The 43,672-nt window shown below is 67.3% G+C and carries 45 protein-coding genes; 31 read left to right on the forward strand and 14 right to left on the reverse strand.

The annotated features are described in order from the left end of the window. Positions 1–128: 128 nt before the first annotated feature. From ASE88_RS07530 to ASE88_RS07560, 7 genes are all read left to right on the forward strand, one after another. A complete protein-coding gene (locus tag ASE88_RS07530; RefSeq protein WP_056477285.1) occupies positions 129–911 on the forward strand; it encodes an ImuA family protein in 783 nt (260 codons plus the stop codon). Then, on the forward strand, positions 880–2,349 hold the full coding sequence (locus tag ASE88_RS07535; protein WP_200910221.1) for a Y-family DNA polymerase: 1,470 nt from the start codon (positions 880–882) through the stop codon (positions 2,347–2,349). The genes ASE88_RS07530 and ASE88_RS07535 overlap by 32 nt, the downstream gene beginning before the upstream one ends. Positions 2,350–2,362: 13 nt before the next feature. Then, positions 2,363–5,878, forward strand: a complete 3,516-nt coding sequence (locus ASE88_RS07540; protein ID WP_056477288.1) for an error-prone DNA polymerase — start codon at positions 2,363–2,365, stop codon at positions 5,876–5,878. A 200-nt stretch (positions 5,879–6,078) separates the two neighbouring features. Next, positions 6,079–6,975: a tetratricopeptide repeat protein gene (locus ASE88_RS07545; RefSeq protein WP_056477291.1), complete on the forward strand. Its 897-nt coding sequence runs from the start codon at positions 6,079–6,081 to the stop codon at positions 6,973–6,975. After that, complete coding sequence (locus ASE88_RS07550) at positions 6,972–7,610, forward strand: LON peptidase substrate-binding domain-containing protein (protein ID WP_056477294.1); 639 nt, start codon at positions 6,972–6,974, stop codon at positions 7,608–7,610. The genes ASE88_RS07545 and ASE88_RS07550 overlap by 4 nt, the downstream gene beginning before the upstream one ends. Next, positions 7,607–7,789: a Trm112 family protein gene (locus ASE88_RS07555; RefSeq protein WP_055874981.1), complete on the forward strand. Its 183-nt coding sequence runs from the start codon at positions 7,607–7,609 to the stop codon at positions 7,787–7,789. The genes ASE88_RS07550 and ASE88_RS07555 overlap by 4 nt, the downstream gene beginning before the upstream one ends. Continuing rightward, positions 7,789–8,403, forward strand: coding sequence for a DUF2238 domain-containing protein (locus ASE88_RS07560; protein WP_056477297.1), 615 nt, complete (start codon positions 7,789–7,791; stop codon positions 8,401–8,403). Before ASE88_RS07555 ends, ASE88_RS07560 begins: the two co-directional genes overlap by 1 nt. On the opposite strand, the gene ASE88_RS07565 is transcribed toward ASE88_RS07560, so the two are convergent. Then, positions 8,393–9,607, reverse strand: coding sequence for a UbiH/UbiF/VisC/COQ6 family ubiquinone biosynthesis hydroxylase (locus tag ASE88_RS07565; RefSeq protein ID WP_056477300.1), 1,215 nt, complete (start codon positions 9,605–9,607; stop codon positions 8,393–8,395). The two genes, ASE88_RS07560 and ASE88_RS07565, sit on opposite strands and share 11 nt — an antisense overlap. 143 nt (positions 9,608–9,750) lie before the next feature. Here ASE88_RS07565 and ASE88_RS07570 point away from each other — a divergent pair, with 143 nt between their 5' ends. From ASE88_RS07570 to ASE88_RS07595, 6 genes are all read left to right on the forward strand, one after another. Continuing rightward, on the forward strand, positions 9,751–12,063 hold the full coding sequence (locus ASE88_RS07570; RefSeq protein ID WP_056477303.1) for a DNA translocase FtsK: 2,313 nt from the start codon (positions 9,751–9,753) through the stop codon (positions 12,061–12,063). A gap of 143 nt (positions 12,064–12,206) precedes the next feature. Then, entirely contained in the window at positions 12,207–13,592 is a 1,386-nt protein-coding gene (locus ASE88_RS07575) for a carbohydrate porin (RefSeq protein WP_082466382.1), read from the forward strand. Between the two features lie 100 nt (positions 13,593–13,692). Further along, a complete protein-coding gene (locus ASE88_RS07580) occupies positions 13,693–14,322 on the forward strand; it encodes a LolA family protein (RefSeq protein ID WP_056477309.1) in 630 nt (209 codons plus the stop codon). A 338-nt stretch (positions 14,323–14,660) separates the two neighbouring features. Beyond that, complete coding sequence (locus tag ASE88_RS07585) at positions 14,661–15,443, forward strand: exodeoxyribonuclease III (protein ID WP_056477312.1); 783 nt, start codon at positions 14,661–14,663, stop codon at positions 15,441–15,443. Further along, a complete protein-coding gene (ribA, locus tag ASE88_RS07590) occupies positions 15,440–16,486 on the forward strand; it encodes a GTP cyclohydrolase II (RefSeq protein ID WP_055874961.1) in 1,047 nt (348 codons plus the stop codon). Before ASE88_RS07585 ends, ribA begins: the two co-directional genes overlap by 4 nt. Before the next feature lie 32 nt (positions 16,487–16,518). Beyond that, positions 16,519–16,995: a YdcF family protein gene (locus ASE88_RS07595; protein WP_055874958.1), complete on the forward strand. Its 477-nt coding sequence runs from the start codon at positions 16,519–16,521 to the stop codon at positions 16,993–16,995. Positions 16,996–17,192: 197 nt separating this feature from the next. Here the strand turns inward: ASE88_RS07595 and ASE88_RS07600 are convergent, their stop codons facing one another. Beyond that, the gene (locus tag ASE88_RS07600) at positions 17,193–17,855 is read right to left on the reverse strand and encodes an HAD family hydrolase (RefSeq protein WP_055874955.1); all 663 of its coding nucleotides are present in this window, start codon (positions 17,853–17,855) and stop codon (positions 17,193–17,195) included. Continuing rightward, entirely contained in the window at positions 17,852–18,526 is a 675-nt protein-coding gene (locus ASE88_RS07605; RefSeq protein WP_056477315.1) for a YggS family pyridoxal phosphate-dependent enzyme, read from the reverse strand. Before ASE88_RS07605 ends, ASE88_RS07600 begins: the two co-directional genes overlap by 4 nt. 22 nt (positions 18,527–18,548) lie before the next feature. Between ASE88_RS07605 and ASE88_RS07610 the strand changes: the two genes are divergently transcribed. Beyond that, positions 18,549–19,067 (forward strand): thiamine phosphate synthase, encoded by a 519-nt coding sequence (locus ASE88_RS07610; protein ID WP_235527872.1) that lies wholly within the window; start codon positions 18,549–18,551, stop codon positions 19,065–19,067. 217 nt (positions 19,068–19,284) lie between these two features. On the opposite strand, the gene ASE88_RS07615 is transcribed toward ASE88_RS07610, so the two are convergent. Further along, on the reverse strand, positions 19,285–19,992 hold the full coding sequence (locus tag ASE88_RS07615; RefSeq protein ID WP_200910229.1) for a hypothetical protein: 708 nt from the start codon (positions 19,990–19,992) through the stop codon (positions 19,285–19,287). A gap of 292 nt (positions 19,993–20,284) precedes the next feature. Here ASE88_RS07615 and ASE88_RS07620 point away from each other — a divergent pair, with 292 nt between their 5' ends. Genes ASE88_RS07620 through holA form a run of 4 tightly spaced genes read left to right on the forward strand, consistent with a single transcriptional unit; the run spans position 20,285 to position 24,783 of the window. Further along, the gene (locus ASE88_RS07620) at positions 20,285–20,716 is read left to right on the forward strand and encodes a DUF3576 domain-containing protein (protein WP_056479223.1); all 432 of its coding nucleotides are present in this window, start codon (positions 20,285–20,287) and stop codon (positions 20,714–20,716) included. 10 nt (positions 20,717–20,726) lie between these two features. Next, positions 20,727–23,240, forward strand: coding sequence for a leucine--tRNA ligase (gene leuS / locus ASE88_RS07625; RefSeq protein ID WP_056477321.1), 2,514 nt, complete (start codon positions 20,727–20,729; stop codon positions 23,238–23,240). Then, entirely contained in the window at positions 23,237–23,767 is a 531-nt protein-coding gene (gene lptE, locus ASE88_RS07630; RefSeq protein ID WP_056477325.1) for an LPS assembly lipoprotein LptE, read from the forward strand. The genes leuS and lptE overlap by 4 nt, the downstream gene beginning before the upstream one ends. Beyond that, a complete protein-coding gene (gene holA, locus ASE88_RS07635; RefSeq protein ID WP_056477328.1) occupies positions 23,764–24,783 on the forward strand; it encodes a DNA polymerase III subunit delta in 1,020 nt (339 codons plus the stop codon). Before lptE ends, holA begins: the two co-directional genes overlap by 4 nt. Positions 24,784–24,917: 134 nt before the next feature. Here holA and ASE88_RS07640 read toward each other — a convergent pair whose 3' ends face one another. The 6 genes from ASE88_RS07640 to ASE88_RS07665 are packed head-to-tail and all read right to left on the reverse strand — an operon-like array spanning position 24,918 to position 30,615. Then, complete coding sequence (locus ASE88_RS07640; protein ID WP_056477331.1) at positions 24,918–25,814, reverse strand: ParB/RepB/Spo0J family partition protein; 897 nt, start codon at positions 25,812–25,814, stop codon at positions 24,918–24,920. After that, on the reverse strand, positions 25,811–26,593 hold the full coding sequence (locus ASE88_RS07645) for a ParA family protein (RefSeq protein ID WP_055874932.1): 783 nt from the start codon (positions 26,591–26,593) through the stop codon (positions 25,811–25,813). Before ASE88_RS07645 ends, ASE88_RS07640 begins: the two co-directional genes overlap by 4 nt. Next, positions 26,590–27,147 carry a 16S rRNA (guanine(527)-N(7))-methyltransferase RsmG gene (rsmG, locus tag ASE88_RS07650; RefSeq protein WP_235527873.1) on the reverse strand — a complete coding sequence of 186 codons (558 nt, stop codon included), beginning with the start codon at positions 27,145–27,147 and terminating at the stop codon, positions 26,590–26,592. The genes ASE88_RS07645 and rsmG overlap by 4 nt, the downstream gene beginning before the upstream one ends. Before the next feature lie 59 nt (positions 27,148–27,206). Beyond that, a complete protein-coding gene (mnmG, locus tag ASE88_RS07655; RefSeq protein ID WP_056477339.1) occupies positions 27,207–29,042 on the reverse strand; it encodes a tRNA uridine-5-carboxymethylaminomethyl(34) synthesis enzyme MnmG in 1,836 nt (611 codons plus the stop codon). A 54-nt stretch (positions 29,043–29,096) separates the two neighbouring features. After that, on the reverse strand, positions 29,097–30,374 hold the full coding sequence (gene mnmE, locus ASE88_RS07660) for a tRNA uridine-5-carboxymethylaminomethyl(34) synthesis GTPase MnmE (RefSeq protein ID WP_056477342.1): 1,278 nt from the start codon (positions 30,372–30,374) through the stop codon (positions 29,097–29,099). Between the two features lie 7 nt (positions 30,375–30,381). Then, positions 30,382–30,615, reverse strand: coding sequence for a DUF6489 family protein (locus ASE88_RS07665; RefSeq protein ID WP_055874921.1), 234 nt, complete (start codon positions 30,613–30,615; stop codon positions 30,382–30,384). 56 nt (positions 30,616–30,671) lie between these two features. On the opposite strand from ASE88_RS07665, the gene ASE88_RS07670 reads away from it, so the two are divergent. Beyond that, positions 30,672–31,145: a methylated-DNA--[protein]-cysteine S-methyltransferase gene (locus tag ASE88_RS07670; RefSeq protein WP_055875487.1), complete on the forward strand. Its 474-nt coding sequence runs from the start codon at positions 30,672–30,674 to the stop codon at positions 31,143–31,145. Continuing rightward, on the forward strand, positions 31,142–31,843 hold the full coding sequence (locus ASE88_RS07675) for a dienelactone hydrolase family protein (protein ID WP_055874918.1): 702 nt from the start codon (positions 31,142–31,144) through the stop codon (positions 31,841–31,843). Before ASE88_RS07670 ends, ASE88_RS07675 begins: the two co-directional genes overlap by 4 nt. Before the next feature lie 236 nt (positions 31,844–32,079). Here ASE88_RS07675 and ASE88_RS07680 read toward each other — a convergent pair whose 3' ends face one another. The 4 genes from ASE88_RS07680 to hemE all read right to left on the reverse strand — a co-directional run bounded on the left by ASE88_RS07680 (position 32,080) and on the right by hemE (position 36,109). Next, positions 32,080–32,799 carry a TerC family protein gene (locus ASE88_RS07680; protein ID WP_200910230.1) on the reverse strand — a complete coding sequence of 240 codons (720 nt, stop codon included), beginning with the start codon at positions 32,797–32,799 and terminating at the stop codon, positions 32,080–32,082. A gap of 238 nt (positions 32,800–33,037) precedes the next feature. Beyond that, a complete protein-coding gene (rho, locus tag ASE88_RS07685; RefSeq protein WP_055874916.1) occupies positions 33,038–34,294 on the reverse strand; it encodes a transcription termination factor Rho in 1,257 nt (418 codons plus the stop codon). Positions 34,295–34,601: 307 nt separating this feature from the next. Beyond that, positions 34,602–35,063, reverse strand: a complete 462-nt coding sequence (locus tag ASE88_RS07690; protein WP_056477345.1) for a CopD family protein — start codon at positions 35,061–35,063, stop codon at positions 34,602–34,604. Then, a complete protein-coding gene (gene hemE / locus ASE88_RS07695; protein WP_056477348.1) occupies positions 35,060–36,109 on the reverse strand; it encodes a uroporphyrinogen decarboxylase in 1,050 nt (349 codons plus the stop codon). Before hemE ends, ASE88_RS07690 begins: the two co-directional genes overlap by 4 nt. 328 nt (positions 36,110–36,437) lie before the next feature. On the opposite strand from hemE, the gene ASE88_RS07700 reads away from it, so the two are divergent. The 11 genes from ASE88_RS07700 (at position 36,438) to ASE88_RS07750 (ending at position 43,586) form a co-directional block, all read left to right on the forward strand. Continuing rightward, positions 36,438–37,271 carry a pyruvate, water dikinase regulatory protein gene (locus tag ASE88_RS07700; protein ID WP_055875481.1) on the forward strand — a complete coding sequence of 278 codons (834 nt, stop codon included), beginning with the start codon at positions 36,438–36,440 and terminating at the stop codon, positions 37,269–37,271. Continuing rightward, positions 37,268–37,858: a Maf family protein gene (locus ASE88_RS07705; protein WP_082466383.1), complete on the forward strand. Its 591-nt coding sequence runs from the start codon at positions 37,268–37,270 to the stop codon at positions 37,856–37,858. Before ASE88_RS07700 ends, ASE88_RS07705 begins: the two co-directional genes overlap by 4 nt. Before the next feature lie 226 nt (positions 37,859–38,084). After that, on the forward strand, positions 38,085–38,897 hold the full coding sequence (locus ASE88_RS07710; RefSeq protein ID WP_055874906.1) for a shikimate dehydrogenase family protein: 813 nt from the start codon (positions 38,085–38,087) through the stop codon (positions 38,895–38,897). Beyond that, positions 38,894–39,469: a dephospho-CoA kinase gene (gene coaE, locus ASE88_RS07715; protein ID WP_055874902.1), complete on the forward strand. Its 576-nt coding sequence runs from the start codon at positions 38,894–38,896 to the stop codon at positions 39,467–39,469. The genes ASE88_RS07710 and coaE overlap by 4 nt, the downstream gene beginning before the upstream one ends. 15 nt (positions 39,470–39,484) lie before the next feature. Beyond that, on the forward strand, positions 39,485–40,177 hold the full coding sequence (gene dnaQ, locus ASE88_RS07720; protein ID WP_056477351.1) for a DNA polymerase III subunit epsilon: 693 nt from the start codon (positions 39,485–39,487) through the stop codon (positions 40,175–40,177). Positions 40,178–40,238: 61 nt separating this feature from the next. Then, positions 40,239–40,838, forward strand: a complete 600-nt coding sequence (hpf, locus tag ASE88_RS07725; protein ID WP_056477354.1) for a ribosome hibernation-promoting factor, HPF/YfiA family — start codon at positions 40,239–40,241, stop codon at positions 40,836–40,838. A 102-nt stretch (positions 40,839–40,940) separates the two neighbouring features. Beyond that, entirely contained in the window at positions 40,941–41,408 is a 468-nt protein-coding gene (locus ASE88_RS07730; protein ID WP_055875472.1) for a PTS sugar transporter subunit IIA, read from the forward strand. Further along, on the forward strand, positions 41,398–41,859 hold the full coding sequence (locus tag ASE88_RS07735) for a PaaI family thioesterase (protein WP_055874893.1): 462 nt from the start codon (positions 41,398–41,400) through the stop codon (positions 41,857–41,859). Before ASE88_RS07730 ends, ASE88_RS07735 begins: the two co-directional genes overlap by 11 nt. Continuing rightward, on the forward strand, positions 41,856–42,182 hold the full coding sequence (locus tag ASE88_RS07740; RefSeq protein WP_055874890.1) for a DUF1491 family protein: 327 nt from the start codon (positions 41,856–41,858) through the stop codon (positions 42,180–42,182). The genes ASE88_RS07735 and ASE88_RS07740 overlap by 4 nt, the downstream gene beginning before the upstream one ends. 153 nt (positions 42,183–42,335) lie before the next feature. After that, complete coding sequence (locus ASE88_RS07745; RefSeq protein WP_056477357.1) at positions 42,336–42,983, forward strand: cell wall hydrolase; 648 nt, start codon at positions 42,336–42,338, stop codon at positions 42,981–42,983. Positions 42,984–43,076: 93 nt separating this feature from the next. After that, positions 43,077–43,586, forward strand: a complete 510-nt coding sequence (locus ASE88_RS07750; protein ID WP_056477360.1) for an MmcB family DNA repair protein — start codon at positions 43,077–43,079, stop codon at positions 43,584–43,586. The last annotated feature ends 86 nt before the right edge of the window (positions 43,587–43,672 follow it).

Below are 43,672 nucleotides of genomic sequence, written 5' to 3' on the forward strand. Positions count from 1 at the left end.
CCGGAACGGCAAGCACCTTTTCAACATTGTGGTGAGATTCGTCGATTTTGTTGTGCACTGCACAAAGCGGTCAGGCGATTCACGATTCCGCTTGGCGACTCCCCGCATAGAACATTACAAGAACAATTGTGAACGAGTCGTCCGCCCTGATTGCCCGCCTGAAGCGGATCGCCACGACCGGGATACCGACCCAGGGTGACGGCCGGCCCGACGATGCCTGGCTGACACAGGGCATGGCCAAGGCGCAGCTGCACGAGATTTTCGCGAGCGTCGACGATTCGGCGAGCGGCGCGGGGTTCGCCGTCGCCACCCTGTTGGCGGCACGTGCGGCCCCGGTGCTGTGGCTCAGGACCGAGGCGAGCGAGCGTCAGGGCGGGCGGCTACATGCGACCGGACTGGTCGAGATGGGGCTCGACGTGACCTCGCTGGTGCTGGGATTGGTCGAGGACGAGGCGGGTTTGCTGCGTGCGGCCGCCGATGCCGCGCGGTGCCATGGACTGGGGACGCTTTTGATCGAGTCCTGGGGTCGTGCGCCGAAGATCGACCTGACCGCGACGCGCCGGCTGATGCTGGCCGCCGAAGCCTCGGGCGTGACGATCCTGAGTTTACGCATTGGTGCAGACCCGGTGCCGAGCGCCGCGGCGTCGCGCTGGCAGGTCGCGGCGTGTCGGTCGAGACCGCTGGAGGCCGACGCGCCGGGCAAACCTGCCTTCGATATCGAATTGCTGCGTCGACGCGGAGGCCAGGCCGGGCTTCGCTGGCGTGTGGAGTGGGACCGTGACGCGTATATTTTCGACCAAACCGCCTTCGTCTTTGGCGATCCCGCGGCGCTACCTGGCGCTGGTATTTCCGTGGCTGCCGATCGAGCGGCTGCGGACGATGCGGCCACATCTGTTCGTCGGACGGGCTGAGACGCCGATCGCGTTCGTCGAGACGGTGTCGGGCGGGGTCCGGCTCAAGGCGCTCGACCGCGAGGCGATGAGGGCCGGACTTCAACCGGGGCTGACACTGGCGGATGCGCGTGCGCGGGTGCCCGAGCTGGAGGTGTACGAGCATGACGCGCATGCCGATCACGAATGGCTCGAGCGGCTGGCGGACGGATGTCAGCGCTATACGCCGTCGGTCGCGCTCGACGCGCCCGATGGGCTGATCCTCGATATCGCCGGGTGCGTCCACGAGTTCGAGGGCGAGCGGCGGCTGGCGGCCGATCTCGAGGAACGCCTCGCACGACGTGGGTTGCTGGTGCGCCACGCGTTTGGCGACACGCCCGATACCGCGCGCGCATTGGCACGCTATGCGGGCGCCCCTGCCCCCGATGAAAAGCGTGCGGTCAAGCGGTTGCCCGTCGCCGCGCTGGGCCTCGACGAGGATGCGACGACCGCGCTGTCGCGCGCGGGGCTGAAAACGATCGGCGACGTGATGGCGCGCCCGCTCAGCGTGATCGCGGCGCGGTTCGGCGAAGAGGCGGCGATGATGATCCGCCGGCTCGACGGATCGGTGAAGGGGCCGATCGTCGCGCGGCGCACGGTGTCGAAGATCGGCGTCGAGCGCCGCTTCGCCGAACCGATCACACGGACCGAATACGCGCTGGACATGCTGGCCGAGCTCGCCACCGAGGCCGCCGCCCAGCTGACCAAGCGTCACGAAGGCGGCCGGCGGTGGGAGGCGCGGTTATTCCGCGCGGATGGCCTGGTCCAGCGGTTGCGGATCGAGACCGGCCAGCCGACGCGCGACGTCGCGCTGCTGATGCGGCTGTTCCGCGAGCGGATCGACAGCCTCGCCGATCCGCTCGACCCGGGGTTCGGCTACGACCTGGTCCGGCTCGACGTCGCGCTCGCCGAAAAGCTCGATGCCTCCCAATTGAAGCTGGAGGGCGGCGAGGCGCAGAAGGGGGAGGTCGCCGCGCTCGTCGACCAGCTCGGCACGCGGCTGGGGCGCGCGCGCGTGCGCCGGTTCTCCGCGCGCGAGAGCCATATTCCCGAACAGGCCGAGCTGATGCTGCCCGCCGCCGAGACCCCTGCCCCGACGCCGTGGGTGGCACCCGAGACGGGCGAGCCGCCGCTGCGCCCGATCTATCTGTTCGATCCGCCGCAGCCGATCGAATCGATGATGGCCGAGGTCCCCGACGGGCCGCCGCACCGCTTCCGCTGGCGGCGCACCGTGCATGACGTCGCGCATAGCGAGGGGCCGGAGCGGATCGCGGGCGAATGGTGGCGGCGGCAGGACATCCCGACGCGCGATTACTACCGGATCGAGGACCGCCGCGGCCGTCGCTTCTGGATCTTCCGCCACGGCCTGTACACCGAGATGGAGGCGCCGCGCTGGTACCTTCACGGCGTGTTCGCGTGACCCCTCCTGTGTCATGACCGGGTTCGCCGAACTGGTCGCGGCGACCAATTTCTCGTTCCTCGACGGGGCCAGCGATGCGGGCGCGATGGTCGGCCGCGCGGTGGAGCTCGGGCTCGGCGGGATCGGGATCGCCGATCGCAACACCGTGGCGGGCGTGGTCCGCGCGCATCAGGCGTTAAAGAAGGCCCGCGACGGTCTGCTGGGCATGGCGATGCCGCCAGTCGACTTTCGACTGGTGGTCGGCGCGCGGCTCGTGTTCGAGGACGGCACGCCGGACATCGTCGCCTATCCCGCGACGCGACGCGGCTGGGGGCGGCTGACCCGGTTGCTGACGGTCGGCAATCGCCGTGCGGAGAAGGGCGGATGTATTCTCGGGCTCGGCGACCTGATCGCGCATCACGCGGACATGATGCTGGTGGTGATGCCAGAGAGCAGCGCGCGCGGCGCAACGCCGGTGTCGCCGCTGCCCGAGGGGGATGCGCTGCCCGAACGGAGAGAGCGCGATCTGGCGACGATCTTACGCGCGGTGAAGCGGCTGGGTGCGGAGTCGATCTGGCTGGGCGTGACGATGCCGCGCGGCGGGCGCGATCGGCGGCGGCTGGCGGGGCTCGGCCGGATCGCGGATGCGGCGGGCGTGCCGGTGGTCGCGACCACCGACGCGCTGTACGCCTATCCCGACGATCGCGACCTGCACGACGTCGTCACCTGCATCCGCGAGCGCACGACGATCCACAAGGCGGGGCGACTGCTCGCGGCGAACGGCGAGCGGCATCTCAAACACGAGGAGGAGATCGCGCGGCTGTTCCGCGATCGCCCCGACGCGGTGGCGCAGAGCGCGCGGCTGCTGTCGCGGATCACCTTCACGCTCGACGACCTGAAGTACGAATATCCGCACGAGCCGATTCCGGCGGGATGGGACGCGCAGGCATGGCTCGAGCATCTCGTCTGGCAGATCGCGCTCGACCGCTACGACTATCTCGTGCCGGCCAAGATGCTGAAGCTTTTGTACGAGGAGTTCGTGCTGATCCGCGAGCGCAAATACGCCTATTATTTCCTGACGGTGCACGACATCGTCCGGTTCGCACGCGCGCAAGATCCGCCGATCCTGTGCCAGGGGCGCGGCTCGGCGGCCAATTCGGTGGTGTGCTACCTGCTCGGCGTGACCTCGGTCGATCCGATGAAATACGATCTGCTCTTCTCACGGTTCGTCTCGAGCGAGCGCGACGAGCCGCCCGATATCGATGTAGATTTCGAGCATGAGCGACGCGAGGAGGTGATGCAGTATATCTATCGCCGCTATGGCCGCGAGCGCGCCGCGATCGCCGCGACCGTCATCCATTATCGACCCAAGAGCACGGTGCGCGAGGTCGGCAAGGCGCTCGGGCTGACCGAAGATGTGACGCAGCGGCTGACGAGCACGGTGTGGGGCAGTTTTTCCAGCCGGTTCCAGGAACAGCGCTTTGCCGAAACGGGGTTCGACGTCGACAACCCGGAGATCGCGCGGCTCCGCGGGATGGTCGACCGGCTGCTCGAATTCCCGCGCCATCTGTCGCAGCATGTCGGCGGGTTCGTGCTGACGCAGGGCCGGCTCGACGAGATGGTGCCGATCCATAACGGCGCGATGGAGGACCGCACCTTCATCGAATGGGACAAGGACGATATCGACGCGCTCGGGCTGATGAAGGTCGACATCCTCGCGCTCGGGATGCTCACCTGTATCCGCAAAAGCTTCGACCTGATGCGCGAGCATGGGCACGGCGATCACCTGCTCGACACGATCGCGGTCGCCGAGGATCCGCGCGTCTACGACATGCTGTGCAAGGGCGACAGCATCGGCGTGTTCCAGGTCGAGAGCCGCGCGCAGATCAACATGCTGCCGAGGCTCCGCCCCCGCGTGCTGTACGATCTGGTCGTGCAGGTCGCGATCGTCCGGCCCGGGCCGATCGAGGGCGACATGGTCCATCCCTATCTCCGGCGGCGCAGTGGCAAGGAGAAGGTCGAGTTCCCCTCGCCCGATCCGAAGTTCGGGCCGCCCGACGAGCTGCAGCAGCTGCTGCGCTTCACCTACGGCGTGCCGCTATTCCAGGAACAGGCGATGAAGCTGGCGATCGTCGCGGCGGGGTTCACGCCGAACGAGGCGAACCAGCTGCGCAAGTCGATGGCGACGTTCCGCAAGGTGGGCGGCATGGACAATTTCCAGGCCAAGCTGATCGGCGGGATGGTCGCGCGCGGCTATCAGGCGGAGTTTGCCGAGCGGTGTTTCAAGCAGATCGAGGGGTTCGGCTCGTACGGTTTCCCGGAGAGCCATGCGCTGTCGTTCGCGCGGCTGGTCTATGTGTCGTCGTGGATCAAATGCTTCCACCCCGCGGTGTTCTGCTGCGCGCTGCTCAATTCGCAGCCGATGGGGTTTTATGCGCCTGCGCAGCTGGTGCGCGATGCGGTGGAGCATGGCGTGACCGTGCTGCCGGTCGATGTGAATGCGAGCGCGTGGGACAATGTGCTCGAATCCTCCCCGGCACGGGGAGGGGGACCGCGCGAAGCGGGGTGGAGGGGGGCGTCCACGGACGGATCGCTTGCGGCCGGGCCCGTTGCGGACGGTGCGTTTGCGTCTGCCACCCTTCCGGGCGGGACGTCCGCGGCGCCCCCCCTCCACCATCCTGCGGATGGTCCCCCTCCCCGTGCCGGGGAGGATTTGCGGCTTGGGTTCCGGCAGGTCGATGGGTTCCGCCAGGACTGGGCCGACGAGATCGTCCGCGTTCGGACCACGCCGTTCGCCAGCATCGAGGATCTCGCTCGCCGCGCGAACCTGCCGCAGCGGGCGATGAACCTGCTCGCCGATGCCGACGCGTTCCGTTCGGTCGCCAAGCCACGACGCGAGGCGTTGTGGGACGTGCGCCGGACGCCGCCCAAGCAGCTCGCGCTGTTCGTCGCGGCGGAGGTGCCCGAACTTGGCGTGGAGCCCGACGCGCATCTGCCGGCGATGCCGCTGTCCGAACAGGTGGCCGCGGATTACCAGACGACTCGGCTGTCGTTGAAGGCGCATCCGATGAGCTTTCTGCGCGCGCGGTTCGCTGCGGAAGGCATCCTATCGAGTGCGCAGGCCAACGCCACCAAGGACGGCCGCCGCGCGAAGGTCGCGGGCGTGGTGCTGGTCCGCCAGCGCCCGGGCAAGGGCAATGCGATCTTCGTGACGATCGAGGACGAGACCGGGGTCACCAACGGGCTGATGTGGGCGCGCGATTTCGAGGCGAACCGGCGCGCGGTGATGGCGTCGCGGCTGATGGTGCTGGAAGGCGTGATCCAGCGCAGCGAGGAAGGCGTCACGCACCTGATGACCGCGCGCGTGCAGGATCGCAGCGACATGCTGCGGCTGTTGTCGGAGGATCACGCGATGGAGCCGCCGCTCGCGCGCGTCGACGAGGTGATCCGCCCGGTCGCGACGCGGAGTCCGGACGCTCGCGCGCACCACCCGCGCGCGACGCACCCGCGCGACGTCCGTGTCCTGCCCAAGTCGCGCGACTTCCATTAAAGCCGTCATCCCAGCGCAGGCTGGGATCCAGAGCCAAACGCGGCGGGTTCTATGGCCCTGGATCCTGGGTCGAGCCCAGGATCACGGGTAGTCGGCGCGGTTTGTCGTGCGTACCGATCCATCCTAGAGGTGGCATTCATCGCGAGCGCCCCCAAATAGCGCGCAGAACCACACGGGAGTTGAACTTGGCCACGCTTGGAATGTCCCCCGCGGAGAAGGACGCCGTCGAAGCGTTCCGTCGCGATGTCGTCGAACCGTCGATGACGAAGCTCGTGATCATCGATTTCTGGGCGGAATGGTGCGGGCCGTGCAAGGCACTGACCCCGACGCTCGAGAAGGTCGCCGCGGATTATGCCGACAAGGGCGTCGTGCTGGCCAAGGTCGATACCGACAAGAACCAGTTCATCGCCGCGCAATTCCAGATCAAGTCGATCCCGACCGTCTATGCGATGTTCCAGGGCCAGCTGGTCGCCGACATGACCAGCGCGCGCACCGATTCGCAGTTGCGCGTGATGCTCGACCAGTTGCTCAAGCAGCTGCCGATCGAGGCCGAGCCGGCAGATCCGGCCGCCGATGTCGAGCCGCTGATCTCGATCGGCGAAGAGGCGCTTGCCGCGGGTGACGGCGAGCGCGCGCTGGGGCTGTTCCGCGAGATCGCCGAGATCGCGCCCGAGCATCCGCAGGTCCATGCCGGCTTCGTCCGCGCGCTGGTCGCGACCGGGCAGCTCGACGAGGCGAGCGACTGGCTGGCGAACCTGGATCCGGCGATCGCGAAGGATCCGGCGATCCACCGCGCGCAGGCGGCGCTCGCGCTCGCGCAGTCCGCGCCGCCGGTCGAGGACCTGTCGCCGCTGCTCGCTGCGGTCGAGGCGAACCCCGACGACCTGGACGCCCGCTTCGCGCTCGCCAACGGCCAGATGGCGGCAAACGACCGCGATGCGGCGGCGGACACGTTCCTGGGCATCATCGCCACCGAGCGCGATTGGAACGAGGGCGCGGCGCGCGCGCAGTTGCTCAAGCTGTTCGAGGTCGTCGGGCTCGAAGACCCCTGGGTCTCTGGACAGCGACGGCGTCTGTCTGCGATCCTGTTCGGATGACCACCGAGTCGCCCCCCCGCGCTACCACGCGTCTGTCGATCTTCCCGCTGCCGGGGGCGCTGCTGTTCCCGGGCATGCATCTGCCGCTGCACATGTTCGAGCCGCGTTATCGGGCGATGATCAGCGACGCGATGGCGCGCGACCGGCGGATCGGCATGATCCAGCCGCGGGGCGGCCCGCATGACGACGCGGATGCGCTGTACGACATTGGCTGCGTCGGCAAGATCGCCGAGGTCGAGGCGCTCGACGACGGGCGGTACAATGTCGTGTTGGAAGGCATCGCGCTGTTCCGGATCGTCCGCGAGCTCGACGTGACGACCGCGTTCCGCCAGGTCGAGGCCGAGCTGCTGCCGGCGATCGAGGACGATACGCTGTCGCTGGGGCGGCGTTCGTCGCTCGAAATGGAATCGCGCCGGTTCGCGGATATGCAGGGCTATGCGGTCGACTGGGATGCGGTCGGACGGCTCGACGACGAGAGCCTGGTCAACGGCATCGCGCAGATCGCCCCGTTCGATTCGGCGGCCAAGCAGGCGTTGCTCGAGGCGCCGGACATCGAACACCGCGCCGAGCTGATCATCCAGCTGATGCAGTTTTTCGGGCGGCACGACGGAGACGAATCGGTGACGTTGCAGTGAGCGCGCTCGATCCCTGGCTGCTCGAGCGACTGGTCTGCCCGATGACGCGCACGGCGTTGCGCTATGACGAGCCTGCACAGGAACTGGTGTCCGAGGCGGCGGGTCTGGCCTATCCGATCCGTGACGGCGTTCCGGTGATGCTAGTCGAGGAAGCCCGACGGACCGACGTCCCCGCCTGATGCCTTCGGCCGATCGTCGGTTGTCGATTCTCGGCGCGGTCTGGGGAATCGGCCTCGTCTCATCGGGTTGGGCGCCGTTCGACCGCGCGACGTGGTGGATGGAGATCGCCCCCGTCCTGATCGCGTTCCCGGTGCTGGTCGGTCTGCGCCGCCGCTTCGTCTTCACCGACCTCGCGCTTCTGCTGATCGCGGTGCACGGCCTCGTGCTGATGCTGGGCGGCGCCTACACCTATGCGCGCGTGCCGATCGGGTTTGCGGTGCAGGACTGGCTGCATCTCGCGCGCAATCCCTATGATCGGTTCGGGCATCTGATGCAGGGATTCGTGCCCGCGATCGTCCTGCGCGAAGTGCTCGTGCGGACCGGCGTGATCGCTACGGGCCGGGTGCTGGCGATCACCGTGCTCGCTTACTGCCTGTCGGTCAGCGCGCTGTACGAGCTGATCGAGTTCGGGGCCGCGGTCGCGCTCGGCCAGGGCGCGGACGCGTTCCTGGGGACGCAGGGCGACCCCTGGGATACGCAATGGGACATGCTGATGTGCCTGATCGGCGCCGCGCTGGCGCTGATCCTGCTGTCACGGCCTCATGATCGGCAGATCGCCCGCCTCAGATCGTGAGGCCCTGCAACAGCTTGGGCAGATCGCCGCTTTCGCCGCGCGCCTCGGCCATGAAGCGATCCTTGAGTGGCGGGATCGCGTTGACCGCGCTGATCCCGAAACGCCGCACCGCGCTGGCGGTCTTGCCCGGAAGGCCGAACAGGCGGGTGAGCGTGTCGGTCGCCGCCGCGGTCATGAACGTGTCGAGCCCGCGCCAGCGCTGATAGCGCGCGAGCAACGCCGCATCGCCGAGATCGAGGCCGAGGCGCTTGCCCTCGACCAGCACTTCGACGAGCGTCGCCACGTCGCGGAAACCGAGGTTCAGGCCCTGCCCGGCGATCGGGTGGATGCCGTGGCCTGCGTCGCCGACCAGCGCGAGCCGCGTGTCGGTGATGCGCGCGGCGTGGTGGAAGCCGAGCGGATAGGACGAGCGCGGCGTCGCCATCGACAACGCGCCGAGGAATCCGCCCATGCTCTTTTCGGCTTCGGCGAGGAACGCGCGGTCGCCGAGCTTGAGCATGCCGGGCGCGTTCTTCGCATCGACCGTCCAGACGATCGCCGAGCGGTGGCCGTCGGCATCATCGGGGAGCGGGAGCAGCGCGAACGGGCCGCTCGAATAGAAGATCTCGTACGCCACGTCGCCATGCGAGAGGGCGTGGTGGAACGCGCCGATGATCGCGGTGTGATCATAGGACCAGCGCGCGATCGTGATCCCGGCGGCCTCGCGCGTCGGCGAGTTGCGGCCCTCCGCGGCGATCAGCAGCGGCGCGCGGATCACGTCGCCCGATTCGAGCGTGACCGTCACGCCCGATTCGGCGCGGTCGACCGTCGTCGCGCGGGTCAGCATGCGCAGGTCGACATGCGGTGCAGCGGTCGCGGCGTCGAACAGCGTGCGGCGGAGCAGCTTGTTCTCGTACATCGTGCCGAGCGCGCCATCGTCCGCGGCGGGGACGAAATCGAGTGCGCCCGGCTCCAGCCCGTCGCTGACGCGGATCTGGCGGATCGCACAGCCCTGCCCCGCCAGCGTCGTGCCGATGCCGATCGCGTCGAGCATGCGGTGGCTCGCGCTTGCGACGGCCGATGCGCGGCCGTCGAAGCCTGGCGCCAGCGTCACGGCAGGGTCGGCGGGATCGATCACGATCGTCGAGATGCCGTGCACGTCGAGCGCCACGGCGAGCGTCGCGCCGACCAGCCCGCCACCGAGGATGATTACATCTGTGTCCATGCCGCCGCTGTATCCCGCCCGCCGGTCGCTGCCAACGACGATCCGGGCACAGCTTAACCCGTGTTGTCGCGTGGTTACCTTGACGTTGCGGCCGCCGGGGGCGATGAAAAGTCGGGTTTTCGTACATTGAAGGATTGAGGGTCATGGCCAGCCGCGCGCAGCCAGCCTTGTGGCGTGAGACGGTGAAGGCGGGTGCCGTCCGCAGCGGTGCGCTGATCGCGGCGATCGCGCTGTTCGTCGGCACGCTGCTGATGGCGCTGGCGCTGGCGAGCTATCACCCGAGCGACCCGGCGCTCAACACTGCGTCGGGCGGGTCGCCGGCCAATCTAGTCGGGCCGCCGGGGGCGTGGTTCGCCGATATCGCGCTGACCCTGTTCGGGCCCGCGGTCGCGCTGCTGCTGCCGATCGGGCCGATCCTCGGGCTGCGGCTGTGGCGCGACCTGCCATTGGGCCACTGGGTGCGGATGATCCGCGGGGCTGCGATCGGCGTCGCGCTGATGGCGAGCGCGCTGGCGTTCGTCTCGGGCACGTCTGTGCTGGCGCTGCCGGCCGGATGGGGCGGCGTGATCGGCCTATCGGTTGCGAGCGCGGTCCACTGGGCGCTGAGCTTTGTCGGCGAGCCGGTCGCCGAGCTCTGGTCCGCCCGCGCGGTCGGGCTGGTCGCGGCGATCGCGGGTGCGATCGTCTGGGGCAAGAGCATCGAGATCGATCTCGGCGAACGCAAATGGCGCTTTCCCCGCCGCAATCGCACCGAGGCGCTGGGCTATGACGGCTTTGCGGAGGTCGACGAGGACGATGAGGAGCCGCTGACGCTGACGCGGAAGCCGGTCGAGCCGCGCCCGGTCGCCGAGCCCGATCCGCGCCCTGCCCCGGTCATCGCCGATCGCCAGAATGCGCCGAGTCAGGCCAAGCCCAAGGAGCGCCAGTCGTCGCTCGACCTGCGCGACAATTTCACGCTGCCCAGCCTCGACCTGCTGACCCCGTCGCCGCCGAGCCAGGGCAATGTGATCGACAAGGCGGGGCTCGAGCGCAATGCGCGGCTGCTGGAGAACGTGCTCGACGATTTCCACGTGAAGGGATCGATCATCGAGGTGCGGCCGGGCCCGGTCGTGACGATGTACGAGCTGGAGCCCGCGCCCGGCATCAAGGCGAGCCGCGTGATCGCGCTGGCCGACGATATCGCGCGCAACATGTCGGCGATCTCCGCGCGCGTCGCGGTGATCCCGGGGCGCAACGTGATCGGCATCGAGCTGCCGAATGCACGGCGCGAGGCGGTTTCGCTGCACGAACTCGTCGGCAGCCAGACGTTCGAGGACCAGTCGGCCCAGCTGCCGATCATCCTGGGCAAGAACATCGCGGGCGATTCGGTGATCGCCGATCTGGCGCCGATGCCGCATCTGCTGGTCGCGGGTACGACGGGCTCGGGTAAGTCGGTCGGCTTGAACAGCATGATCCTGTCGCTGCTGTACAAGCTGACGCCGAACCAGTGCCGGATGATCATGATCGATCCGAAGATGCTCGAACTGAGCATGTACGACGACATCCCGCATCTGCTGTCGCCGGTCGTCACCGATCCGGCCAAGGCGGTGCGCGCGCTGAAATGGGCGGTCGAGACGATGGAGGATCGCTATCGCCAGATGTCCTCCGTGGGCGTCCGCAGCCTCGCCGGGTTCAACGACAAGGTGCGTGGCGCCAAGGCCAAGGGGCAGCCGCTCGGGCGGAAGGTGCAGACCGGCTATCACCCTGACACCGGCGCGCCGATGTACGAGGAGGAGAAGCTCGAATATGACGTGCTGCCGCAGATCGTGGTGATCGTCGACGAGCTGGCCGATCTGATGATGACCGCGGGCAAGGAGGTCGAATTCCTCATCCAGCGGCTCGCGCAGAAGGCGCGTGCGGCGGGCATCCACCTGATCATGGCGACGCAGCGGCCGTCGGTCGACGTCATCACCGGCGTCATCAAGGCCAATCTGCCGACGCGGATCAGCTTCCACGTCACGTCGAAGATCGATTCGCGCACCATTCTCGGCGAGCAGGGTGCCGAGCAGCTGCTGGGCAAGGGCGACATGCTCTACATGCCCGGCGGCAAGGGCATCGTCCGCGTCCACGGGCCGTTCGTGACCGATGACGAGGTGCGGCTGGTGGCGGATCACTGGCGCTCGCAGGGGCTGCCCGACTACATCTCGTCGGTGACCGAGGAGCCCGAGGAGAGCTTCGCGCTGGAGGGATCGCCGACGGGTGAGGATTCGGCGGAGGACCAGCAATATCGCCAGGCGATCCAGCTGGTATGCGAGTCGCAGAAGGCATCGACCTCGTGGCTGCAGCGGCAGTTGCGGATCGGCTATAACTCGGCCGCGCGGTTGATCGAGCGGATGGAGAAGGACGGCATCGTCGGCCGCCCCGATCATGTCGGGCGGCGCGAGGTGCTGCGCGATACCGAGGGGCATGCGATCTAGCCATACGGCGCAATCCTCCCCCGCCAGGGGGAGGATCGGACGGACCTGCGAGCGTCTCGCCGCACACGATATGACGAGGGGTTTCGGACCATCGAGGCGCGGTCTACGGGGCTGATACAGGTTACTGACGACAGGTGGGCGTAATGGAGTATCGGCGGTTGTGTGCGGGGGCGTTGGCGCTCGCGATATCCGGGCAGGTTTCGGCGCAGGACACCGCCAAGCAGACCCCCGGCAGCACCGCCACCGACACGCAGCATCGCCCCCGCGCCGGCGTTCGCCGCGACAGCGATCTGTCTCCCTCCGCACTGACCGCCGATACGCAGCGCACGCCGCCGCCCGGGCTGTTCGCCGACTGGTTCGATATCCGCAAGAAGCTGGCGGATCGCGGCATTGGGCTGAGCGCACGCTATGCCTCGGAAAGCGGCTATAATTTTTCGGGTGGCGACCGTAAATTGCTCCGCGAGACCGGCCAGTTCGACGTCGGCGTGCTGCTCGATCTCGACAAGGTCGTCGGGCTGCAGGGCGGTGCGTTCCAGGCGACGGTGACCTATCGCCGTGGCCGCGACCTCGGTGCCGACGCCAATCTCGGCGTGCTGCAACAGGTGCAGGAGGTCTATGGCCGCGGCCAGACGCTGCGCCTCACGCAATTCTGGTACGAGCAGAAACTGGGCGAAAAGCTCGAGCTCAAGATCGGCCGGACGAACCCCGGCGAGGATTTCGCGGTATTCTCCTGCTATTTCCAGAATCTCAGCTTCTGCGGCGCGCAGCCGGGCAATCTGGTCGGCGATTACTGGCAGAACTGGCCGGTCGGGCAATGGGGCGCGCGGCTGCGCTACGACGTGAACGACCACCTCACGCTGAAGACCGCGATGTATGAAGTGAACCCGCGCAACCTGGAGAAGGACTTCGTGATCGGCCGGTTCCACGGCGCGACCGGCGCGCTGATCCCGGTCGAGGCCGAATGGCGGCGCGGCGACGATGACGGCCGGGTCGGCGCGTACAAGGTCGGCGGCTGGGTCAACACGTCGAACGGCGACGACGTGTATTACGACGTGAACCGCCAGCCGATCGCGATCACCGGGCTGAACCCGCTGCGGCGCAGCGCGCGCTACGGCGTATATTTCAACGTCCAGCAGCAGATCACGGGCACGTCGAAGGACGGCAAGTCGGTCACCGGGCTCAGCGTGTTCCTCAACGCGACCCAAGCCGATCGCGCGACCTCGACCACCGATAACCAGATCGCGGCGGGGCTGTTCTACAAGGGGTTAGTGCCGTGGCGACCGGGCGACATCCTCGGCTTCGGCGTCGCGCGGACCAATGTGAACGGGCGCGTCGCGAAGGGGCAGGCGCTCGATCCGACGCGGCCGGCGGTGCAGGATGCCGAATATGCGTCGGAGATTTATTACAGCGTGCACCCGACCCGGTGGCTGGAATTGCGGCCGAACGTGCAGGTCATCCATAATCCGGGCGGCGTCCGTGACGCCCGCGATGTCGGCGTGCTCGGGTTGAAGGGGGCGATCACGCTGTAGGGGGCGGTCTTCGCGCCCTCCCCGTCATCCTGACGAAGTACCGAATTCAGTGGCGGTTCAAGCGCGGGGCGGCAATTGTCCGCGCTTCAAGGAGATTTCGATGTTCAATACCCGCCCCGCGGTGATCGCGACGATCGCCGCCCTCTCGGTCGCCGCCATGCCGACGCCGATCGCCGCCCAGGCGACCGGCGATCTCGCCGCCGTCCAGAAGCATCTCCAATCGGTCGAGACGATGACCGCGAATTTTTCGCAGGCGGATCGCAACGGCAAGGTGCTGACCGGCGTGCTGACGCTGAAGAAGCCCGGCAAGCTGCGCTTCCAATATGAGAAGGGCGTGCCGATCCTGATCGTCGCGGAGGGCGGCGCGCTGACCTTCATCGACTATTCGGTGAAGCAGGTGCAGCGCTGGCCGATCAAGAACTCGCCGCTGGGCGTGCTGCTAGACCCGACGCGCGACATCACGCGCTATGCCAAACTCGTTCCCGGCTATGACCAGCGGATCGTGTCGGTCGAGGCGAACGATCCCAAGCACCCCGAATATGGCCGGATCACGCTGGTGTTCGTGCGCAATGCCGGCGCGCCGGGCGGGCTGATGCTGCAGGGCTGGGTCGCGCTCGACAGCCAGAACAACCGGACGACGATCCGCCTGACCAACCAGAAGTTCGGCGAGGCGGTCAGTGACAACACCTTCCGCTGGAACGACCCGCGCCGCACGAATGGAAGAAAGTAACAGAACCTCGCGCTCATTCATGCAAGCGACAGGTTCCGATCTCTAGAGGGTGGCTCGCGGATGTGAGGCATTCGGGATTTTTCCCCCTGTTGCCCGGATGGTTTCCCCACATCCCGCCTGCGTGACGAACGCTGAGTTGGCCCTCGCTCCATGCCCCCGGAGCGAGGGTCTTTCGCGTAGAGCGGCCGGTCAAAAGCACTTTGCCTGTGTCGCTCAAGCGCGGCCGGCGAGCCTTGGCTCGGTCGACGACAGCGGCTCTGCCGATGGCGCCTTCTACCTTCCTACGAAGCGGTCCACGCTTGCTTGTCCCGCCCCCTGCGCGACGCTACATCGCGGCTGTGAAAATCGCCTCCTGGAACATTAACTCGGTCCGGTTTCGGATCGCCATCGTCGAACAGTTTCTGCGCGACGAGCAGCCCGACATCCTTTGCCTGCAGGAAACCAAGGTCATCGACGGCGACTTCCCGTTCGAGGCGTTCCGCGCGCTGGGCTATGAACACATCGTCCTGCACGGCCAGCGGATGCACCACGGCGTCGCGATTCTCAGCCGCGTGGCCTTAGTCGAAGACGACCGGTTCGACTGGCAGGCGAACAGCGAGGCGCGCCATGTCGGCGTCCGGCTTCCCAACGGCGTTCGGCTCGAGAATGTCTACATTCCTGCGGGCGGTGACGTGCCCGACCGCGAGGCGAACCCCAAATTCGGCCAGAAGCTCGATTTCCTCGAGCGGATGACGACCTGGTCGGAGACGCTCGCGGGGCCATCGATCTTGGTCGGCGATTTCAACATCGCGCCGCTCGAATCGGACGTGTGGAGCCACAAGCAGTTGCTCGACGTCGTCAGCCATACGCCGATCGAGGTCGAAGCGCTCGCACGGTTGCAGGCGGCGGGCGACTGGGTCGATCTCGGTCGCCGCTTTCATCCGGCGCCCGCGCGGCTCTACACCTGGTGGAGCTACCGCGCAAAGGACTGGGAAGCGTCGGATCGCGGGCGGCGGCTCGATCACATGTGGGCGACCGGTACGGCCGCGGAGGCGGCGGTGGAGCACCATGTGTATGAGCGGTGCCGCAGCTGGCTCAAGCCGTCCGACCACATCCCGATCCTGACCGAGTTCGCGTTTTGAGCGATCCGCGTGCTGCGGCCCGCGCGGTGGACGCGTTGCGGCGCGGGTGGCCGATCGCGATCGACGGGCTGGTCCTGCTCGCGGTCGAGACGGCGGATCCGACGCGGCTGGCGGCGTTCGATCCGGACGCGACGGGTGGCGTGCTGATCTCGTCGGGGCGTGCTGCGACGTTGAAGCTGGCGAACCAGCTCGCCGCGGCGGATCCGACCGAGCCCGTGCTGGTCGATCGCGCGCCTTGGATCGACTTTGCCGCGGCGACGGCGCTGGCCGATCCGCAGTTCGACCTGGCGACGCCGATGAAGGGGCCGTTCCGGACGATCCCGGTGGCCAATTCCGAGGCGGCCGCGGCAGCGCTGCGGCTCGCGCGGATCGCCGGGCTGCTGCCAGCCTTCTTCCTCGGCACCGGCGAGCCCGAGGTCGCGATCGCGCGCGCCGACATCGACGCGCATGAGGACGCGGCCCGCCTGACGCTCGCGACGCGCGCGCGGCTGCCGGTCGAGGGCGCGGAGGATGCGGAGATCGTCGCATTCCGCAGCCCCGAAAGCGGCGACGAGCATATCGCGTTGCTGATCGGCCAACCCAATGGCGAGCCGCCGCTGGTCCGGCTGCATAGCGAGTGCCTGACGGGCGACGTGCTCGGCAGCCTGAAATGCGATTGCGGGCCGCAGCTGCACGCCGCGATTCACGCGATTCGCGACAGTGGTTGGGGCATCCTGCTCTACCTGCGGCAGGAAGGGCGCGGGATCGGGCTGGTCAACAAGCTGCGCGCCTATGCGTTGCAGGACCAGGGCTATGATACGGTCGATGCGAACACGCGGCTGGGCTTTGCGGTCGATGCGCGCGATTTCGGCGTGGCGGCGCGGATGCTGACTTTGCTCGGGCAGCGCGACGTGCGGTTGCTGACGAACAACCCGGCCAAGGTCGCCGGGCTGGCGGCGGCGGGTGTGACGGTGATCGAGCGCGTGCCGCATTTCCTGCCATCCAATCCGCATAACGCGCAGTATCTCGCGACGAAACGCGATCGCACGGGGCACCAGTTCTGACCGACATTTCTCCTTCCAGACGCCTGATCGTCGTGTTCGGCGCGGCGGTCCGTCCCGACGGCAGCCCGAGCCCGACGCTCGCGCGGCGGATCGCATTCGCGGCGGCGGCGGCGGCGCGCTATGTCGATGCGGACCTGTTCTGCTCGGGCGCCAAGGGGACGCACGGGCCGTCCGAGGCGTCGGTGATGGCGGACATGCTGGCCGAGACGGTCGACCGGTCGCGGATCCATCTCGACGAGGCGAGCGTCGATACGTTGCAGAGCGTGGTCGCCGCGACCGCGTTCGCGCGTGCGGGCGACTATGCGCAGTGCATGATCTGTACCGACGGCTATCACCAGCCGCGGATCCGCATGCTGTTCACGATGCTGGGGATGCCCGCGAGCGCGATCCATGTGCCGCATGGGGGGAGCCGTCGGTATCAGCTGAAGATGCGGACTCGAGAGGCGGCGGCGATTCCGTATGACCTGGTCGCGGGGATCGGGGCGATCTGGCGGCGCAAGCGGGGCTAACCGCCACCGCGGACGCGTTGCGTTTGCGTCGTCCTCAAGCCAGCACCTCCCCGGCGAAGGCCGGGGTCCAGTTGGGAAGGCCGATGTAACGAAGGTCCGTCCGCCGTTTTTGCCGTTCCCCGACTGGACCCCGGCCTTCGCCGGGGGGGTAGCTATCACTGGCTGGCTTGTCCCCGACGTCAAGAACCGGGGCGAGCTTATCCCAGCAGTCGCGCGACGTCGTCGAAGCTGTCGGCCAGCGCGTCGACGCCGATCGCCTTCAGTCGTGCGCCATGGTCTACGTTGCAATGAGAGCCGGCGGACAGGCCGATGACATAGCCGCCAGACGCCACCGCGCCGGTCGCGCCGACGGGCGAATCCTCGAGGATCGCGGTCCGTGCGATGTCGACGCCGAGCTGGCGCGCGCCGAACAGGTACAGGTCGGGCGCGGGCTTGCCGTTCGTCACATGTTCGCGGCCGCTGTAGAGATGATCGCCGAACGCGTCGCGCAGGCCGATATGCTCGAGATGCCGCGCGATCCAGCTGACCGGGCTCGACGAGACGATCGCCTTGGGCAGGTCGGCGGGGAGCGACCGGACGAACGCCACCGCCCCCTCGATCGCGTCGACGCCCGCGGCCATGACACGCGCGTCCTCGGCCTGCCGTGCGGCGTAGAACTCGTCGGGCAGCGGCCGGTCGATCCAGCGCTCGATCGCGTCGATGAACTGCGGCCCGGCGAGCCCCATGAAGTTCGCCATCGACTCCTCGGCGGTGGTCGGATGCCCGGCGGCAGTGAGCCACTCCGCAATGTGGCGGTTGCCGACCGCTTCGCTGTCGATCAGGACGCCGTCGAAGTCGAACAGCAGCGCGTCGAATTTCATGCCGCGACGCCCCGAGCACCGAACAGCGCGCTGCCGATGCGGACATGCGTCGCGCCGATCGTCACCGCGGTCTCGAAATCGTCGGACATCCCCATGCTGAGCCCGGTCAGCCCGTGGTCGCGTGCGAGCTTGGCGAGGAGCGCGAAATAGGGTGCCGGCTCGATATCGGCGGGCGGCAGGCACATGAGGCCGGCGATCGGCAGCCCGGCGGCGCGCGCCTTTCCGAGCAGCGCGGGCAGCTCGGCGATCGCGCAACCGCCCTTTTGCGGTTCGTCGCCGATATTGACCTGGAGGAAACAGTCGGGGCGACGATCGCCCGCGGCCATCGCCTTGCCCAGCGCCTCGACCAGCGAGGGGCGATCGACCGCGTGGATGCAGTCGAACAGCGCCACCGCCTCCGCCGCCTTGTTCGACTGGAGCTGGCCGATCAAATGGAGTTCGACGCCGGGATAGGCCGCGCGCAGGGCGGGCCATTTCTCCGCCGCCTCCTGAACGCGGTTCTCGCCGAACACGCGCTGGCCCTGTTCGAGCAGCGGCACGATCGCGGCGGCGGGGTGCGTCTTGGAAACCGCGATGAGCGTGACGTCGGTCACGCGGCGATCGGCGATGTCGGCGGCCTTGGCGATCCGCGTGCGGATGGACTCGAGCGGCGTGGTGTCGTCAGATGTCATGGCCCGCGCTATAGGCAGCGACGTGCCGGTTCGAAAGCCCATCCCCGAACGCTGGTTGATGACCGACGAGCGGATGGGCGACGCCTTGTGGCCCGCGCTCCGGCGATTGCCGCCCGGATCCGGCGTGGTGTTTCGGCATTACGCAACCCCGGCGGCGGCGCGACGCGGGCTGCTGCGGCGTGTTCGACGGCTGGCGCACGCGCGGCGGCTAGTGCTGGTGGTGGCCGGAATCTCTGCGATTCGCGCCGACGGCGTTCATGGTGGTGCACGCACATGCGGGATCAGGACGTGGCCGGCACATTGCCGGACCGAAGCCCTGGCAGGCCTGCGCGCGAGTGCCGATGCGCTGTTCGTGTCGCCCGTCTACGCCACGCGATCGCATGACGGCGCGGCCGGGTTGGGTCCGGCGCGGACGATGCGGATCGCGCGCGGGCTTGGCATGACGGTCATTGCGCTCGGCGGGATGGACGCGGCGCGGTGGCGGCGGATCCGACGGTTCGGGTTCCACGGCTGGGCCGCGATCGACGCGTGGATCCGCTAGGGTCGGGCGAGGCCGTCGGCTGCTAGCGGCGAGCCCCCCTCCCCCGTCATCCCAGCGGACGCTGGGATCTTGGCGTTTGACGGGTGTCGCGAGCCACGAGAAATACCCCAGCTTTTGCCGGGGTGACGAGTTGTTTCGCTGGCGCGACGGGATAGGGTGAAGTGACGCGGGATCGCTCTGTGGCCGGCATACTCTCGGCAAGCCACCGTCACAGCGTTTAGAAGCGGAAGGCGGTGCCCAGATACACGGCCTGGCTGTCGCGGCGATCGTCGTCGACCTTCACGAAGCGCTCGCGGTCCGAGCGATAGCGGACGCCGGCGGTCACGGCCAGGTTGCGCGTCAGCGAATAGGAGCCGCCGAGATCGACCGAGTAGCTCGGCATTTCCTCGATCAGGTGCGGCGTGTTCGCCAGCGGACGATCGGCCGCAGCCTTGACGGTGCCACTGAACCGCTTGGCGCTGTAGCTGATCGCCAGATCGGCCGCCTGACGGCTGCCTGGCAGACCGCCGAGATCGAGCTTGTTCACGTCACCCGAGATCGCGAACCGCTTCCAGCCAACCGACATGCCGAGGCTGTAGGCGATCGGCGCGATGCCGACGGTCGGCGTCGTCGAGGCGAGGCTGGCCGTATTGGCGATGCCGCGGTTGGTCTGCGCACGGACCGCGACGGTCACCGCGCGGTTGTCCTGCCGCGTTTCGGCAGGCGTGAAGCGGAAGCTGCCGGCGTCGAAGCCACCGCGCGCGAACATCGCGGCAAGGCGGGGGTCGGCGGCGGCGGGCGTGAACGAGCCGATACCGCGCACGGCGGCAACATTACGCTTGGCGATGCGCGCGGGCTGTTCGCTGGCGCCGAACGCGGGCGCGACGATCGCGGCGGTGGCGACAAGCGCCCCGGCAATCACCCCGACTATTCCCCCACGCGTCATCACAACGAATCTGTCCTTCGAATCCCGTAATCGGATCCTGTTAAACAGCACCTAACATGAATTGATCCATAGCAAAGGTCGCAGGCCTGCGCATTCTCCCCCTTCGTCACCGAATTGTCCGACAGTGTTGCAATCAGCACACAGATTGCCGCGTTAGCGCTGCCGATCGCAGCGTGTTCCGCTGCCCAAGCGGTACCCGCCCGGGCGCTCGTCAGCCGATGCGGGCGTCTGCTTGCGGGCGCGCGGGCACGCCTGTAGAGCAAGGGCTGATTTTCTTGCCAGGATGATGCCCATGTTCCGCCGCTCGCGTATCGCAGTCGTGCTGTTTGCCCTGCCCCTCGTCGCATGCGGCGGCGGTTCCGCGCGTCCGAAGGCGGATCTTGCCGCGTCGAAGATCACGACGATCGGCGTCAACAGCTATCTGTGGCGCGCGAGCCTCGATACGCTCGGCTTCATGCCGCTGCTCCAGACCGATTCCAATGGCGGCGTGATCGTGACCGACTGGTACATCAACCCGCAGACCCCAACCGAGCGGATGAAGGTGACGGTGTCGATCCTCGATCAGGATCTGCGCGCCGATGCGCTGCGCGTGGCTGCGTTGCGTGAAGTGAACCTGCGCGGCCAGTGGGTGTCGTCGCCGGTCCAGGCTGCGACCACGCAGAAGCTTGAGGATATCATCCTCACCAAGGCCCGCGACCTGCGTCGCGCCTCGATCGCGGGCTGAGGACAGACTCATGGCGTCGCGTTTCAATGCGTTGAAGGCGGACGCGGCGTGGCAGAAGGTCTGGGACGAGCGCAAGACGTTCGCCGCCGACGATTCTTCGACCAAGCCGCGCTCGTACGTGCTCGAGATGTTCCCCTATCCGTCGGGGCGCATCCATATGGGGCATGTCCGGAACTACACGATGGGGGACGTGCTCGCGCGGTTCCGTCGGATGAAGGGCATGGAAGTGCTCCATCCGATGGGCTGGGACGCGTTCGGCATGCCTGCTGAGAATGCGGCGATGGAAAAGGGCGTGCATCCGGGCACTTGGACGCGCGCCAACATCGCGACGATGAAGGCGCAGCTGAAGCGCCTCGGCTTCGCGCTCGACTGGACGCGCGAACTGGCGACGTGCGAGCCCGACTATTACGGGCATGAGCAGGCGCTGTTCCTCGACCTGTTCGCGGCGGGGCTCGTCTACCGCAAGGAATCGGCGGTCAACTGGGATCCGGTCGACATGACCGTGCTTGCCAACGAGCAGGTGATCGACGGGCGCGGCTGGCGCTCCGGCGCGCTGGTCGAGCGGCGCAAGCTGTCGCAGTGGTTCCTGAAGATCACCGACTTCGCCGACGAGCTGGTCGACGGTCTCGGCGCGCTCGAGCATTGGCCCGACAAGGTCAAGCTGATGCAGGAGAACTGGATCGGCCGCAGCCAGGGGTTGCAGTTCAAGTTCGCGCTCGCGGGCAATGCGACCGGCATCGAGTCGGTCGAAGTGTTCACGACTCGCCCCGACACGATGTTCGGATCGAGCTTCGTCGCTGTGGCCGCGGATCATCCGATCGCACGCGCGATCGCCGAGACGAACTCCGATGCGGCCGCGTTCATCGAACTGTGCAAGCGTGGCGGCACCACCGCGGCCGAGCTCGATACGCAGGAGAAGCTGGGCTTCGACACCGGTATCCGCGCGACGCATCCGCTCGACAAGAGCTGGGAACTCCCCGTCTACATCGCGAACTTCGTGCTGATGGAATACGGCACGGGCGCCGTGTTTGGCGTGCCCGCGCATGACCAGCGCGATCTCGATTTCGCGCGCAAATACGACCTGCCGGTCAAGCGCGTCGTCAGCGAAGGCGATGACGCGGCCCCCGTATTCGTCGGCGACACCGCCTGGACGGGTGCCGGCAATCTGGTGAACTCGCACTTCCTCGACGGGATGGACATCGAGGACGCCAAGCGCACCGTGATCGAGCGCGCCGAGGGCGAAGGCTGGGGCAAGGGCACGACCGTGTTCCGCCTGCGCGACTGGGGCGTCAGCCGCCAGCGCTATTGGGGCACGCCGATCCCGATCATCCACTGCGACGCGTGCGGCGCAGTGCCGGTGCCCAAGGACCAGCTGCCGATCGTGCTGCCCGAGGACGTGTCGTTCGACATCCCCGGCAACCCGCTCGATCGCCATCCGACGTGGAAGCACGTCCCCTGCCCTGCTTGCGGCGCCGACGCGCGGCGCGAGACCGATACGCTCGACACGTTCGTCGATTCGTCGTGGTATTTCATCCGCTTCGCCAGTCAGCCCGACGCGAAACCGTTCGACCGGACGGGCGCGGAGAAGTGGCTGCCGGTCAACCAGTATATCGGCGGCGTCGAGCATGCGATCCTGCATCTGCTCTACGCGCGCTTCTGGACGCGCGCGCTCAAGCATATCGGCATGCTCGACATCGCCGAGCCGTTCGCCGGGCTGTTCACGCAAGGCATGGTCACGCACGAGACGTACAAGTCGGCGGACGGCCGCTGGCTCGGCCCCGACGACGTGCGCGACGGCATCGAGATCGCGACGGGTGACGCGATCACCGTGGGTCGCATCGAGAAGATGTCGAAGTCGAAGAAGAACGTGGTCGATCCCGAGCCGATCGTCGACCAATATGGCGCCGACGCGGTGCGCTGGTTCGTGCTCTCCGACTCGCCCCCCGAGCGCGATCTCCCCTGGGGCGAATCGGGCATCGAAGGCGCCTGGCGGTTCGTGCAGCGTCTCTGGCGGCTGATCGAGTCCGACGACGTGGCGAAAGCCGAAGGTGAAGACGTCGCGTTGCGTAAGCTATGCCATCGCACTACGGTCGGTATCGAGAACGATATCAATGCCTTGCAGTTCAACAAGGCCGTCGCTCGGCTCTATTCTCTTTGCAGCGCGATCGAGAAGGCAGCACCCTCCGCGGATCGCGAAGAGGCGGTCCGGATGCTGCTGCTGCTCGTCAGCCCGATGGTGCCGCACGTCGCCGAGGAAGCCTGGGCGACCGCGGGGAATGACGGCCTGATCGCCGACGCTGCCTGGCCGATCGTCGATCCGGCGCTGCTGGTGGACGATGAGGTCACGATCGCGGTGCAGGTCAACGGCAAGCTGCGTGATACGCTGGTGTTTCCCAAGGGCGCACCCAAGGACGAGGTCGAGGCCGCCGCGCTCGCTTCGGAGAAGATCGTCCGCCTGCTCGAGGGCAAAGCGCCCCGGAAAGTGATCGTCGTGCCCGACCGTCTCGTGAACATCGTCGCATGAAGCAGCTGGCGATCCTCGGCGCGCTGGCGCTGGCACCGCTCTTGTCCGGCTGCGGGCTGCATCCGCTCTATGCGGGGGGCAGCAGCGGTCCGGTCGCGGGCGCGCTCGGCCAGGTCGAGATCGCGCCGATCGCGGGCAAGAACGGCTGGCTGATGGCGACGGCTCTCAGAGATCGCCTGCCCTCGAACGGCGCGCCGGCGCTGTACCGGATCGATATCCGCCTCGACGACCAGATTAGCGGGCTCGGCGTGCGGACCGACGACAGCGTCTCGCGCGAACGCCGGACACTGCGCGCGCGCTATCAGCTGGTACGGATCGGCGACGGCTCGGTTCTGCTCGACGCCACCGCGGGCTCGGATGCCGGCATCGACGTCGTCCGCTCCGAATATGCGACGATCGCGGCGGAGAACACTGCGCTCGAACGCCTGTCGCAGATCGTCGCCGACCAGATCGTCGCGCGCATCGCGCTGTACGCGCGCAATACGCCTGCCGTCGGCGCGGCGCAGGGCACCGCGCCGGCGAAGTGAAGGCGTCCGCGGGCCAGATTCGCGGTGCGCTGGCCAAACCGGGTGCGGAGATCCGCCTGTACCTGCTGCACGGCCCCGACGAAGCCGGCGCAAGCGACCTTGCGCGCCTGCTCGCCAAGGCGATGGGGGCGGATGCCGAGCGCGTCGATCTCGACGGCGCGACGCTCAAAAGTGATCCCGGCCGGCTGACCGACGAGGCCGCGTCGCTGTCGCTGTTCGCGGGGGCGCGGTTCGTCCGCGTCGCCTCGGCGGGCGAGGAGAGCCTGGAGGCGTTCACCAATTTGTTGGCCGCCGAACGCGTCGGCAACCCCGTCGTCGCGATCGCACCGAGCGTCAAATCGACCGCGAAGATCGTCAAGCTCGCGATCGACTCGCCGCGCGCGATGGCGTTCGCCTGCTACGCCCCGACCGCGCAGGATGCGGAGCGGCTGGCGACGACGATCGCGAGCGAGAACGGGCTGCGCCCTGTCCCCGGCGTCGCGCGACGGCTGGTCGACACGACCGGCGGGGATCGCGCGGTCATTTCTCGCGAGATCGAGAAGCTGGCGCTCTACCTCGACGCCGCCCCCGATCGGCCGGCGGACCTCGATCATCACGCGCTCGACGCGGTCGGCGCCGACCTCGGCGATGCGGAGATGAGCCGCGCGATCGATGCGGTGATCGAGGGACGCGTCGACGATCTCGGCGCCGAACTGGCTGTCCTCGACGAGGCAGGGACATCGCCGATCCCGTGGCTCCGCCAACTCGTCCGCCGCCTCATCGCGCTGGCCGACATGCGCGGCGAGGTCGACCGTGGCGAAGCGGTCGACGTCGTGATGAAGCGCCACAGAGTGTTCTTCAAGGAAGAGGCGAGCACCGCACGCTCGCTGCGCCGCTGGTCGCCCGTCATGCTCGCAACCGCGATCCAGCGTGTCCGGACCGCAGAGCGCGCCATCATGGCGTCGGGGAATGCCGGCGGGGTTGTAGCCGAGGCCGCCATCGTCGCGCTGTCGCAGGCGATAGCACGGCGCAACTGACGCCTCCGCTTCCTAAACCCTTAGTCCCAATCCCCCGTTCGTCCTGAGCGAAGTCGAGGGATGGTCCCGCACGCAGGTGCTTCGACTTCGCTCAGCACGAACGGGAGGGGGATTGGTCCGGGCTCGCCCGCGACCTAGATCGCCCCGCCCGTCAGCCGCTGACACACCATGTCGAGCTGATCCAACGTCGAATAGCTGAGGGTCAGCGTGCCGCCCGTCTCGGTATGCGCGACGCGCACCTGCAGCCCCAGCAAATCCGCCAGCTGCCGCTCGAGCGCCGCGATATCCGCGTCGGGGATCCGCGCCTCGGCCGGCTTGCCGCTGCGGCTCCGGCCAGGCTTCGCATCGCGTGCAAGCTTCTCGGTTTCGCGCACCGACAATCCGCGCGCGACGACCTGATCCGCCAGCGTCTCGACGTCGGGCGACCCGAGCAACGCGCGCGCATGGCCCATCGACAGCGATCCATCGACGACCTGCGACTGGACCTGCGCGGGCAGCTCGAGCAGGCGCAGCAGGTTCGCGACATGGCTGCGCGACTTGTGGACGATCTTGGCGAGCACCTCCTGCGTGTGGCCATATTCGCCGGCCAACCGCTGATAGGCCTGTGCCTCTTCGATCGCGTTGAGATCCTCGCGCTGGATGTTCTCGATCAGCGCGATTTCGAGCGTCTCGGCGTCGTCGAAGTCGCGAACGACGACCGGCACCTCGTGCAGCCGCGCGCGCTGCGCCGCGCGCCAGCGCCGCTCGCCCGCGACGATCTGATAGTCGTGACCATGCGGCCGGACGACGATCGGCTGGATCAGCCCGCGCGACGCGATCGACGCCGCAAGTTCGTCGAGCATCGCCTCGTCGAAATGCCGGCGCGGCTGATCGGGATGTGGCGACAGCGAACTGACCGGGAGCATCCGGACGCCCGACGATTGCGGCGCTGACGCCCCATCGGCCGACACCGGTGCCTCGCGTGCCATCTCGCCGAGCAGCGCGTTGAGGCCCCTGCCCAGCCCCGGGCGGCCGCGCTTGTTCTCGCTCATGCCGCGGCCTGCGCGGTAGCGGGCAATCGACCGATCAGCTCACGCGCCAGCGCGATATACGCCTGCGACCCCGAGCACCGGTGATCGTAGATCAACGCGGGCAACCCATGGCTCGGCGCCTCCGACAGCCGCACGTTACGCGGGATCACCGTTTCGAACACCACTTTCCCCAAGACAGCACGGACGTCGGCCGAGACCTGGTCGGTCAGCCGGTTGCGCCGATCGAACATCGTCAGCGCGACACCCAGGATCGACAAGCCCGGATTGAACCGCTGGCGGATCCTCTCGACCGTGCTCAACAACTGCGACAACCCCTCGAGCGCGAAAAACTCGCACTGCAACGGCACAAGCAACGAGTCCGCCGCGACCATCGCGTTGATCGTCAGCAGGCCGAGCGACGGCGGGCAATCGATCAGCGCGATGTCCCACGGCCCCTGCGCCGCCTTCACCGCGCGATCGAGCCGGTGCGTGCGCGCATCGAAATCGACCAGCTCGATCTCGGCCCCCGACAGGTCGACCGTCGCCGGCACGATATCGAGCCGCGGAACGCGCGTATGCACCACCGCCTCTTCGATCGAGGTCTCGCCGACGAGGACGTCGTAGCTCGAGCGTTCGCGCTGCGAATGGCCGATGCCGAGCCCGGTCGATGCGTTGCCCTGTGGATCGAGATCGACCAGCAGAACGCGCATGCCCGTCGCCGCCAGCGCGGTCGCGAGATTGATGGCGCTGGTGGTCTTGCCCACCCCACCCTTTTGATTGGCGACCGCGATGGTGATCATCGCGCGCTCACCGTATCCAGCACCACGATCGACGACTCCGGGTTCGTGACGCTTTGTTTCACGTGGAACATAAACCGCCAATGCTGCTTGAGCGCGGCCAGCTCTTCCTCATCGAAACGCCCCCGAGGAAGCAGCCACCGCGTCTCCTTTGTGGCGCAGTGCGCCGCGCCACGCAAAAGGTTTTGCAGCGATGCGACCGCGCGCGCGGAAATGATCACGGCGTCGGCGGTGGCGTTCTCGACCTTCGACGCGTGGACGCGGACCTGCCCACCGAGCCCGAGCCGGGCGACGCAGAGCTGGAGGAAGTCCGTCCGGCGACGGCGCGGCTCGACGAGATCGACCGGGCCATCGCGCACGAGCGCGACGACCATGCCGGGAAAGCCCCCGCCTGTGCCGATATCGAGCCAGCGTTTCGCGCCCGTGTCGGCGCCCGCGAGCGGGACGAGCTGGAGCGAGTCGACGACGTGGCGGTCCCAGATCGTCGGGATCGTCGACGGCGCGATCAGATTCTGATTCGGTGTTTCCGCGACGACCATGTCGACGAACGCCGCCAATCGCTCGGTGGCTTGGAGCCCGAAACGGTCGGTGACCCAGGCCTTTGCGTCGTCTTCGGTCATGCGGGGACTCGTTTCGTATGCAATAGGACCGCCGACAACGCGGCGGGCGTGATCCCGCGGACGCGGGCGGCAGCCGCCAGCGAGGTCGGGCGGGCGGCGCTCAGGCGATCGATCATCTCGTTCGACAGGCCGGGTATGCGATCATAGGCCAAATCCTCGGGGAGGCGGATCGCCTCGTCGGCACGCAGCCGCGCGACCTCCTGCGCCTGCCGTTCAATATACGGCGCGTAGCGGGCGTCCTCTAAGACTTCGTCAACGACCGCGGTCGGAATGGCAGTGGCGGCATCCGGCGCGACATGCGCGAGCGTCACGCCGTCGAACCGCAGCCAGTCGAACGCCGTCCGCCGTGCGCCGTCACGGCCGATGCCCGCCCCCAGGTCGGCGACATGGGTCGCGGTGCGTTCGCAGTCGAGCGAGGATCGGAAGCGGGCGCGATGCTCAGCCAGCGCGTGCTGGTGCGCGAGACGCTCCGAACCGAGGCATCCAGCCGCTTCGGCAATGCCGCCAAGCCGCGTCTCGGCATTGTCCGCCCGCAGCGACAACCGGAACTCGGCGCGCGCGGTGAGCATACGATAGGGCTCTGTCACGCCCTGGAGCGTGAGGTCGTCGATCATGACGCCCAGATAGCTCGACGCGCGATCGAGGATCACGGGCGCCAGGTCGCACGCATAGGCCGCGGCGTTGAGCCCGGCGACGAGCCCCTGCCCGGCCGCTTCCTCATACCCCGTCGTCCCGTTGATCTGGCCAGCGCAGAACACGCCGTCGATCGCGCCCAGCGCCAGCCTTGTGTCGAGCGCGCGCGGATCGATATGGTCATACTCGACCGCATAGCCCGGCATCGTCACGCCCACGCGTTCGAGACCGGGGATGCTCGCCAGCATCGCGGCCTGGACCTCGACCGGGAGCGAGGTCGACAGCCCGTTCGGATAGACCGTCGCGTCGTCGAGCCCTTCGGGTTCGAGGAAGACTTGGTGTCCGTCGCGGTCGCCGAAGCGATGGACCTTGTCCTCGATCGACGGGCAATAGCGGGGCCCGGCTGCCTCGATCGCGCCAGTGAACAGCGGCGACCGATGGAACGCCTCGCGGATGATCGCGTGCGTCCGGTCGGTCGTGCGCGTGATGGCGCAGGCGATCTGCGGGAGCGGACGCGCGTGCGTCATCGGCGACATCGTCCAGGGATCAACATCCGACGGCTGCTCGGCAAGCGCGCCCCAGTCGATCGTGCGACCGTCGAGCCGGGGCGGTGTCCCCGTCTTCAGCCGCGCCATCGGCAGGTCGCGTGCGCGAAGCTGGTCGGCGAGTGGCTTGGCCGCGCGCTCGCCGATGCGACCGCCCTCTTCGCGGTCGTCGCCGCGGAAGATGCGGCCGCCAAGAAACGTGCCCGTCGCCAACACGACTGCGCGCGCCTTGATGATCGCACCGTCCGCCAGCACGACGCCCGCCATGCGATCGCCCTCGAAATGGAGCGCGATGGCCTCCCCTTCGACGATCGACAGCCCCGCGGTCGCCGCCAGCATCGTCTGGATCGCCTGCGCATAGAGCCGGCGATCAGCCTGGATCCGCGGCCCCTGGACCGCCGATCCCTTGCTGCGATTGAGCATGCGGTAGTGGATCGCGGCGGCGTCTGCGGCGCGTCCGATCAATCCGTCGAACGCGTCGACTTCGCGAACCATATGCCCTTTGCCGAGCCCGCCGATCGCAGGATTGCAGGACATGGCGCCAATATGCCGCGCGTCGAATGACACGAGCGCGGTGCGCGCGCCCCTGCGCGCCGCCGCGGCTGCGGCTTCGGTTCCGGCATGGCCACCGCCAACCACCACTACATCGAACATGCCACCGCCCTAGAACGGCGCAGGGAGCGCGTCAAAGATGTTCCACGTGGAACATCACTTGCCGATGCAGAAACGCCCGAACAGCGCGTCGAGCATCTCCCCCGTCGCGTCGAGGCCGAGAACGCCAGCGAGGATCGCGCGGGCCTGGCGGAGGTGCTCGGCGACGATGAGCGCATCCGAACCGGGATAGCGCAGCGCGTCGACGGCGAGACCGCATTGCCGTCGCTGGTGCGCCTTGAGCGCGATCGCGTCGCTGCGCGGGAGCATCGCCGCCGCGCGCGTATGCAAGGCCGCCCATAGCCGATCGAGCGACCCGCGATCGGTCTGCGCGATGGCCAGCGCGCGGCCCACCGGGATCTCGCCCCGCCCCGGCAGATCGGCCCGCGCGTGGATCCAGATCGCGTCCGCGCGCGGCGGTGGCGTGTCGGCCAGCCAGAGGACGATGTCCGCAGCGGCCAGCGCATCCTCGGCACGCGTCACGCCGATCGCCTCGATCGGATCCTGCGTGTCGATCAGCCCCGCGGTATCGGTCAGCACATAGGCGACGCCGTCGCGCGTCACGGGCAGTTCGATCCGGTCGCGCGTCGTCCCCGAGATCGGCGAGACGATCGCCGCATCGCGCTCGCCGAGCAGATTGAGCAATGTCGACTTGCCGCTGTTGGGCGGGCCGCCGATCACGACACGCAGGCCGTCCTTGAGCCGCTCGACCGGCGGTGCGGCGACCACCGCTTCGATCTCGTCGGCAAGCGCATCCACCCCGGCGACGATCGCGTCGAACGCCGCGCCGTCGCTGGCGACGTCGTCCTCGTCGGCAAAGTCGAGTATCGCCTCGATCCGCGCGGACAGCATCGCGACCGAGTCCATCCAGCCGCGCACCGCCTGGCTTACCCGCCCTTCCGCCGCGGTCATTGCCGCGACGCGCTGCCCCTCGGTTTCGGCTTCGAGCAGGTCAGCGAGGCCCTCGGCTTCGGCGAGGTCGATGCGACCGTTGGTCAGCGCGCGGCGGGTGAACTCACCAGGCTCGGCGGGACGAAGCCCGGCAACCGCGGAAAAGGCCTGCTCGACCGCGGCGATCACCGCGCGACCGCCGTGGCAGTGGAGCTCGACGAGATCCTCGCCGGTCGCGGTGTTGGGGCCGGGGAAGACGATGACCAGCGCGCGGTCGAGCAACGCGCCGTCCGCATCGCGCAAGCCCCGCAGGCTCGCATGACGCGGCGCGGGCAGCGGCCCTGCCAGCGCCTGCGCTGCTGCGAACGCGTGCGGCCCGCTCACCCGGACGACGGCGATCGCCGCTGGCGGGCGCCCGCTCGATACCGCGAAGATCGTTTTCACGGGAAACTCAGCTGCTTTTCGTCGCGGTGTCGAACAGGCGTTTCCACATCGCCATCCCCGCCTCGCCCATCGGCTGCCACCCGCGCATCATCGATTCGAGCATCTCGGGCTTCATCTGGCCGTCGGGAATCGCGTCCATCATCATCGCGACATAGCGATCATGGATCGGCGTCAGATCGGGTAGGCCGACCGCGCGGCGCGCCTCTTCCGGGGTACATTCGATCTCGATATTCATCTTCATGTGCGGCACCCCCGATGACGCTTGAGCGGCCGATCGGGGCGCTGCATAGCAAGGCCATGTATGCGCGCGATGCCGCCTCGATCGCAACGCCAATCGGGCTGGTCCGCGTGACCGGTACCGCGGACCTAATCGACTCGATTGCGATACTTGCGAGTGGCGAGGCCGTCCCGAGCGATGCGCCTGCAATCCGCGAGGCATTGCGACAGATCGAGGCGTATTTCGCGAAGCGGCTGACGGCGTTCGACCTGCCGCTCGCCCCCTCGCCTACCGACCGCGGCGCGGTCCTCCGCCAGGGAATCGTCGACATCGGCTACGGCCAGACCGCGAGCTACGGCGCGCTCGCCAAGGCGATCCGGTCGAGCCCGCGCGCGATCGGGCAGGCGTGCGCGCGCAATCCGTTTCCGATCGTCGTCCCCTGCCACCGAATTCTGGGAGCCGGGGGCAGGCTTGGTGCGTATTCCGCGGGCAACGGCCCCATCACGAAATCCAGGCTGCTCGACCACGAACGGCCGCAAGGAGGATTGCTATGACGAACACCACCACGATCTCGACGCTCGCCGGCGATGGCGACTTCACCGCGTATCGCGCGACCCCGGCCGGCACGCCCAAGGCCGCGATCGTCGTGATCCAGGAGATCTTCGGCGTGAACGCCGGGATCCGCCGCAAGTGCGATACGCTCGCCGAAGCCGGCTATCTGGCGATCGCGCCCGACTTGTTCTGGCGGCTCGAGCCCGGCATCGAGCTCGATCCCGACATCAAGCCCGAGTTCGACCGGGCACTCGAACTGATGGGCCAGTTCGACCAGGACAAGGGCATCGCCGATATCGAGGCGAGCATCCGCGCGGCGCGTGCCGAACTGGGTGACGGAACCAAGGTCGGCGTGGTCGGCTACTGCCTCGGCGGACGCCTCGCGTTCATGACCGCGGCGCGCACCGACGTCGATGCGAGCGTCGGCTATTATGGCGTCGGGATCGACGGGCTGCTCGGTGAGAAGCATGCGATCGCGCATCCGGTGCTGCTCCACGTTCCCGAGGAGGATCACTTCGTCGACAAGGATGCGCAGGCGGCGATGCATGCCGGGCTCGACGATCACCCCAAAGTCACGATCTACGATTACGCGGGCGAGGATCACGGCTTCGCGACAGAGTTCGGCGAGCGCCGGTCGGACGCGTCGGCGAAGCTGGCGGACGAGCGGACGGCCACGTTCTTCGCGGAGCATCTGGGCTAAGGGCGCACGCCCTCCCCTCAACCATCGTCATTCCCGCGAAGGCGGGAATCCATACTGGCTGGCGTCGCTTAAAAATCGCCGCCCTTTGGGAATATGGATCCCCGCCTGCGCGGGGATGACGATAGGGTCTGTGTCGGGGCGGGAAACGCCCGGCATGACGAGCCAGCGACGGACATGAAAAAGGCCTCGCCGGACGATCCCGGCGAGGCCTTTTTGCTATTTCGAGAACGGCGCGATCAGCCGAGCAGCGAGATGATCCCGAGCGTTTCGCCAGTGCCGACCCAGCCTTCGTAGATCATCTTCACCGCGACGACGAGGATCACCGCGAGGCCGATATAGGCGATCCAGCGATACTTGTTGATGACGCGCGCGATGTAGTTCGCCGCCAGACCCATCATCGCGACCGACAGCAACAGGCCGATGACGAGGATGCCCGGATGCTCGCGCGCCGCGCCCGCAACCGCGAGGACGTTGTCGAGGCTCATCGACACGTCGGCGACCGCGACCGCCCAGGCGGCGCTGGCAAAGCCCTTCGACGACTTGATCCCGGAGTGCTCGTCGCCCTGGATTTCCTCCGAGCCGGCGTTCTGCGCGCCCTCGCGGATTTCGCGCCAGAACTTCCAGCTGACCCACAGCAGCAGCAGGCCGCCCGCGAAGATCAGCCCGACGATACCCATCAGCCAGGTCACAATCAGCGCGAAGAATATGCGCAGGACGAGCGCGGCGCCGATGCCGATCAGGATGACCTTCTTGCGCTGGTCGGCGGGAAGCCCCGCGGCGAGCGCGCCGACGACGATCGCATTGTCGCCCGCGAGGACGAGGTCGATCATCAGGACCGATCCGAACGCGGCCAGCGCTTTCGGATCGCCGAGGTTGGAGAAGTCGGCGACGATGTGCTGCCAGATCTCCAGCGGCGAGCCGGGTCCGGCGACTCCCGATGCGGCGGTGGCCAGCATGGCGATGATACTCAAGATGTCAGCTCCCGGTGACGGGCCACCGCCGGTGCGCGGGGGTGGCGGATTTCGAAGGGGTTAATAGCAAAGCGGCACGCGAAAGCCATTGCTCTCGCGTGCCGCTTTTTTGGGTCGGTCCGTTTGGCGGACATGGGCAAAGCCCATGTCGTCGGTCGGGGCTATGCCCCGCCGGCCGGATCGATGCGAGTCCCGCTGCAGCGTGCAGCGGGACTCGCATCGATCACTGATTCATGGAATCGAAGAAATTCTCGTTGGTCTTCGAATCCTTCATCTTGTCGAGCAGGAACTCCATCGCGTCGATCGTGCCCATCTGCATCAGGATGCGACGCAGGACCCACATCTTGGAGAGCTTGGCCTTGTCGACCAGCAGCTCTTCCTTGCGCGTGCCGGACTTGCCGACGTCGAGCGCCGGGAAGATGCGCTTGTCCGCGACCTTGCGGTCGAGCACGATTTCCGAGTTGCCGGTGCCCTTGAACTCCTCGAAGATCACCTCGTCCATGCGGCTGCCCGTGTCGATCAGCGCGGTGGCGATGATCGAGAGCGAACCGCCCTCCTCGATGTTGCGCGCGGCACCGAAGAAGCGCTTCGGACGCTGCAGCGCGTTCGCATCGACACCGCCGGTCAGGACCTTGCCCGACGACGGCACGACGGTGTTGTAGGCACGACCCAGACGCGTGATCGAGTCGAGCAGGATCACCACGTCCTTCTTGTGCTCGACCAGGCGCTTGGCCTTTTCGATCACCATCTCGGCGACCTGCACGTGGCGCTGCGCGGGTTCGTCGAACGTCGAGCTGACGACCTCGCCCTTCACGCTGCGCTGCATGTCGGTGACTTCCTCGGGGCGCTCGTCGATCAGAAGGACGATCAGGAACACCTCGGGGTGATTGTCGGTGATCGCCTTGGCCATGTTCTGCAACATGACCGTCTTGCCGACGCGCGGCGGCGCGACGATCAGCGTGCGCTGGCCCTTGCCTTGCGGCGAAACGATATCGATGACGCGCGCCGACTTGTCCTTGACGGTCGGGTCGGCGGGATCGAGCGTCAGCTTGCTCTCGGGGTAGAGCGGCGTGAGATTGTCGAAATTGACGCGGTGGCGCACGACGTCGGGGTCGTCGAAATTGACCGCGGTCAGCTTCACCAGCGAGAAATAGCGCTCGCCATCCTTCGGCCCGCGGATCTCGCCCTCAACCGTGTCACCGGTGCGCAGGCCGAACTTCCGCACCTGGTTCGGCGAGATGTAGATGTCGTCCGGCCCAGCGAGATAGTTGCTCTCGGGCGAGCGCAGGAAGCCGAACCCGTCGGGCAGCACTTCGATCGTGCCGAGCCCCATGATCTGGTCGCCATTGTCCGCCTGCACCTTCAGGATCGCGAACAGCAGGTCCTGCTTGCGCAGCGTCGAGGCGCTTTCGACTCCGAGCTCCTCCGCCATGCTCACCAGCTCGGCAGGCTTCTTTTTCTTCAGGTCTTTGAGATGCATGGGGATTTCCGGATAGCGATCAACGGGAACAGGTTCGGTCTGCGCGTGCGCTGGAAAGCGGAACTGGGCGAGCCGAACAGGCAGGACCACACGACCGGGCAGGACGCCAGGAGGCCGTGCTGGGGATCGAGGTAGAATTGAGGGGGCCGTTAGTCAAGCGGAGACGGGAGGGCAGTAATCCTCCCCCGCCAGGGGGAGGTGTCACCGCAGGTGACGGGGGGAGGACACGAAGCAGAGGTTACCCTTGCCGCCCCCTCCGTCTGGCAAGTGCCAGCCACCTCCCCCTGGCGGGGGAGGATGGAGAAGGTCAGAACGGCTTTACGATTACCAGCACGACGATCAGCGTCACCGCGAGCGCGGGGATTTCGTTGAGCATCCGCAACTGCTTGCCCGTCAGCGTGGGCTTCCCTGCTGCGAGCTTCTTGGCATAACCGACCGTCCAGCCATGATAGCCCGACAGCGCCAGCACCAGCAGCAGCTTGAGGTGCAGCCACCCCAGCCCCGGCGCGCCGTCCGCCAGCCCGAGGTTCAGCGCCAGCGCGATCCCGAGCGCCCAGACGACGATCATCGCCGGCGTCAGGATGATGTGGCGGATCTTGCTCTCGCGCTCGACCCAGTTCGCCGCTTCGGCCGCGTTGCCGGCGGCCAGCGCCTCCTGATGATAGACGAGATAGCGTGGCAGCATGAACAGCCCCGCCATCCAGAAGATCACGAAGATCAGGTGCGCGGCCTTCACCCAGTCATAGGCCGCCCCGAGAAAACCGCTCATGTCGTGCTCCTGACGCGGGCGATGAGCTGCTCGACATGCTCCACGGGCGTGTCGGGCAGGATACCATGGCCCAGATTAAAGACGTGCGGCCGCTCGACGAACGCCGCGAGGATGCGGTCGATCGCCATATCGAGGTCCGCACCGCCCGCGATCAACGCGAGCGGATCGAGATTGCCCTGCACGGGCATGTCCGCCGGCAGCGAGGCATGCGCCCAGACCGGATCGACCGTCTCGTCGAGCCCGATCGCATCGACGCCCGTTTCGCGCGCATAGGCGGGGAGCTTGCCCCCTGCCCCCTTCGGAAAGCCGATCACCGGAACGCCGGGGCAGCGCGCATGGAGGCGCGCGACGATCGACGCGGTCGGGGCTATCACCCAGCGTTCGAACTGCGCAGGGCTGAGGCTTCCCGACCAGCTGTCGAACAGTTGGACCGCATCGACGCCCGCTTCGATCTGCCGCGCGAGATATTCGACCGTATTGTCGGCGATCGCATCGATGATCGCGCCGAACGCCTCAGGATCGCGATAGGCGAAGCGCCGCGTTTCGGACTGATCCTTGCTGCCCTTGCCCGCCACCATATAGGTCGCGACCGTCCAGGGAGAGCCCGCAAAGCCCAGGAACGTCGTCTCGGGCGGCAATGCCCCGGCGACCTTGGCGACGGTGCCGTAGACCGGCTCCAGCCGCCCCATGACCGGCTGCAACCGATCGAGCGCATGATCGACCAGCGCGGGTTCGAGCCGCGGCCCCTCGCCCACGCCGAAGCTCAGATCCTGGCCAAGCGCCCAGGGGATCATCAAGATGTCCGAGAACAGGATCGAGCCATCGAACCCGAACCGGCGGATCGGCTGGAGAGTCACCTCGGCCGCCGCGTCGGGATCGGTCGCCAGCGCGAGGAATCCCCCCTTCTCGGCACGCAACGCGCGATATTCGGGGAGGTAGCGCCCCGCCTGCCGCATAAGCCACAGCGGCGGCACGGCCTGACGCGTCCCGCGAAGAGTCGCCAGGAGTGGCTTGAAGGTTGGCGAATTGGAGGTCGGATCGGTCAGCGGAGCACCCTTCTTCTACTATAAGAAGATTCAAGAAATAGATTGTTGCAGTGGTTGGGCGGTTGAACCCGGGACTTATGCGGTGATCCCGGAATTGCCAACAGCTTGACCCTAGAGCACCGCCTCAAACGCACTGATTCGATTCAAGGCTCCCCATTACCCACAGCCTGTGGATGAAATGCGCCGCTGTGTGCGACCGTGTGGATAGAATCGCTGTTATCCACGGTGCCACCGTCGCTTGGCGAGGCGGACGAGTTACGCTAGCCGTTCTCCCCATGTTATCCACAGATTCACGCGCAACGCCCCTTCTGCTGGGGATAAAATGCCGATGATGCGGCTCCACCTCCATTTGTTGTCGGATTCGACCGGTGAGACGCTGGAGAACATCGCGAAGGCGGCGTTGGCGCAATATGATGATGTCGAAACGGTCCGCCATTTCTGGCCGATGGTGCGGACCGAGGCGCATCTCGAGCGGATCCTGCAGGAGATTGCGCAGAACCCGGGGCTGGTCGTGTTCACGCTGGTGAACCCCGCGACGCGGCGGATCCTGGAGCAGCGGTGTCTGGCCCTGGGGCTACCCGCGGTGGCCCCGCTCGACCCGGTCAACGACGCGCTTTCGGGGTTGCTGGGGCAGCAGGCCAAGGCGCGACCGGGCCGCCAGCACGTCCTCGACGCAGCCTATTTCGCGCGTGTCGATGCGATCCAGTGGACGATCGCGCATGACGACGGGATCGCCTGGGAGGAATGGGAAGAGGCCGATATCGTGCTGGCGGGCGTGTCACGTTCGTCGAAGACGCCGACCTCGATCTATCTCGCCAACCGTGGGTACAAGACCGCGAACATCCCGATCGTGGTCGAGAGCCCGCCGCCGAAGATTCTCTATGCGCTCCGCCGGCCGCTGATCGTCGGGCTGACGACGAGTGCCGACCGGCTGATCCAGGTGCGGCGCAACCGATTGCTGTCGCTCCACCAGGCGCCCGATACCTCCTATGTCGAGGAGGAGGCGGTGATGCGAGAGCTAGCCTTTGCGCGGCGGATGTTCGCGGACAATGGCTGGCCGGTGATCGACGTCACGCGCCGGTCGATCGAGGAAACCGCGGCGGCGATCATCGCGCTGTGCAACCAGCGGCGAAGCGACGACCTCGCAAAGGCCGAGGCGTGAGCCTGATCCTCGCCTCGCAAAGCGCCTCGCGCCGCGCGATGCTGACCGCGGCCGGCGTGCCGTTCGACGCGACGTTCGCCGGCGTCGACGAGGATGCGGCGAAGGCGGCGCTCCGCGACCTGTCGCCGCGCGATCTCGCGGACGCGCTGGCCGAGCTGAAAGCGTTGAAGGTGTCGGCGCGGATGCCGGGCCATCTCGTGCTGGGCAGCGACTCGCTGGTCGCGCTGGAGGACGGCACGATCCTCGACAAGCCGATCGACCGGGCGGATGCAGCGGCGCATCTCCGGCTGATGGCGGGCAAGCGCCACGATCTCTGGAGTGCGGCAGTCATCGCGGAGAACGGCACCGCGATCTGGCGGCATGTCGAGCGCGCGAAGATGCACGTCCGGCCGCTGTCCGAGGCGTTCATCGAGACGTATCTGGATGCGGAATGGCCGGCGATCTCCGGCTGCGTCGGCTGTTATCGGATCGAGGGGCCGGGTGCGCAGCTGTTCGCCAAGATCGAAGGCAGCCAGTTCACGGTGCTGGGGATGCCGCTGCTCAACGTCCTCGATTTCCTGCGCGTGCGCGGCGAGTTGCCGGCGTAGCACGAAATTTCCGATCCTCCCCCGCAAGGGGGAGGTGGCAGGCGTCAGCCTGACGGAGGGGGCGGTAGGCGAAACGCTGTTCCGTGCCCTCCCCCTCCGTCGCCTTCGGCGTTACCTCCCCCTGGCGGGGGAGGATCGTAGGCCGGTGCATGGCAATTCCGACGCGGTAGATTAAACCGGCTTCCAGACTGGATCCCCGCCGTCGCGGGGACACACGGAGCCTTGCATGACCCGACCTTATGCCGAAGTGATCGGCGATCCGATCGCGCAGTCGAAATCGCCGCTGATCCACGGCTTCTGGCTCGAGGCGCTCGGGATCGACGCCGACTATCGCCACAAGCTCGTTACACCCGACGATCTCCCTGCCTATTTCGCCGCGCACAAGGCTGATCCCGCTTGGCGCGGGTGCAACATCACGATGCCGCACAAGCTCGCCGCGCTCGACCATGTCTCCGACCCCGGCGACGTCCGCGGGTCGATCGGCGCGATCAACACCGTGTTCCGCAACCAGGCGGGCGACTGCATCGGCACCAACACCGATGCGGCAGGATTTTGGGCGCCGATCGACGATCTCGACATCGCCGGCCAGCCGGTAACGGTAATCGGCGCGGGCGGCGCGGCGCGCGCGATCCTGTTCGCGTTGTCGCGGATGGGCGTCGGCCCCGTCACGATCCTCAACCGCAATCCGCTGAAGGGGGCGGCGTTGCTGTCGGCGTTCGGGCTCAAGGGCCAGGCGTTGCCGATCGGTCCTGCCGCCCCGCCCTCGCGGTTGCTCGTCAACGCCAGCGTGCTCGGCATGATGGGTCAACCGCCGCTCGATATCGATCTCGGCGCGCTCGACCCGGATTCGCTGGTCTACGACATCGTCTATGCGCCACTCGAAACCGCGCTGCTCAAGGCGGCACGTGCGCGCGATCTCGAAACGGTCGACGGGCTGGAGATGCTGATCGGCCAGGCAGCGGTTGCGTTTGAGATATTGTTCCACGTGGAACCACCGCGCGATCGTGACGAGAACCTCCGGGCGTTGCTGGTCAAATGATCATCGGGCTGACCGGCTCGATCGGCATGGGCAAATCGGCGGTCGCGACGATGTTCGCGGACGAAGGCGTGGCGGTGTTCGACGCCGATGCGACCGTACACCGGTTGCAGGGTGTCGGTGGCCGGTTGGTCCCTGCGATCGAAGCGGCCTTCCCCGGCTCGACCGCAGACGGCGCGGTCGACCGCGCCAAGCTCGGCGCCGCGGTGTTCGGCGACGATGCCGCGATCACGCGGCTCGAAGCGATCGTCCACCCGGCGGTCGGCGAAGAGCGCGCCGCGTTCCTGGCGAAGCATGCCGGCACGCGAGTCGTGTTCGACGTCCCTCTCCTCTTCGAAACCGGTGGCGACCGGCGAGTCGACGTGATCGTCGTCGTGTCCGCCGCGCCCGACGTCCAGCGCGCGCGCGTTCTCGCGCGGCCCGGCATGACCGCGGAGAAATTCGCCGCGATTCTCGCGCGCCAGACCCCCGACGCGGAGAAGCGCGCGCGCGCGCATCATGTCATCCATACCGACACCAGCTTCGACGAAACCCGCGCGCAGGTCCGTGCGGTGCTTGCGTCCTTGGGAATCTGAGCCGATACCATCATGATGCGTGAGATCGTCTTCGATACCGAAACCACCGGCCTCAGTTTTTCAGGCGGCGACCGCATGGTCGAGATCGGCTGCGTCGAGATGGTCAACCGGGTCGAGACCGGGCGTACCTTCCACGCGTATTACCATCCCGAGCGCGACATGCCGGTCGAGGCGTTCAACGTCCACGGGCTCAGCCAGCAATTCCTGTCGGACAAGCCCCGGTTTGCCGATGCGGTCGAGGATCTTCTCGAATTCGTCGGCGACGCGCCGATGGTCGCGCACAATGCCGGCTTCGATTTCTCGTTCCTCAACGGCGAGCTGACCAAATGCGGTCGCCAGATCATCCACATGAAGCGGATGGTCGACACGCTGCAGATCGCACGCAGCCGTCATCCCGGCGCCAAGCATTCGCTCGACGCGCTGTGCTCGCGCTTCGGAATCGATCGCAGCCACCGCGTGCTGCACGGTGCGCTGCTCGACGCGCAGCTGCTCGCGCAGGTCTATGTCGAGCTGATGGGCGGCCGCCAGATCGGCCTAGGGCTGCTCGGCGACACGACCAGCAACGCCTCGACTCCGGTCGTCGCACAAGCGCCTCGGGTCGTTCGTCCGCCGCGTGTTTTCGCGGTGAGCGACGGAGACCTTGCGGCGCATGCGGCGTTTATGAAGGGGATCAAGGATCCGATTTGGGGGGCCGTGGCGTCCGGATGACGCCGGCAGGGTGGAGCCAACAGGACCGCCCGAAGACTGTAACGCCGTTAAGGAGACGACAATGGATATCCGGATTTCTGGTCATCAGGTTGACACTGGCGAAGCGCTGAACAGCCATGTGGAAGATCGACTCCAGGGTATCGCCGACAAGTATTTCTCGCGCGCCATCTCGGCGGAAGTGACGTTCGGCAAGGGGCCGCACGACGCGGGTTTCAAATGCGATATCGTCGCGCACGTGATGAAGGGCCTGGTGCTCAAGGGGCATTCCGAAGCCTATGACGCCCGCGCCGCATTCGATGGCGCCGCGGCCAAGATCGAGACGCAGCTCCGCCGCTATATGCGCCGGCTGAAGGATCGCCACGCGGGCGAAGCGGTCGCGATGGCCGAGAGCAACGGCTACGACAATGCCGGCTACACGCTGTTCCAGGAGAGCATCGAGGAGGACGATGTCGCGGACGCACCGCTGATCATTGCCGAGACGCGGGTCGATATCCCCGAGGCGAGCGTTTCCGATGCGGTGATGATGCTTGATCTGCGCAATACGGCCGCGTTGCTGTTCATGAATGCGGGCACCGGCGCGCACAACATGGTCTATCGCCGCGGCGACGGCACGATCGGCTGGGTCGAGCCACAGCGCGCGGTGGCCTCCCCTCCGCAGTAAAGAAGGGTCCATAAAGGCGCAGGTCTTGCGGCCATGCCTTTACGCCCCCGCGCAACCCGCTAAGGCGGGCGCGCGCGGGGGCGCTTGAGACACATGAAGACCATGACCGATTTCAGCGACATGCTGCGTCCCGACGCGGTGCAGAGGGGCGTGATCGCCACCAATAAGAAGGCGGTGTTCCAGCATCTCGCCGCGGTCGCGTCGGACATGATCGCTGCCGATCCGAAGACGGTCGCCGAACGACTGAGTGCGCGGGAAAAGCTCGGCTCGACCGGGTTTGGTGGCGGCGTTGCGATCCCCCACGCCAAGCTCGACGGGCTGGAGCAGGTCACCGGTGTCTTTGTCCGGTTGGCGCAACCCGTCGATTTTCAGGCGGTCGACGATCTGCCGGTCGACCTCGTCTTCATGCTGCTGTCGCCGACCGATGCGGGCGCGGTGCACCTGAAGGCGCTCGCGCGCGTTTCCCGGCGGCTGCGTGACAAGGCATTCCTCGAAAAACTGCGCGGCGCCGGATCGCCCGATGCGCTGTACGCGCTGTTCACTGCCGACGAAGTGCGCGATGCCGCCTGAGTCGGCCGGCGCAGACGCGCATTTCCGGTCGCTCGAGTCGCTCTACGCGCAGGCGCCGATCAATCGGTTCTTCGAGTCCTCGCTCGAAATCCCCGAGGTGGGCGTCGCGCGGATCCATTTCACGATCGACGAGCGGCATTATCATGCGGGCGGCGCCGCGCACGGGACGAGCTATTTCAAGATGCTCGACGATGCGGCGTTCTACGCGTCGAACAGCCTCGTCACCGATCGTTTCCTGCTGACGACCGCGTTCAACCTGCTGCTCACGCGTCCGCTGAAGGTCGGGCCGGTGATCGCCGAAGGACGCTGGATCAGCGGCAAGCGGCGCGTGTTCGTCGCCGATGCGCGGCTGATCGATGCGGACGGCGAAGAGGCGGCGCGCGGGACCGGCACGTTCATGCGCTCGCGGATCGCGCTCGCGGGCCTGCCCGGATATCGTGCGCCGGCATGAGCGGTCGGCTACCCAGCGGCGTGCTCGTCAGCGCGCTCCTCCGCCGCGTCAACGACGCCGGCGGATTCGGCGCGGTGATGGCGAAAGGCGATGCTCAGGGGGGCGCGATCCTCGTCATCGCAGTCGACAAAGCCGCCCTTCCCCGGCTGCTGGAGCGCGGAATCGGACCCGATGGACGCACCGCATTGATCGACTCGACTCCGCCCGACGACCTTGATGGCTATTGGCGGCGCCGGCGTGCGCGCGACCCGGATTTGTGGGTCATCGAGGTGGATATCGCAGCGGCGGAACGGTTCGCCGCTGAAACGATCCTGAACGATTGACTCGAAAGCCCCCCCAATAGAGGGGAATTGCAACATTGATTGGCGTTGTGCTGGGACGGGTGCGATCCGGATCAGTTACGCAGTCGGGGGGATGCTCGGACGATCGGCTTGTACGATTGCTTCCGTGGTTCAACCGCATCTGAATAAGTTTGAATGACGATTCTTCAGCGGGCTGCGACGATCGCGGTCATGACCTTCTCTCTCGCCGGCCTGCTCGGCAACAGCGCTCCCGGCAAGGCAACCGGTATCGATCGCTCGACAACCAACCTTACTGCTCTTGCCAATCTAAACGCCCTCTCCCCGCAGAATGTTCCGCAGATCGCTCCAGTCGCAACGCCCGTTGCCACCGTCGAGCCTGTCGCCGAGAACGCTGCCACGGCCGAAGCCGAAGAATTCGACACGCTCGCCCAGGCCGTCGCCGCGCAGGACAGCGCCGCCGCCGACGATGCGCTCCAGTGCCTTGCCGGCGCGATCTATTTCGAATCCAAGGGCGAGCCGCTGACCGGCCAGCTCGCCGTCGCCGAAGTCATCATCAACCGCGCCAAGTCGGGCCGTTTCCCTGCCGACGTCTGCGCCGTCGTCAAGCAGCGCGGCCAGTTCAGCTTCGTCCGCGGTGGCCAGATTCCAACGATCAACGCCGGCACCGCCTATCGCACTGCAATCGCAGTCGCCAAGGTCGCGCTCGCCGATGCGTGGAACAGCCCCGCCCAGAAGGCGCTCTACTTCAACACCGCCGATCGCCGTCCTTCGGTTCGCGCGATCAAGGTCGCCTCGATCGGCAACCACGTCTTCTATCGCTGAACGCGTCGCACTCTCGGGCGATTAGTCGCCGCCAGTGATACCACAATCCGTGAATGAGCTTGCCTCGTTCGCGGATTGTTCTATTTCCGGGCCATGCTCGACATGCCGCCGGACTCCTGCATCGACAAACCGGGATCGCCCCCCGATGCCATGATGTGCGCCGCCGACGTCGCGCGCGGCGTGATCCGGATGCTGCTGCGTCACGATCTGACCGCGATGACCGAAGTGCCCCTCGATGGTGGCCGCCGCGCCGATCTGATGGCGGTGGATGCGCGCGGGCAGATCGTCATCGTCGAGATCAAGGTGTCGCGCGCCGATCTGCTCGGCGACGGGAAGTGGCCCGATTATCTCGCGCATTGCGATCGCTATTTCTGGGCGGTACCCGCGGGGTTCGACGTCGGGCCGTTGCACGGGCCTGCGTTCCTGCCCGAGCGCACCGGGATCATCGTCGCGGACCGCTACGATGCGGCGATCGTGCGCGAGGCGCATACCACCCCCCTGCCCGCGCATGTCCGCAAGCGCGGCACGCTGGCGTTTGCGCGGCGCGCGGCGCGGCGGTTGATCGCGCAGATGGACCCGGATGCGGACGGGCTGGCGTTCTGACGCGACTCCTCCCCCGCCAGGGGGAGGTGGCACCGAAAGTGACGGAGGGGGAGGACACGGAGCAGATGTATCGCTTGCCTCCCCCC

The sequence above is a fragment of the Sphingomonas sp. Leaf38 genome, assembly GCF_001421825.1.
In the GTDB taxonomy this organism is placed as follows: Bacteria; Pseudomonadota; Alphaproteobacteria; order Sphingomonadales; family Sphingomonadaceae; genus Sphingomonas.

Coding starts and splice junctions, on each gene's coding strand:
- ASE88_RS07565 (WP_056477300.1), bottom strand. CDS start 9,607: ATGGACACAGATGTAATCATCCTCGGTGGCGGGCTGGTCGGCGCGACG.
- ASE88_RS07545 (WP_056477291.1), top strand. CDS start 6,079: ATGTCCCCCGCGGAGAAGGACGCCGTCGAAGCGTTCCGTCGCGATGTC.
- ASE88_RS07670 (WP_055875487.1), top strand. CDS start 30,672: ATGTATGCGCGCGATGCCGCCTCGATCGCAACGCCAATCGGGCTGGTC.
- ASE88_RS07700 (WP_055875481.1), top strand. CDS start 36,438: ATGATGCGGCTCCACCTCCATTTGTTGTCGGATTCGACCGGTGAGACG.
- ASE88_RS07570 (WP_056477303.1), top strand. CDS start 9,751: ATGGCCAGCCGCGCGCAGCCAGCCTTGTGGCGTGAGACGGTGAAGGCG.
- ASE88_RS07540 (WP_056477288.1), top strand. CDS start 2,363: ATGACCGGGTTCGCCGAACTGGTCGCGGCGACCAATTTCTCGTTCCTC.
- ASE88_RS07600 (WP_055874955.1), bottom strand. CDS start 17,855: ATGAAATTCGACGCGCTGCTGTTCGACTTCGACGGCGTCCTGATCGAC.
- ASE88_RS07750 (WP_056477360.1), top strand. CDS start 43,077: ATGCTCGACATGCCGCCGGACTCCTGCATCGACAAACCGGGATCGCCC.
- ASE88_RS07550 (WP_056477294.1), top strand. CDS start 6,972: ATGACCACCGAGTCGCCCCCCCGCGCTACCACGCGTCTGTCGATCTTC.
- ASE88_RS07605 (WP_056477315.1), bottom strand. CDS start 18,526: ATGACATCTGACGACACCACGCCGCTCGAGTCCATCCGCACGCGGATC.
- ASE88_RS07740 (WP_055874890.1), top strand. CDS start 41,856: ATGAGCGGTCGGCTACCCAGCGGCGTGCTCGTCAGCGCGCTCCTCCGC.
- coaE (WP_055874902.1), top strand. CDS start 38,894: ATGATCATCGGGCTGACCGGCTCGATCGGCATGGGCAAATCGGCGGTC.
- dnaQ (WP_056477351.1), top strand. CDS start 39,485: ATGCGTGAGATCGTCTTCGATACCGAAACCACCGGCCTCAGTTTTTCA.
- lptE (WP_056477325.1), top strand. CDS start 23,237: ATGAAGCAGCTGGCGATCCTCGGCGCGCTGGCGCTGGCACCGCTCTTG.
- ASE88_RS07690 (WP_056477345.1), bottom strand. CDS start 35,063: ATGAGCGGTTTTCTCGGGGCGGCCTATGACTGGGTGAAGGCCGCGCAC.
- ASE88_RS07745 (WP_056477357.1), top strand. CDS start 42,336: ATGACGATTCTTCAGCGGGCTGCGACGATCGCGGTCATGACCTTCTCT.
- ASE88_RS07615 (WP_200910229.1), bottom strand. CDS start 19,992: ATGACGCGTGGGGGAATAGTCGGGGTGATTGCCGGGGCGCTTGTCGCC.
- ASE88_RS07640 (WP_056477331.1), bottom strand. CDS start 25,814: ATGAGCGAGAACAAGCGCGGCCGCCCGGGGCTGGGCAGGGGCCTCAAC.
- ASE88_RS07580 (WP_056477309.1), top strand. CDS start 13,693: ATGTTCAATACCCGCCCCGCGGTGATCGCGACGATCGCCGCCCTCTCG.
- ASE88_RS07535 (WP_200910221.1), top strand. CDS start 880: ATGCGGCCACATCTGTTCGTCGGACGGGCTGAGACGCCGATCGCGTTC.
- ASE88_RS07735 (WP_055874893.1), top strand. CDS start 41,398: ATGCCGCCTGAGTCGGCCGGCGCAGACGCGCATTTCCGGTCGCTCGAG.
- ASE88_RS07665 (WP_055874921.1), bottom strand. CDS start 30,615: ATGAAGATGAATATCGAGATCGAATGTACCCCGGAAGAGGCGCGCCGC.
- ASE88_RS07675 (WP_055874918.1), top strand. CDS start 31,142: ATGACGAACACCACCACGATCTCGACGCTCGCCGGCGATGGCGACTTC.
- ASE88_RS07710 (WP_055874906.1), top strand. CDS start 38,085: ATGACCCGACCTTATGCCGAAGTGATCGGCGATCCGATCGCGCAGTCG.
- ASE88_RS07560 (WP_056477297.1), top strand. CDS start 7,789: ATGCCTTCGGCCGATCGTCGGTTGTCGATTCTCGGCGCGGTCTGGGGA.
- ASE88_RS07680 (WP_200910230.1), bottom strand. CDS start 32,799: ATGCTGGCCACCGCCGCATCGGGAGTCGCCGGACCCGGCTCGCCGCTG.
- hpf (WP_056477354.1), top strand. CDS start 40,239: ATGGATATCCGGATTTCTGGTCATCAGGTTGACACTGGCGAAGCGCTG.
- rho (WP_055874916.1), bottom strand. CDS start 34,294: ATGCATCTCAAAGACCTGAAGAAAAAGAAGCCTGCCGAGCTGGTGAGC.
- leuS (WP_056477321.1), top strand. CDS start 20,727: ATGGCGTCGCGTTTCAATGCGTTGAAGGCGGACGCGGCGTGGCAGAAG.
- ASE88_RS07645 (WP_055874932.1), bottom strand. CDS start 26,593: ATGATCACCATCGCGGTCGCCAATCAAAAGGGTGGGGTGGGCAAGACC.
- mnmG (WP_056477339.1), bottom strand. CDS start 29,042: ATGTTCGATGTAGTGGTGGTTGGCGGTGGCCATGCCGGAACCGAAGCC.
- ASE88_RS07730 (WP_055875472.1), top strand. CDS start 40,941: ATGACCGATTTCAGCGACATGCTGCGTCCCGACGCGGTGCAGAGGGGC.
- ASE88_RS07620 (WP_056479223.1), top strand. CDS start 20,285: ATGTTCCGCCGCTCGCGTATCGCAGTCGTGCTGTTTGCCCTGCCCCTC.
- ASE88_RS07575 (WP_082466382.1), top strand. CDS start 12,207: ATGGAGTATCGGCGGTTGTGTGCGGGGGCGTTGGCGCTCGCGATATCC.